Origin of the sequence: Aeromonas sp. QDB68 (assembly GCF_027707405.1) — a bacterium.
GTDB lineage: Bacteria > Pseudomonadota > Gammaproteobacteria > Enterobacterales > Aeromonadaceae > Aeromonas > Aeromonas caviae.
Map to the genome: position 1 here is coordinate 1 of NZ_JAPCIQ010000007.1, position 57,671 is coordinate 57,671.

Sequence of the window (57,671 nt, forward strand, 5' to 3'; positions counted from 1 at the left end):
TCCAACCGAGATCATTTTTGTAATTTAATTACAGATATTCACCGCACAAAATAAAAAGGCCCTGCTGTTGCAGGGCCTTTGAGCTTCCAACTTGAATGGTCTGTTTCCAACTTCAATGTCACGGTTTCCAACTTAAATGGCCGTGATCAACAACGCAGTGAATTGCCACAACCTATGTGGTTGACATTTAATTAATTTTCTATATAAAAGTACAATAAGTCTCATAGCAATTACCTGAGACAATTACATAGCTTTTATAGCTACTGATAATTGCGTAAGTTATTGAAATTGAAGGTTATATTTGTGCTGCAACATGTGAGAATGAGGGTTCGAATCCCTCCCTCACCGCCAAATTGTAAAAACCGACCTCAGGGTCGGTTTTTTGCTTCAAGGCGTCTGCCAACCCCCTGGCAGGAGAAACTCGTCATCGGCGGGGGCCAGAAAAAACGGTTTGCCGCGATACCTGGCCGAGTGCCGCCCAGCCAATCCCATCCCTTCCGCCTCTCTGCTCTCTGCTCTCTGCTCTCTGCTCTCTGCTCTCTGTCGACAGGGGATATGCCCCGAGGGCAGCCAGCCCTTTCTCGTTGACAGCACATTACGCCAAGCAAAGATAAATTGACGATAAAGATGACCAATAGCCTCTCAAAAACAGCGCAATATGTTGCGTTATCACCAGGATACCTGCCTCGTCCTGCCATGCCGGCACCGTCAACCTGCTCTGCAGATCAGGCGGCACAGGCCGATGCCACCGGACAATACCGGGTCTGTGCAACTTCTCGGATATTGCTCACCGATTGGATATCGTTTTGAAAAACTGATAGTTAAATGGCTACACTAGCCTCACACATCGCATAGGGATATGGACAAATGAGTCTTATTGGCTTGCTGCTGGCCCTGGCAGCCATTCTGGGTGGCAACATGATAGAAGGGGGGCACCCCAGCGCCCTGCTCGATCTGCCCGCCTTTCTCATCGTGATCGGCGGTACCGTCGGTGCCGCACTGACCCAGTTTCCCTTCTCCGTGGTTGGTAAAACCCTCAAGCGCTTCAAGTGGCTCATCACACCCCTGCGCCTCGACATGCTGGAGCAGGCCCAACTGCTTGAAACCCTGGCGGGCAATGCACGGCGCAGCGGCATGCTGGCACTGGAGGGCATGATCGACGACATCAAGGATCCCTTCCTGCAAAAAGGGGTACAGATGATGGTCGATGGCTACGAGAAGACCAAGATTCACGAGGTACTGGAAAACGAGATCGAGTTCGAGCAGGAAGATATCGAACAGACCGTCAAATTCTACGAGGCCATGGGGGGCTACTGCCCGACCATGGGGATCGTCGGGGCCGTATTTGGCCTCATTCACGCCATGGGCCTGCTGGATGCCCCCGACAAGCTGGGGGGCGCCATCGCGGTAGCCTTTATCGCCACCATCTACGGGGTGTCGGCCGCCAACCTCATCTTCCTGCCCTTCGGCAACCGCTACAAGTCGTTTGCCCACCAGATCCGCCACTACAAGGAGATGACCCTCACCGGCATCCTCTGCATCGTGGACGGCGAGTCACAGCAACGGCTGCAAGTGACCCTTGAGCCTTACCTCGGAGGCCACGGTGGCGAAAAAGAAAAAGGCTGAGGCGCCGGAGAACCACGAACGCTGGCTGGTCTCCTACGCCGACTTTATGACACTGCTGTTCGCCCTGTTCGTGGTGCTCTACTCCTTCGCCATGGCCAAGCAGTCGGAGACTCGCGTGCTCATTCAGGGCTTTATCGAATCTCTTGGCAAGATAGGGCTGGTCTCCCTTCCCGCCGGCTCCCCCGTGATGCAGGGGGGCACAGGCATACTGGAACCCGAGTCCAAGACCACCCCCAATACCTCCCAGAAAGAGCAGGTGCTGGATACCCAGACGCCCGCAGCGGCGGCCGACCCTTTCAACGAGACCATCGGCTCCTCGGAGAAACCTACGGCCACGGAGTCCTGGCCCCACAAGACCAAGGAGCAGGATTGGGTCACAGTCACCAAGCAGAAGCTGGATCAGCAGCTCAAAAGCCAAATCGAGTCCAAAGAGATCGAGGTGGAGCAGCTTGGCAGCCAGCTAGTCATCCGCATCGGCGAAAAGACCTTGTTCCCGGCCGACTCCGCCTTCTTGCAGCCCCAGTTCATTCCCCTGGTCAACAAGGTCTCGGACGTGCTGGCGGACATCCCCGGCATGGTGGTGGTCACCGGTCACACCGACAACTCCCAGGCGCCGGTGGAGCTCTATCGCAACAACTGGGAGCTGTCGGTGCTGCGGGCGGCCACCATCACCCACACCCTGCTGACCAACCCCAAGCTGGATTCACGACGGCTGATCGCCCAGGGGGTGGCGGATACCCAACCCCGTTATCCAAACGATACCCCGGCTCACCGCCAGGCCAACCGCCGGGTGGAGATCGTGCTCTCCCAGGGCAAGGCGGCAGAGCAGAGCCTCCCCGTTCTCCAACCCTGAAACAGACCCCGCCATGCGGGGTCTTTTGTTTCCTGCCATCCCCCGGATTTTCAAACTATCCGGTTTTTTTCTGCTACATAAAAACGATTGAAAACAATTCTCAAACGAGAAAGTTGACCCCGCTAGCAAAACACAATTTTCATCCCGTTGATTAATAATTAATCCTTTGAAATGACATGTAAATCAGTACGAAAGTGGCATACTACGTAACATCATTGTTAAGTCACATGATTAATTTGGTTAGGGAAAAACCTATATGTTTGCTGATATTGCCGTCCAGCACTGGGCTTTTACTGTCTATGTCATTGGCGCCATCTGTATCTGCTTGACCATGATAGGCCTGGCGGCCTTGCTGGGGGGACGCGCCTATGGCCGTGCCAAGAACAAACCCTTCGAATCCGGGGTGGATTCCGTCGGCAACGCCCGCCTGCGCTTCTCCGCCAAGTTCTACCTGGTCGCCATGTTCTTCGTCATCTTCGATGTCGAAGCCCTCTATCTCTTTGCCTGGTCCGTCTCCGTTCGGGAGAGCGGCTGGGTCGGCTTCATCGAAGCCACCATCTTCATCACCCTGCTGCTGGTAGGCCTCCTCTACCTGTGGCGCATTGGTGCCCTCGACTGGGCCCCGAAAAAGCGTGTCCTGACTGACAAGAAACCAGACTGAACTACCGATTATCTCTTTGAGGTTGCACCATGAAGTACACCCTGACCCGGATTGACCCGGATGCGCCCGTTGAGCGCTACCCCCAGGAACAGCGCCAGACCGTCGATGATCCACTGGCGCAGCAAGCGACCCGCGGCATCATGATCGGGCGCCTCGAAGAAGTGCTGCAAGACACCGTCAACTGGGGCCGCAAGAACTCCCTCTGGCCCTACAACTTCGGCATCTCCTGCTGCTACGTGGAGATGTGTACCGCCTTCACCTCTCCCCACGACGTGGCTCGCTTCGGCGCTGAGGTCATACGAGCCTCCCCCCGTCAGGCCGACTTCATGGTGATTGCCGGCACCCCCTTCATCAAGATGGCCCCTGTCATCCAGCGGCTCTATGAGCAGTTGCTCGAGCCCAAATGGGTCATCTCCATGGGGGCCTGCGCCAACTCCGGCGGCATGTATGACATCTACTCCGTGGTACAGGGCGTCGACAAGTTCCTGCCGGTCGATGTCTACATTCCGGGCTGCCCGCCCCGCCCCGAGGCCTTCCTGCAAGCCATGATGCTGCTGCAGGAGTCCATCGGCAAGGAACGCCGCCCCCTCTCCTGGGTGGTGGGGGATCAGGGGATCTACCGTCCCCAGATGCAATCCGAGAAGGAACGCAAGCGCGGCGAGCGGATCAACGTGACCAACCTGCGCACGCCGGATGAGATCTGATCATGAAACTGACTCGAGAATTCCCAAGCAATTACACCATGGCCCAGTGGCAAACCGCCGATCACGCCGATGCCCAGGTGGTCGGCGAGCTGTTCGCCCACTTCGGTGCCGAGCGCTTCACCGTGCAGAGCACCCGTACCGGCGTGCCGGTCATCTGGCTCTCCCGGGATCTGCTGCTGGACGTGATGGGCTTCTTGCAAAAGCTGCCCTCCCCCTTCGTGATGCTGTTCGATCTCAGCGCCACCGACGAACGGATGCGCAGCCATCGCCACGGCCTGCCGCAGAGCGACTTTACCGTCTTCTATCACCTCATCTCCATCGACCGTAACGCCGACGTGATGCTGAAGGTGGCGCTCAAGGAGAGTGATCTCCATCTGCCCACCGTCAGCCGCCACTTCCCCAACGCCAACTGGTACGAGCGGGAAGTGTGGGATCTGATGGGAATCACCTTCGATGGCCACCCCCATCTGACCCGCATCATGATGCCCAAGAGCTGGCAAGGGCACCCCCTGCGCAAGGACTACCCGGCGCGCGCCACCGAGTTTGATCCCTTCATGCTCGATGCGGTCAAGCAGGATCAGGAGCAGGACAACCTGCTGTTCAAGCCGGAAGAGTGGGGCATGGCCCGCGGCAACGAGAACGAGGACTACATGTTCCTGAACCTCGGGCCGAACCACCCCTCCGCCCACGGCGCCTTCCGCCTGGTGCTGCAACTCGACGGGGAAGAGATCCGAGACTGCGTGCCCGACATCGGCTATCACCACCGCGGCGCCGAGAAGATGGGCGAGCGCCAGTCCTGGCACAGCTACATCCCCTACACCGACCGGGTCGAATACCTGGGCGGCGTGATGAACAACCTGCCCTATGTGCTGGCGGTCGAGAAGCTGGCCGGCATCAAGGTGCCGGCGCGGGTCGACATGATCCGGGTGATGATGGCGGAGCTGTTCCGCATCCAGAGCCACCTGCTGTTCCTTGGCACCTACATTCAGGACGTGGGGGCCATGACCCCGGTCTTCTTCACCTTCACGGACCGCCAGAAGATCTACACCATCATCGAGGCCATCACCGGAGCCCGCATGCACCCGGCCTGGTTCCGTATCGGCGGCGTGGCCCACGATCTGCCTGCCGGCTGGACCCGCCTCATCCAGGACAACCTGTTGAGCTGGCTGCCCAAGCGGTTGATGGAGTATGAAAAGGCGGCCATGCGCAACAGCATACTGCGGGGCCGCACCATAGGCGTCGCCGCCTACAACACGGCCCAGGCCCTGGCCTGGGGCACCACGGGGGGCGGTCTGCGGGCCACGGGGCTCAACTTTGACGTGCGCAAATGGCGCCCCTATTCCGGTTACGATCAGTTCGAGTTCGAGGTGCCGGTGGGCAGCAACGGGGACGCCTACGACCGCGCCACCGTGCGCATCGAGGAGATCCGCCAGAGCCTGTCCATCATCGAGCAGTGCATGAAAAACATGCCTGAGGGCCCCTTCAAGGCGGATCACCCGCTCACCACGCCACCGCCCAAAGAGCGCACCCTGCAGGACATCGAAACCCTGATCACCCACTTCCTGCAAGTCTCCTGGGGGCCTGTCATGCCGGCCGCCGAGTCCTTCCAGATGATAGAGGCGACCAAGGGGGTCAACAGCTATTACCTGACCAGCGACGGATCCACCATGAGCTACCGGACCCGGATCCGCACCCCGAGCTTTGCTCACCTGCAGCAGATCCCCTCGGTGATCCGCGGCCAGATGGTGTCGGATCTTATCGTCTACCTGGGCAGTATCGATTTCGTTATGTCAGATGTGGATCGTTGAGTCCTCTCGCCCCGGCAGCCGGGGCGAAGGGCAAGACGCGCAGTAAAGGGACAAGCCACAAAAGGTCAAGTCATGAGCCAATGTCAGTGTCACAATAACCAGACCCCACAAGGGCAAGGGGCATGCAGCAGCCAGCAGGGAGATTTCGTCCTGAGCCAGGCTGAGCGCGATGCCATCGAACACGAGAAACACCACTACGAAGATCCCCGTGCAGCCAGCATCGAAGCGCTCAAGATAGTGCAACAGGCCCGTGGCTGGGTACCTGACGGCGCCATTCACGCCATCGGCGCCGAGCTCGGCATCCCCGCCAGCGACGTGGAAGGGGTCGCCACCTTCTACAGCCAGATCTTCCGCCAGCCGGTGGGTCGTCACATCATCCGCGTCTGCGACAGCATGGTCTGCTACATCAACGGCCACGAGCAGTTGCTTGCCGGTCTGAAAGAGGTCGTCAATCTGGCCCCCGGTCAGACTTCCCCGGATGGCCGCTTCACCCTGTTGCCCGTCTGCTGTCTCGGCAACTGCGACAAGGGGCCGGCCATCATGATCGATGACGATACCTATGGCGGACTCGATGCCGTCAGCCTGCTGAAAACCCTGGAGGCTTACCCATGAGCATTCAGCCAGGCAAGACGCTTGCCTCCCTCGGCACCGCCAACCGCATCCCCCGCACCGCCGAGACTCACCCTCTCACCTGGCGCCTGCGGGACGACGGCCAGCCGGTGTGGCTCGAGGAGTATCAGGCAAAACAGGGCTATGAGGCCGCCCGCAAGGCCCTTGGCCAGATGAGCCCGGATGACATCGTCAGCACCGTCAAGGATGCCGGCCTCAAGGGACGCGGCGGCGCCGGTTTCTCCACCGGCGTGAAGTGGGGCCTGATGCCCAAAGACGAGAGCATGAACATCCGTTACCTGCTCTGCAACGCCGACGAGATGGAACCCAATACCTACAAAGACCGCATGCTGATGGAGCAGCTGCCCCACCTGCTGATCGAGGGAATGATCATCAGTGCCCGGGCTCTCAAAGCCTATCGCGGCTACATCTTCCTGCGCGGCGAGTACGTGGATGCCGCCATCCACCTGCGCCGCGCCGTGGAAGAGGCCAAGGCCGCGGGGCTCCTTGGCAAGAACATCCTGGGCTCGGGCTTTGACTTCGAGCTGTTCGTCCACACCGGCGCAGGTCGCTACATCTGCGGCGAAGAGACGGCCCTCATCAACTCCCTTGAAGGACGGCGCGCCAACCCGCGGGCCAAACCCCCCTTCCCCGCCGTCTCCGGCGTCTGGGGCAAGCCGACCTGCGTCAACAACGTCGAAACCCTGTGCAACGTGCCCGCCATCATCGGCAACGGTGTGGCCTGGTATCAGGGGCTGGCACTGCCGGGTTCGGAAGATCACGGCACCAAGCTGATGGGCTTTTCCGGCAAGGTCAACAATCCCGGCCTGTGGGAGCTGCCCTTTGGCATCACCGCCCGCGAGCTGTTCGAAAACTACGCCGGTGGCATGAAGCCCGGCTATCGCCTGAAAACCTGGCAACCGGGCGGCGCCGGCACCGGCTTCCTGCTGCCCGAGCACCTGGATGCCCAGATGTACGCTGGCGGCATCGGCAAGGTGGGCACCCGCATGGGTACGGGCCTTGCCATGGCGGTGGATGACAGCATCAACATGGTCTCCCTGCTGCGCAACATGGAGGAGTTCTTTGCCCGCGAGTCCTGCGGCTGGTGCACCCCCTGCCGCGACGGCCTGCCCTGGAGCGTCAAGATCCTGCGGGCGCTGGAGCGGGGCGAGGGCCAACCCGAGGATCTCGCGACCCTGGAACAGCTCGTCAGTTTCCTGGGCCCGGGCAAGACCTTCTGTGCCCATGCCCCCGGCGCCGTCGAGCCCCTTGGCAGTGCGATGAAGTATTTCCGGTCCGAGTTCGAGGCCGGGGTCAAGGCCCCCCATGACAATCACAAGCTGTTCAAGGGTATCCAGCCCAACCTGCTGGGCGAGCGCTGATAAGCGCCAGGACGCATCGGGCAATAGCCGATTTCATAAAACAGGTTTCAGGGAAGTTGTATGGCAACCATTCATGTAGACGGTAAAGAGTACGAGGTAGACGGGGCAGACAACCTGCTGCAAGCCTGTCTGTCGCTGGGTCTGGACGTCCCCTATTTTTGCTGGCACCCGGCGCTCGGTAGCGTCGGTGCCTGCCGCCAGTGCGCGGTCAAACAGTATCAGAATGCCGACGACAAGCGCGGCCGCCTGGTCATGTCCTGCATGACCCCTTCCACCGATGGCACCTATATCTCCATCGAGGATGAAGAGGCGAAGGAGTTTCGCAAAACGGTGGTGGAGTGGCAGATGACCAACCATCCCCACGACTGCCCGGTGTGCGAAGAGGGTGGCGCCTGCCACCTGCAGGACATGACGGTGATGACGGGCCACAACAGCCGCCGCTACCGTTTCACCAAGCGCACCCACCAGAATCAGGATCTGGGTCCCTTCATCAACCACGAGATGAACCGCTGCATCGCCTGCTACCGCTGCGTGCGCTATTACAAGGATTACGCCGGTGGCGAGGATCTCGGGGTCTATGGCGCCCACGACAACGTCTACTTCGGCCGGGTCGAGGATGGCACCCTGGAGAGCGAATTCTCCGGCAACCTGGTGGAGGTCTGTCCCACCGGCGTCTTCACCGACAAGACCCACTCCGAGCGTTACAACCGTAAGTGGGACATGCAGTTCGCCCCCAGCATCTGCCAGGGGTGCTCGGTCGGCTGCAACATCAGCCCGGGTGAGCGCTACGGCGAGCTGCGCCGCATCGAGAACCGTTTCCACGGCGCCCTGAACCACTATTTCCTCTGCGATCGCGGCCGCTTCGGCTACGGTCACGTCAATCTGACCGACCGCCCGCGCCAGCCCCTGCTGCAGGATGGCAGTGACAAGCTGGCCATCACGGTGGATGGCGCCCTGAACCGGGCCGCGGATGCGCTGCGCACCGCCAGCGGCGTCATCGGCATCGGCTCACCCCGCGCCTCCTTGGAGAGCAACTTCGCCCTGCGCGAACTGGTGGGGGCCGCCAACTTCTACTCCGGGGTCGAGCAGAGCGAATGGAAATGCCTGCAGAAGATGCTGGACATTCTGGAGCACGGCGGCGTGCGCACTCCCAGCCTGCGCGACATGGAAGAGGCCGACGCCGTGCTGGTGCTCGGGGAAGATGTCACCCAGACCGCCGCCCGCATCGCCCTGGCCCTGCGCCAAGCGGTGAAAGGCAAGGGGCGCGAAATTGCCCGCAAGCTGAAGGTGGATCTCTGGCAGGTCGCCGCCGTGCAGACCCTGGCCCAGAACCAGCGCTACCCCTTGCTCATCACCAGTCTGGATGCCACCCGCCTGGATGACGTGGCGAGCAGCACCCTGCACGCCCCCCACGCGGATCAGGCGCGCCTCGGGTTTGCCATCGCCCACCTGCTGGATGCCAGTGCACCGGCACCAACGGATCTCTCCCCTGAACAGCAGGCCCTCGCCGCCCAATGGGCCGACCTGCTTGGCAACGCCAAAAAGCCCCTCATCATCGCAGGCAATGGTGCCCGCAACGAGGCGCTGATCGAAGCGGCCAGCAACATCGCCCGCGCCCTCAAGGGCCGTGGCCAGGCCGCGGAGCTTGCCCTGGTGGCTCAGGAAGCCAACAGCCTGGGGCTGGCCATGCTGGCCCGGCATGCCGCCCCGCTGGAGGCAGCCCTCGAGCGCATGGAAGGGGAAGAGAGGCTTGCCCTGGTCGTTCTTGAGAACGACCTCTACCGCCGAGCCCCCCGCAGCCGGCTGGACGCCGCTCTGGATCGCCTGCAACATCTACTGGTCATCGACCATCAGGAGACGGCCACCGCGAAGAAGGCGGATTTGGTGCTACCTGCCGCCAGTTTTGCCGAAGGCGATGGCACCCTGGTGAACATGGAAGGCCGCGCCCAGCGCTTCTTCCAGGTCTATGCTCCCGCCTTCTACAACGCCGATATCCAGGTGCGCGAGAGCTGGCGCTGGCTGGATGCCCTGCAAGGGAGCCAGCAACCGCGTTCGGTTCGCTGGAACACATTTGACGATGTGAGTCGCGATTGCGCCGCCAGCGCCCCGCTGCTCACCACCATGGGGGAAGCTGCACCCAACGCCGGCCTGCGCATTCGCGGCATGAAGCTCGCCCGGGAGCCGCACCGCTACAGTGGTCGCACCTCCATGCTGGCGAACCAGAACGTGAGCGAGCCCAGAGTCGCCCAGGATCCCGATTCACCGTTCGCCTTCTCCATGGAAGGCTACGCCGGTGCCCGCCAGCCCCTCTCCCAGGTACCGTTTGCCTGGGCGCCGGGCTGGAACTCCCCCTCCGCCTGGAACAAGTTCCAGGACGAGGTGGGTGGCAACCTGCGTGCCGGGGATCCCGGTCGCCGCCTGCTGGAGCCGGGCGAAGGCAACCTGGGCTGGTTTGGTGCCATCCCGGCCCCCTTCCAGCCCGCCGCATCCCTGCAGGTGGTGAGCTATGACCAGCTGTTCGGTGGCGAGGAGCTCTCCGCCAGAAGCCCGGTCATCCAGGCTCGCATGGGGGAACCCACCCTGGTACTGAACCCGGCGGATGCCGCGCGCCTGGCTCTGTCCCCTGACGCGCTGGTGGCCTTCTCCTGGGGTGGCAACCACTGGCGTCTGCGTCTGCGCCTGAGCGATGCGCTGGCTCCGGGCCTGGCAGGGTTGCCACTCGGGGTGAACGGCCTGCCGACCGCCCTGCACCACGCCCTGATCGATAACCTGCAGGAGGTCATCGCATGAGCGACTCTCTGATGGATCTGCTGATCGAGGTCGGCAAGGCCCTGGTCGTGCTCGTGGGGATCGTGGGGGCTGGCGCCTTCATGAGCTTCATCGAGCGCCGCCTGCTGGCACTGTGGCAGGACCGTTACGGCCCCAACCGGGTTGGCCCCTTCGGCCTACTGCAACTGGCGGCCGACATGGTCAAGATGTTCTTCAAGGAGGACTGGATCCCGCCCTTTGCGGATCGCCGGATCTTCGTGCTGGCCCCCATCATCGCCTTCACCGCCTTCATCCTGGCGTTTGCGGTGGTGCCCATCACCCCCACCTGGGGCGTGGCGGATCTCAACGTGGGGCTGCTCTATATCCTGGCGATCGCCGGGCTGGCGGTCTATGCCGTGCTGTTCGCCGGCTGGTCGAGCAACAACAAGTACTCCCTGCTCGGCAGCCTGCGCGCCTCGGCCCAGACCCTCTCCTACGAGGTGTTCCTTGGCCTCTCGCTCATGGGCATCGTCATCCAGACCGGCAGCTTCAACCTGCGTGACATCGTCGAGGCCCAGGCCGGCATGTGGAACGTGATCCCCCAGATCCTGGGCTTCGTCACCTTCCTGTTTGCCGGGGTCGCCGTCACCCACCGCCACCCGTTTGACCAGCCGGAGGCCGAGCAGGAGCTCGCCGACGGTTATCACATCGAGTACGCGGGCATGAAGTGGGGTCTCTTCTTCGTGGGGGAGTACATCGGCATCGTGCTGATCTCTTCCCTCATCGTGACCCTCTTCTTCGGTGGCTGGCACGGCCCCTGGCTGCCGCCCTTCATCTGGTTCGCCCTGAAGACAGCCTGTTTCATGGTGTTCTTCATCCTGCTGCGGGCCTCCCTGCCCCGCCCGCGCTTCGACCAGGTGATGTCCTTTGGCTGGAAAGTGTGCCTGCCCCTGACCCTGCTCAACATGCTGGTCACCGCTGCCGTGGTGCTGATGAATGCGTGAGCAAAACGAGATGGACATGACGATGATTCGGCCGTCTGCGGCAAGGAAACGCCCAGGCGCCAGTGCTGATAAATGTGCAGTGAGGCACCTATGAAAATTACGAGCATTATCAAGGGTGTTGGCACCCAGTTGCGCAGTCTTGGGATGGTCTTCTCCCATGCCTGGCGCCCCCGTGAAACCCTGAGCTACCCGGAGCAGCCGGTCTACGCCGCCCCCCGCTTTCGCGGTCGCATCGTACTGACCCGGGATCCCGATGGCGACGAACGCTGCGTGGCGTGCAACCTGTGTGCTGTTGCCTGCCCGGTCGGTTGCATCTCTTTGCAGAAGTCGGAGCGGGAAGATGGCCGCTGGTACCCGGAGTTCTTTCGCATCAACTTCTCCCGTTGCATCTTCTGCGGCCTGTGCGAGGAGGCCTGCCCCACCACCGCCATCCAGCTGACGCCGGATTTCGAGATGGGGGAGTATCGTCGCCAGGATCTGGTGTACGAGAAGGAAGATCTGCTGATAAGCGGCCCCGGCAAATACCCGGACTACAACTTCTACCGCATGAGCGGGATGGCCATCGACGGCAAACCCAAAGGGGATGCCGAGAACGAAGCCAAGCCCATCGATGTCAAGAGCCTGCTGCCCTAGGAGTCAATCATGGAACTGGCATTCTATGTCGCGGCCCTGGTCGCCGTTTACAGCACGCTGCGGGTGATCAGCACCAGCAACCCCATGCATGCGCTGCTCAATCTCATCATCTCCCTCATCGCCGTGGCCATGATCTTCTTCTGCCTGGGCGCCGCCTTTGCGGGGGCCCTGCAGGTGATCGTCTACGCCGGCGCCATCATGGTGCTGTTCGTGTTCGTGGTGATGATGCTGAACCTGGGGAGCGCCCAGGATCAGGAGAAGAAGTGGCTCACCCCCATGACCTGGGGTGGCCCGGCCCTGCTCTCCCTCATTTTGCTGGGCTTTCTGGCCCACGGCATTCTCGGCGTGACCGGCGGTGAACTGGGTCTGACCGAGGTCAGCGCCAAGGAAGTCGGTATCGCCCTGTTCGGCCCCTATGTGCTGGCGGTGGAGCTCGCCTCCATCTTGCTGCTGGCAGGTCTGGTCACCGCCTATCACCTGGGCCGCGAGGACAAGAGCGGGGAAGTGCTCTCCGTACCTCGCACCACACAGGAAGGAGGTCAGCAATGAGCGACATCCCCGTGGTGATGCATGGCTCGCTGCCGGCAGCCCGCCCCCTTTCCATCCAGCAAGCACAAGGAGCATGGCGATGAGTGGAATTCCCATGGAGCACGGCCTCCTGCTGGCGGCCATTTTGTTTGCCATCGGCCTGTGCGGCCTGCTGATACGCCGCAACCTGTTGTTTATCCTCATGAGTATCGAAATCATGATGAACGCGTCCGCCCTGGCATTCGTGGTGGCGGGTAGCCGCTGGGCCCAGGCCGACGGCCAGATCATGTACATACTGGTGATTTCTCTGGCGGCAGCGGAGGCCAGTATCGGCCTCGCCCTGTTACTGCTGCTCTATCGTCGTTACCACACCCTGAACGTGGACACTGTGAGCGAGATGCGCGGATGAGCCTCCTATATCTGACTTTCCTGTTCCCGCTGCTGGGATGGCTGCTGCTGGCCTTCTCCCTCGGCCGCCTCGGCGAGCGCACCTCGGCGCTCATCGGTGTCGGCAGCATCGGTCTCTCGGCCCTCACTACCCTGTGGGTCGGCATCGATTTTCTCAATACCATGCCGGAAGGCGGCGTCTATACCCAGACCCTGTGGCAGTGGATGACGGTGGGCGAGTTCCAGCCTGCCTTCCGTCTCTCCCTGGACGGGCTGTCGCTGACCATGCTGGGGGTCGTGACCGGGGTGGGCTTCTTCATCCACCTGTTCGCCTCCTGGTACATGCGCGGGGAAGAGGGGTATTCGCGCTTCTTCACCTACACCAACCTCTTCATCGCCAGCATGCTGTTCCTGGTGCTGGCCGATGACCTGCTGTTCGTCTACCTGGGCTGGGAAGGGGTGGGGCTGTGCAGCTACCTGCTGATCGGCTTCTACTACAAGGATCGCAACAACGGCGCCGCCGCCCTCAAGGCGTTCGTGGTGACCCGGGTCGGCGACGTCTTCCTTGCCATCGGGCTCTTCGTGCTCTACCGCGAGCTCGGCACCCTCAACATTCACGAGCTGCTGGTGCGAGCCCCTGCGATGTTTGCCGACGGCTCCCCTGCCCTGTCGTTCGCCTGCCTCATGCTGCTCGGCGGCGCGGTCGGCAAATCCGCCCAGCTGCCCCTGCAGACCTGGCTGGCGGACGCCATGGCGGGCCCGACCCCGGTCTCGGCACTGATCCACGCCGCCACCATGGTGACCGCCGGTGTCTACCTCATCGCCCGCACCCACGGCCTCTTCCTGCTGGCCCCGGAGATCCTCCATCTGGTGGCGCTGGTCGGTGCCATCACGCTAGTGCTGGCCGGTTTTGCCGCCCTGGTGCAGACCGACATCAAGCGGATCCTGGCCTACTCCACCATGAGCCAGATTGGCTACATGTTCCTGGCCCTGGGGGTCGGTGCCTGGGAAGGGGCCATCTTCCACCTGATGACCCACGCCTTCTTCAAGGCGCTGCTGTTCCTCTCCGCCGGGGCCGCCATCGTTGCGACCCACCACGAGCAGAACATCTTCAAGATGGGGGGGCTGCGCAAATCGCTGCCGCTGGTCTACGCCTGCTTCCTGGTGGGGGGCTCGGCCCTGGCCGCGCTGCCGCTGGTGACCGCCGGTTTCTACAGTAAGGACGCCATCCTCTGGCAGGTGCAGGCCAGTGGCCAGAGCGCCCTGCTGTGGGCCGGTCTGGGTGGTGCCTTCCTCACCTCCCTCTACACCTTCCGCCTCATCTTCATCGCCTTCCACGGCAAGGCGCAGACCCAGGCTCACGCCGGACAGGGCCTTGCCCACCATCTGCCACTGCTGGTGCTGCTGGTGCTCTCTACCGGGGTGGGTGCATTGATAGTGCCGCCGCTCGCCGGAGTACTGCCGGCAGGCCCCGGTGATCACATCGAAGAGGGACGCCATGGCCTCGAGATCCTCTCAGGCGTCATCGCCGTGGCAGGCATTGCGCTGGCCGCCTTCCTCTTCCTCGGCGAACGTCGCCTGGCGAAGGGGATCGCCGAGAGTGCACCTGGGCGGGCTCTGTCCACCCTCTGGTTCAATGCCTGGGGCTTTGACTGGCTTTATGACCTGATTTGGGTCAAGCCCTACCTGCTGGCGACTCGCCTGCTCGGCAAGGATCCGCTGGACAGGATGATGAACCTGCCCGCCGTGCTGGCCCAGGGGGGGCATCAGCTGCTGGCCTGGACCGTCTCCGGCAAGTTGCGCTGGTACGCAGCCTCCATGGGGATGGGCGCCGCCCTGATCCTGGCCCTGCTGCTGCTCGGCTGATCCATGAGCCCAATATTGTGTGGCAGGCTCAGCGCCTGCCCGACTAGAACCTAGATGAGAGCTGATATCGTGACCTTACTCTGGATCTTGCTAATTCCCTTCATCGGCGGCTTGCTCTGCTGGCAGATGGAGCGGCTCGGCGGACAATTCGTTCGCTGGGTGGCCCTCGCCTCCATGAGCGCCTGTCTGGTGCTCTCCAGCGCCATCTGGCTCGGTGGTGACTTCACCCTCGCCAGCCCCGGCCTCCCCGTCTGGGCAGCCGAGTGGCAACAACCCTGGATCCCCCGCTTCGGCATCTCCCTGCACCTCGCCGTGGACGGGCTGTCGCTCCTGATGGTGATCCTCACCAGCTTCATCGGCGTGCTGGCCATCCTCTGTTCCTGGAAGGAGATCGTCCAGCGCATCGGCTTCTTCCACCTCAACCTGCTGTGGATCCTGGGGGGCGTGCTCGGCGTCTTCATGGCGGTGGATCTGTTCCTCTTCTTCTTCTTCTGGGAGATGATGCTGGTGCCGATGTACTTCCTGATCGCGCTCTGGGGCCACTCGGTCACCGATGGCAAGTCGCGCATCAACGCCGCCACCAAGTTCTTCATCTATACCCAGGCGAGCGGCCTCATCATGCTGGTGGCCATCCTGGGCCTGGTACTGACCCACCACGCCGCCACCGGTGTCTTCACCTTCAACTATCAGGAACTGCTCAACACCCCCATGAGCAGCACGGTACAGTGGCTGCTGATGCTGGGCTTCTTCATCGCCTTCGCGGTCAAGATGCCCCTGGTGCCGCTCCATGGCTGGCTCCCTGATGCCCACAGCCAGGCGCCCACCGCAGGCTCCGTGGATCTCGCGGGCATCTTGCTGAAAACCGCGGCCTACGGCCTGCTGCGCTTCACTCTGCCGCTTTTCCCCGAGGCGTCCGCCGAGTTTGCCCCCTACGCCATGGTGCTCGGCCTCATCGGCATCGTCTATGGCGCCCTGCTGGCCTTTGCCCAGACCGACATCAAGCGGCTGGTTGCCTACACCAGCATCTCCCACATGGGCTTCGTGATGATCGCCATTTACTCCGGCAGCGAGCTCGCCCTGCAAGGGGCAGTGGTACAGATGATTGCCCACGGGCTCTCGGCCGCCGGTCTCTTCATCCTGTGCGGCCAGCTCTACGAGCGCCTGCACACCCGGGATCTGCGCCAGATGGGCGGTCTCTGGGGACGGCTGCGCTACCTGCCCGGCGTGATGCTGTTCTTCTCCGTCGCATCCCTCGGGATGCCGGGGACCGGCAATTTTGTCGGCGAGTTCCTGATCCTCATCGGCAGCTTCCAGGTGGCCCCCGTCATCACCGTCATCGCCACCTTCGGGCTGGTGCTGGCCTCGGTCTACTCCCTCATCATGCTGCAGCGGGCCTGCTTCGGGACGCCCCGGGAGGAGAGCATGCTCAAGGGGCTGGATACCCGGGAGCTGACCATGATGCTGACCATCGCCGGCCTCTTGGTGCTGCTCGGTCTCTATCCCCAGCCGGTGCTCGACACCGCCAGCAGCAGCCTCCTGAGCGTGCTGCACTGGTACGCGCTGCCGGGCACGGGGGCGCTGCAATGATGCTTTCTCTTTCGCCTTCCTTGTCCATGTCGGGAGCACTGTCATGACGTTTACTGTTTCTCAACTGCTGGCCCTGCTGCCCCTGTTGCTGACCACGGGGGCCATGGTGGCCCTGATGCTGGCCATCGCCTGGAAGCGCTGTGACGACACCGCCTTCGTGGTCACCATCATCGGCCTCAACCTCGCGCTCTTCTCTCTGCCCATCGTGATGGCCCAGGGGGATCAGGGGGTCACTCCCCTGCTGCAAGTGGACGCTTACGCGGTCTTCTACATGGGGCTGGTGCTCATCGGGGCCCTGGCCACCTGCACCTTCGGTCGCACCTGGCTCAAGGGCTATCCGGACAACCGGGAAGAGTTCTACCTGCTGCTGCTCATCGCCACCGCTGGTGGTCTGGTGCTGGCAGCCTCCCGTCACCTCGCCTCGCTCTTTATCGGGATCGAGATGCTGACCCTGCCCATGTTCGGTCTGGTGGGGTATGCCTATCGCGAGCGGCGCTCGCTGGAAGCCAGCATCAAGTACATGGTGCTCTCCGCCAGTGCCACCGCCTTCCTGCTGTTCGGCATGGCGCTGCTCTACGCCCAGGCCGGGAGCCTGAGCTTCAGCGATCTCGGTGTGACCCTGGCCCAGAGCCCGGCTCACCATCCGCTGCTGATGGGGGGCTTTGGCCTGATGCTGGTCGGCTTTGCGTTCAAGCTGTCCCTCGCCCCCTTCCACCTCTGGACCCCGGACGTCTATGAAGGGGCGCCGGCACCGGTGGCCACCTTCCTCGCCACCGTCAGCAAGATAGCTGTGTTCTGCGTGCTGCTGCGCTTCTACCTGGCAGTACCCGCCACCTCAGATCCCATGATCCACTGGCTGCTGGCGGCCATGGCGGTCGTCTCCATCGTGGTCGGCAACCTCCTGGCGCTGATCCAGACCAACATCAAGCGGATGATGGGTTACTCCTCCATCTCCCACTTCGGCTATCTGCTGGCGGTGGTGGTGGCAAGCCGCCTCGGCGAGATGCCGGTGGAAGCGGCGGGTGTCTACCTGCTGATGTACCTGTTCACCAGCCTGGGGGCCTTCGGCGTCATCAGCATGATGTCCAGCCCCTATCGCGGCAAGGATGCGGACTCCCTGCACAGCTATCGCGGTCTGTTCTGGAAGCGCCCCTATCTGACGGCGGTGATGACGGTGATGATGCTCTCGCTGGCCGGTATCCCCATGACGCTGGGCTTCATCGGCAAGTTCTACCTCATCGGCGTCACCGTCGATGCCAAGCTGTGGTGGCTCAGTGGCGCCATCGTGCTCGGCAGTGCCCTGGGGCTCTACTACTACCTGCGGGTCATGGTCACCCTCTACCTGCGTGAACCCGGCATGCAACTGCGCGATGCCAGGGCCGACTGGGCCTTCTCCTCCGGGGGCCTGGTGGTGCTGCTCTCCGCCATTCTGGTGGTATTGCTCGGCATCTACCCCCAGCCCGTCATCAGCCTGGTGCAGGGCTTCCAGCACGTGGTGCTGCGCTAGCCTCAGGTTCAGTTCACACAGCAAAACCGGCCTCCGTGGCCGGTTTTTTATGTCCGCCAAGGCCCGGTCCGGCTTGCTCGTCTGGCAGGCGATACCAGATCCCTCCCCTCAATCAATGCCATATCCTCCAGCAAGCAGCTGGCGGAGCAGCGAGCTGAAGACGGCCTCACCCCCATCGTGCTCGTCTCCTCCTGCCCTCCCCATTCTCAGACCCATGCCCATAAAAAAACCGGCCACAGGGGCCGGTTTTTGGTTTCTTGCTGATGCTTAGCCCAGACGGACTCTCGCGTTTCTGAACATGCGCATCCAGGCGCCATCCTCTCCCCAGTTGTCCGGGTGCCAGGAGTTGGCCACGGTGCGGAACACCCGCTCCGGGTGTGGCATCATGATGGTGGCGCGGCCGTCCGTACTGGTCACCGCGGTGATACCGTCAGGGGAGCCGTTGGGGTTGGCCGGGTATTGCACGGTGACGTTGCCGCGGTTGTCCACGAAACGCAGCCCCACCAGACCGCTCTGTTGCAGCGCAGCCAGGTGAGCAGCATCGCGCACTTCCACGCGCCCTTCCCCGTGGGAGACGGCAATCGGCATCACGGAACCCGCCATCCCGGCGAAGAAGGCGGACGGGGAGTCCTGCACTTCCACCAGGCTAAAGCGCGCCTCGAAGCGCTCGGAGCGGTTGCGCACGAAGCGCGGCCAGAGATCCGCCCCCGGGATGAGGTCACGCAGGTTGGACATCATCTGGCAGCCGTTGCACACCCCCAGGGAGAGGGTATCGCCGCGCTCGAAGAAGCGCTGGAACTGCTCACGGGCGTTGTCGTTGAACAGGATGGACTTGGCCCAGCCTTCGCCCGCCCCCAGCACGTCGCCGTAGGAGAAGCCGCCACAGGCCACCAGGGTCTGGAAATCTTCCAGCTTGATGCGCCCCTCGAGGATGTCGCTCATGTGCACGTCGACAGCGGTAAAGCCGGCGCGGTCAAAGGCGGCCGCCATCTCCACGTGGGAGTTGACCCCCTGCTCGCGCAGCACCGCCAGACGGGGAGAAACCCCGCGAGCGATATAGGGCGCGGCCACGTCGTCGGACGGGTTGTAGGTGAGCCTGGCCTGCAAACCCGGATCGGTGGCGTCCTGGCGGGCGGCATGCTCCTGATCGGCGCACTCCGGGTTGTCGCGCAGGCGCTGCATCTGCCAGCTGGTCTCGCCCCAGATGGTGCGAAGGGCGGTGCGGCTGGCGCGATACACTTCGCTGCCGGCACGCTGGAACAGGATGAGGTCGTCTTCGCGCACCGTGCCCAGCACATGGGAGCAGGCTGCCAGACCGTGACCGGCCAGCAGGGTCAGCACCGCTTCCTTGTCTTCGCGACGAACCTGGATGACGGCCCCCAGCTCCTCGTTGAACAGGGCCGGCAGCAGGTCGCCACCCACGCGATCGAGCTGGATGTCGAGGCCGCAGTGACCGGCAAACGCCATCTCGGTCAGGGTGACGAAGAGGCCGCCGTCGGAGCGGTCGTGGTAGGCAATCAGCTTGCGATCCGCCACCAGCGCCTGGATGGCGTTGAAGAAGCCCTTGAGCTGGACCGGGTTGTCCAGATCCGGGGCACTTTGCCCAAGCTGGCGATAAACCTGGGCCAGGGCCGAGGCGCCGAGGCGCTGCTTGCCGTTGCCAAGGTCGATGAGGATAAGGTCGGTCTCACCGAGATCGGTGCGCAGTTGCGGGGTCACGGTATTGCGCACGTCCTCGACCCGGGCAAAGGCGGAGATGAGCAGGGAGAGCGGCGAGGTGACGCTGCGCTCTTCCCCGTCCTGCTGCCAGCGGGTCTTCATGGACATAGAGTCCTTGCCCACCGGGATGGTGATGCCAAGGGCCGGGCAGAGCTCTTCGCCCACCGCTTTCACGGCTTCGTAGAGACCCGCATCTTCCCCCGGGTGGCCGGCTGCGGACATCCAGTTGGCGGAGAGCTTGACCCGCTTGAGGGAGCCGATATTGGCTGGTGCCAGGTTGGTCAAGGCCTCGGCCACCGCCATGCGGGCGGAGGCGGCATGAGAGAGCAGCGCCACCGGGGTGCGCTCGCCCATGGACATGGCTTCACCGTGGTAGCTGTCGTAGGTCGCGGCGGTGACGGCGCAGTCAGCCACCGGGATCTGCCAGGGGCCGACCATCTGGTCGCGGTTGACGAGGCCCGTTACGGTGCGATCGCCGATGGTGATGAGGAAGGACTTCTCCGCCACGGTCGGCAAGCGCAGCACGCGCTCGGCGGCGTCGCTGAGGGTGATGCCGTCCAGTTGCAGCGCCTTGCCCTGGGCGGGCAGGCTCAGCACGTCGCGGTGCATCTTGGGCGCCTTGCCAAGCAGCACGTCCAGCGGCAGATCGATGGGCTGGTTGTCAAAGTGATCATCAGAGAGAGTGAGATGCTTCTCTTCGGTGGCGGTGCCGATGACGGCATAGGGGGCGCGTTCGCGCTCGCACAAGGCCTTGAACAGAGGCAGCTTGTCCTGGGCCACGGCCAGCACATAGCGCTCCTGGGATTCGTTGCACCAGACTTCCAGCGGGCTCATGCCCGGCTCGTCGTTCGGAATGGCACGCAGGTCGAAGCGACCACCGCGATCCCCGTCGCTCACCAGCTCCGGCATGGCGTTGGAGAGACCACCGGCGCCCACGTCGTGGATGAAGACGATGGGGTTGTCGTCACCCAGTTGCCAGCAGCGGTCGATCACTTCCTGGCAGCGACGTTCCATCTCGGGGTTGTCACGCTGCACGGAGGCGAAATCGAGATCTTCGGCAGACTGGCCGGAAGCCATGGAGGAGGCTGCGCCGCCACCCAGGCCGATGTTCATGGCCGGACCACCCAGCACGATGAGGGCAGCCCCCACCGGGATCTCCCCTTTCTGGACGTGCTCGCTGCGGATGTTGCCAATGCCACCCGCCAGCATGATGGGCTTGTGGTAGCCGCGCACCTCGACGCCGTTGTGGCTCGGCACCTGCTCTTCGAAGGTACGGAAGTAACCCAGGATGGCAGGGCGACCGAATTCGTTGTTGAAGGCGGCGCCGCCAAGGGGCCCTTCCTGCATGATGTCAAAGGCGCTGACGATGCGGCTCGGCTTGCCGAAGTCCTGCTCCCAGGGCTGCTCGAAGCCGGGAATGCGCAGGTTGGAGACGGAGAAGCCCACCAGGCCCGCCTTGGGCTTGGCGCCACGCCCTGTCGCACCCTCGTCGCGGATTTCGCCGCCGGAGCCGGTGGCGGCACCCGGGAAGGGAGATATGGCGGTCGGGTGGTTGTGGGTTTCCACCTTCATCAGGATGTCGACACGCTCCTGGTGATACTGGTACTCACCGTTGGCGGGGCTCGGGAAGAAGCGGCCACCCTGGCTGCCTTCCATCACCGCGGCGTTGTCTTTGTAGGCAGACAGGACATGATCCGGCGTCTGCTCGAAGGTATTCTTGATCATCTTGAACAGCGACTTGGGCTGCTGCTCGCCGTCTATGGTCCAGTCGGCGTTGAAGATCTTGTGGCGGCAGTGCTCGGAGTTCGCCTGGGCAAACATGTAGAGCTCGATGTCGTTGGGATTGCGACCCAGCCGGGTGAAGTTGGTCACCAGATAATCTATTTCGTCATCGGCCAGGGCCAGACCCAGGGTCACGTTGGCCTCTTCCAGGGCGGCGCGACCACCACCCAGCACATCTACCTGGGTAAAGGGGCGCGGCTCGTGGTGAGCAAACAGGGCGGCAGCCTCGTTCATCTCGGCAAAGACCACTTCCATCATGCGATCGTGCAGCAGGGCCGCGATCTCGCTACGCTGGGCCACGCTCAGCTCACCCTTGGCCTGCACGTAATAGGCAATGCCGCGCTCCAGCCGTTTGACCTGTTTCAGGCCGCAGTTGTGGGCGATGTCGGTTGCTTTGGAAGACCAGGGGGAGATAGTGCCGGGGCGGGGGGTAACGAGGAACAGCTGACCGCTGGGGGTGTGTTCCGGGATGGTCGGGCCGTAGCGCAGAAGCTGGCCCAAGGTCGCTCGCTCGGGGGGCGACAGCGGGCTCGTCAGCTCGGCAAAATGCACGTATTCCGCATAGACGCTTGCTATCTCTACTCCTCTCTGTGCGCAGCTCTGCAGCAGCTTGTGGACACGAAACTCAGACAGTGCTGGGGCACCACGCAAGATTTCCATATACCTTTCTCACCAAGTTTTAGAGTGTGGGGGGATTTGAGACGCGCGTATTATAGGGATCAGGCCCATCCTGAACAAACGTTTTTCTCATCTCGCGCGGTGTGACTCCCTTCATACTCTCTGGTATAAAGGTGCCTCTTTTTTGACAAATGCCGATTTTTTCAACAAGGGTACTCACCTACTTGCGCTGCATTTTTCGACTGTTCATCGGGATGATGTTGACGCTGGCCCTGGCCGGTTGCGACTTCTACCACCCCTCCAGCCAACTGGAGCAGATCCGCCAGCGAGGCGAGATCCGGGTTGGCACCCTCTATGGCCCCACTTCCTATTACCAGCGTGACGACACCGCACTGGGGTTCGACTACGAGCTGGCGCAGCTTTACGCAGACTGGCTGGGGGTCAAGCTGACCATAGTACCGGCCTACAGCACCGCCGAGCTGGTCGAGCAACTGCAAAAGGGCAAGCTGGATCTCGCCGCCGCCGCCATCGTCGTGACCCCGGAGCGGCGCAAGTTGTTCCGCTTCGGCCCCGGCTTTTACCAGGTCTCCCCCAAGCTGGTCTATCGCAACGGCTCCCCCAGGCCCAAGAACCTCGGTGACATCAAGGGCAGCATAGTGGTGCCGGCGGGCTCCACCGGCGAGGACCTGATGAAGGAGCTGGCCAAGCAGTACCCCAACCTGAAGTGGAGCACCAATCGGGATGCGGACGTGGAAGAGCTGCTCAAGCAGGTGGCCGACGGCAAGGTGGACTACACGGTGGTGCAGGACACCATACTGGCCCGTACCCAGCGCTACTACCCCGAACTCACCGAGGGCTTGACCCTCGCCAGCAAGCAGACCGTGGCCTGGGCCATGACCAAGCTGCCCGACGACAGCCTCTACGCCAGCATCATCGACTTCTTCGGTCAGCGCTTCATGGATGGCGCCATCGCCAAGCTCGACGAGAAGTACTTCGGCCACGTGCAGAACTTCGACTTCGTCGACACCCGTACCTTCCTGCAACGGGCCAAGAGCCTGCTGCCCAAGTACCAGGCGCTGTTCCAGACCCACGCCAAGGATATCGACTGGCGGCTGCTGGCCGCCATCAGCTATCAGGAATCCCACTGGGATCCCCAGGCACGCTCCTACACCGGGGTGCGCGGCATGATGATGCTCACCGGCCCGACCGCCAAGGCGATGGGGGTAAACGATCGCACCCACCCGGAAGAGAGCATCAAAGGGGGCACCCGCTACCTGCAGGAGATGATGGCGAAGGTGCCCGACTCGGTCCCGGCGGACGAGAAAGTGTGGTTTGCCCTCACCGCCTACAACATCGGCTACGGCCACATGATGGATGCCCGCCGCCTGACCAAGGAGCTGGGCAAGAATCCGGACGCCTGGAGCGACGTGAAAGAGGTGCTGCCCCTGTTGCAGCAGTCACGCTGGCATCGCAAGGTGCGCTATGGCTATGCCCGTGGCGGCGAGGCGCGCAACTATGTCAACAACGTGCGCCAGTACTACCAGAGCCTGCTCTGGCTCGACAACGAACAGCAGAAGGCCCATCGTCGGGAGGAGCTGGACGAGGACGACAGCAGCGAGCCGGACGTGCCGGCGCAGCGTCCGGCCATCATCGCCGAAGTGGTCAAACAGATCATCACCCCCTAGCCTCGCCGGGGGTGTGTTTTCCTGCCCTGTTCTCTGTTACCATCCTTGGGTATACGAGGGGCGCTGGAGCGAACTTATTGCAATGTATTCATTGCGTTGCAGTTCCTGCCAAGGGCCCTTTCGGCCCCACGCAAGACCAGGGAGGAGAACAGGATGCGAGCACGCAGAAGAGCCATGTTGGCCCGAAAAACCAAATGTGCCTGGAGCCCGAGACGCAAGCTCAAGCTGGCCGACATGAAACGCAAGATCTGGCACAGAAACCGCTCCTTCACGCTGCTGATAGCGGAGCACACAGTATAAACCCGGCATCAGCCGGGTTTTTTTATGCCTTGTCAGGCTGCGCTTCAAACAGAACGGTGCGCTTGGAGACCAGGGTGTTGCAGTGGTTGCAAAAATAATCCACCGCGCCGCAAGCCCGAAGCCGCTCCAGCTCCTGCCCGCAGGCAGGACACAGGGCCCGGATGCGATAATGGGCCTGACACTGGCCACACGTCGTCTCGCGGCTGCGGCTGTCCAGTTCACCCTGACAGGCAGGGCAGGTCAGCGTGTTCATTCTCTTCTCGACTCCTCTGTTACGTCACTGTGCACCGGCGTCACTCGCAGCCCCTCCCCCGGTTTGTCTGCCCTGAGGAGGGCCACCAATAAAAACGGCTGCCGGTAAGGGCAGCCGCAGGGCTTTATTTCTTCGCTTTGGCCTTGAGCAAGCGCTTGCGCTGGCGTTCCTGGCTCAGGGTCAGGGTGTTCTTCTTGCCCTCGAACGGGTTGACCGACTCCTGGAACTCCACCCGGATCGGGGTCCCCATGATCTTCAACGACTTGCGGAAGTAGTTGATGAGGTAGCGCTTGTAGGAGTCAGGCAGGTCGTTCAACTGGTTGCCGTGGATCACGATGCGCGGCGGGTTGTAACCACCGGCGTGGGCATACTTCAGCTTGACCCGGCGACCGTTCACCATGGGCGGCTGGTGATCTTCCTGGGCCATCTGCATGATGCGGGTCAGCATGGCGGTGCTGGTGCGGCGAGTCGCGGACTCGTAAGCCTCGTTGATGGATTCGAACAGGTGACCGACGCCACTGCCGTGCAAGGCGGAGATGAAGTGCACCCGGGCGAAGTCGATGAAGCCCAGGCGTCTGTCCAGCTCGTTCTTGACGTCCTCTTTCACCTTCTGATCCAGGCCGTCCCACTTGTTGACCACCAGTACCACGGAGCGGCCGCTGTTGAGCACGAAGCCGAGGATGCTCAAGTCCTGATCCGTGATGGTCTCCCGGGCGTCAATGACCAGCAGGCAGACGTTGGCATCTTCAATCGCCTTGAGCGTCTTGATGACGGAGAACTTCTCCACCGTCTCGTGCACCTTGCCACGGCGACGCACGCCGGCGGTGTCGATGACCACGTATTTCTGATCGTCGCGCTCCATGGGGATGTAGACGGAGTCGCGGGTGGTACCCGGCATGTCGTAGACGATGACCCGATCTTCACCCAGCATGCGGTTGGTCAGGGTGGATTTGCCAACGTTGGGGCGACCGACGATAGCAAATTTGATGGGCAGGTCGGCGAACGGCGTCTCCTTGGTGTCTTCCCGGGTGTCGAGCTCACCGGCGGCCACCATGCGCAGCAGGGCCTCTTCGTCGAACTCCTCCAGCTCCTCTTCCTCTTGTGCCTCGGTGGCAGAGCCGACCAGGGTCTCGAGGTGAGGGGCCAGGGCCAGCTCCAGCAGGCTCAGTACGCCACGGCCGTGGGCGGCCGCCATCTGGTAGACCTCGCCCAGGGCCAGACCGTAGAACTCGGACACCGCGGAGTCACCGTCGATGCCGTCGGTCTTGTTGGCCACCAGAAACACCTTCTTGTGGGTCTTGCGCAGGTGCTCGGCGATGGCCTGATCCGCCGCGGTGAGACCGGCACGGGCATCCACCATGAAGAGCACCACATCGGCCTCTTCGATGGCCAGCAGGGACTGCTCGGCCATCTTCAGCTCGATCCCCTCCTCGGTGCCATCGATACCGCCGGTATCGACCACGATAAATTCCAGCTCGCCCAGCTTCGCCTGGCCATATTTGCGGTCCCGGGTCAGGCCGGGGAAGTCGGCAACCAGGGCATCCCGGGTACGGGTCAGGCGGTTAAACAGGGTGGATTTCCCCACGTTGGGGCGGCCCACCAGGGCAACTACAGGAGTCATAAAAGCCTCATTCTCAAGACGACAAAGGCTCCGGGTCCGAAGACCAGGAGCCGGATATTCACATTATCGGACGATCAAGGACGCTTGAGGGCGTACAACTTGCCGTCACGGCTCTGCACATACAGGGTGTCACCCTCCACCAGCGGAGCGGCATAGAGACCACTGCTGTCGAGCTGCTGCATGGCCTTGATGGTCCCGTCGGTACGGTCCAGCCAATACAGGTAACCTTCCACATCGCCGACCACCACATAGTCACCCAGGATGACGGGGGCGGTCACGGTGCGGTTTTCCAGCTGGGTGTTGGACCACAACTCGAGACCGTTGCGACGATCGACCGCAAACAGATGGCTGCGGCTGTCGGTCAGCACGATGGCATTGCCGGTCACCGCCATATCGCGATAACCGGAATACTTGCGCTTCCACACTTCGTCGCCGCTCATCAGCTTGCGCGCCATCAACTGGCCGTTGTAGGCGATGGCGTAGAGCTCATCACCGGCAATCAGCGGGCTGGCATCGACGTCCACCATCCGATCCAGTTCGGTGGCGCCGCGCGGGTCAGCCACCTTGGATTGACGCACCGGCTGGCCGTTGCTCAGCAGGGCGATGCCCACCTTGCCATCGGCGCGGCCATAGATGACGGCACCGTTGGTGATGATGGGGGCGCCGGCACTGCGCAGGGTCAGGGGCGGCTGCTCTTCGGACAGGGTCCACTGCAGCTTGCCCTCGTCGGTATCGAGCGCCACCAGACGACCGGAGGTGGTCAGCACCACCACGCGGCCATCCTCGACGGCGGGGCTCGCCACCACTTCCCCAGGTACCGTGGTCTGCCACAGCACTTCGCCGTTGGCCTCGTTCAGGGCGTAGACCACCCCGTTTTCGGACCCGAGGAACAGCTTGCCGTAGCGAGAGACCAGACCACCGGAGAGACGGGCACTACGCTTGTCGGCGTTGATGGGCAGATCTGCCAGATCCACGCTCCACAGCTCCTTGCCGCTCTCGCGCTCGAAGGCGGTCACATCGCCATCGCGGGCCGCTGCATAGATGCGGTCCTCTTCCACCACCGGCTTGAGCTGGGAGTAGAAGTCGCCGATGCCATCCCCGACCGAGGAGGACCATGCGGTATCGGCAGTGAACGCGGACTCGACCTTGGGCAGGGGTGCCATGGGGTTGAGATCTTCTTCCGAACTGAACAGGGAGCAGCCCTGCAAGGCGAAGGAGACAGCCACCCCCAGCGCCATTCGCTTGTACAGATTACGCATCCGGAGCCTCGCCCGCAGTGACGGCTGGCAGCGCCAGATCATCCATCTTCAGCTTGAGTTCGGCGCTGCTCTGCAGGCCGCCGGCATCCGCCGCCGCCTGATAGGCATCGCGCGCTTCTTCGGCCTTGCCCTGCTTTTGCAGGATGTCGCCGCGCACTTCCGCCACCTGGGCCTTGAAGGCGTCGTTGTTGATCTTGCCAAGCTGGGCCAGGGCCTCGTCAGCCTTGCCCTGATCGCTCAGGACCCGGGCCAGACGCAGGGCGGCGATGGGCTTGATGCTGTCATCGCCACTGGCGGCCACCTGGGTCAGCTGCTCGGCAGCCAGATCCAGCTTGCCCGCCTTGACGGCGGCCGCAGCCAGTTGCAGGGCAGCCAGCTCGGCATAGGCGTCACCCTTGTGGGCGGTAATGAAGCTCTTTGCCTGCTCCAGAGCGGCGTCATCCCCCTTGGCGAGCTGGGCGGTCATCTCGTTGTAAGCCTGGGAGGCGGCTTCCTGGTTGTTCTGCTGCATCTCGTTGTAGTAGCGCCAGCCAAAGAGGCCGACCAAACCGATCACGGTCCCGGCGATCACCGAGGTGCCGTTCTCTTTCCACCAGTTCTTGATGACCTCAACCTGTTGTTCTTCAGTGGTATACACTTCCACAGCTTACTCTCCTTTCGCTGCCAGCAGGGCGATGGCGGCATAGACCGAGACGGTCTGTTGCTCGGCCTGGCCACGCAGATATTTGATGGTGATCTCCCCGCTTTGCACCTCGGTCTCCCCAAGGATCAGGGCAATGGCCGCGCCGCTCTTGTCGGCACGCTTGAGTTGTTTCTTGAAGTTGCCGCCGCCGCAGTGGCTCATGAGGCGCAAGTCCGGCAGAGCATCGCGCAGGCGCTCGGCCAGAGCAAAGCCAGCCTGCTCGGTCCCCTCACCCACCATGCAGAGATAGACATCCACCGCCGGGCGGATGTCAGCATTGAGCTCGAGGGTTTCGAGCATCAGTACCAGACGCTCCATGCCCATGGCAAAACCCACCGCCGGGGTCGGCTGGCCACCGAGCTGCTCCACCAGACCGTCGTAGCGACCACCGGCACAGACGGTGCCCTGGGCCCCCAGGCTGTTGGTCACCCACTCAAACACGGTCAGGTTGTAGTAGTCGAGGCCGCGCACCAGACGCTCGTTCACCTCGAACTGGATGCCGGCCGCCGTGAGCAGGCGCTTGAGCCCTTCGAAGTGAGCCAGGCTCTCTTCGCCCAGGTGGTCGAACAGACGGGGGGCTCCCGCAAGGATGGCCTGCACTTTTTCGTCCTTGGAATCGAGCACCCGCAGGGGGTTGCTGTACATACGGCGCTGGCTCTCTTCGTCCAACTCGCTCTTGTACTGTTCCAGATAGGCGACCAGGGCATCGCGATAGGCGGCACGTTCGCTGCTCTGGCCGAGGGTATTGAGCTGCAGGGTCACGTGATCGCTGATGCCGAACAGACGCCACAGGCGGTGAGTCAGCATGATGAGCTCGGCATCGATGTCCGGCCCGTTGATACCGAACAGCTCGACCCCGAACTGGTGGAACTGGCGATAGCGACCTTTCTGGGGACGCTCGTGACGGAACATGGGGCCCATGTACCACATCCGGCGTTCCTGGTTGTAAAGCAGACCGTGCTCGATGCCGGCACGCACGCAACTGGCGGTCCCTTCCGGACGCAGGCTCAGGCTGTCGCCGTTGCGGTCTTCAAAGGTGTACATCTCTTTTTCGACCACGTCGGTCACTTCACCGATGGCACGCTTGAACAGATGGGTCTGCTCGACGATGGGCATGCGCACTTCGCTGTAGCCATAGCTGGCCACGACCTGGCGCAGGATCTGTTCTACTTTCTGCCATACCGGGCTCTGCTCCGGCAGGCAATCATTCATACCGCGAATAGCTTGGATCTGTTTTGCCACGTTGATACTCGAGAAAAAGAGGTAAAATTTGGCCGCATTATAGGGATTTTCGACCCCGAGGTAAAATCGGGTGCCCGGATGCGGGATGTAAAATCAACAACCTAAAGCCGGGGCCACCCCAGGTGGCCCCGTCATGGTTCAACCTTTGTCCACCTGGATCTGGTTGGCCGGATCCAGCATGGCGGCCCGGGCACGGATGCGACGCTCCAGGGTCGGGATCAAATCCTTGTTGTCGAGCCGGTCGACCCGCTGGCCCCCCTCGTAGAAGGCACTCTTGTTGGCGGCGCCCGCAAGGCCGAGATCGGAAACCAGCGCCTCCCCCGGACCGTTCACCACACAGCCGATGATGGAGACATCCATCGGGGTGATGATGTCTTCGAGCCGCTCTTCCAGGGCGTTGACCGTGCCGATGACGTCGAACTCCTGACGGGAGCAGGAGGGACAAGCGATGAAGTTGATGCCGCGGGAACGGATGCGCAGGGATTTGAGGATGTCGAAGCCCACCTTCACCTCTTCCACCGGATCGGCGGCCAGAGAGATGCGCAGGGTGTCGCCAATCCCTTCGCTCAGCAACATGCCAAGGCCGATGGCGGACTTGACCGCGCCGGCGCGGAATCCACCCGCCTCGGTGATCCCCAGGTGCAGCGGCTGGTCGATCTGCTTGGCCAGCAGGCGATAGGCACCGACCGCCAGGAAGACATCGGACGCCTTGACGCTCACCTTGAAGTTCTCAAAGTTGAGGCGATCCAGGTAATCCACGTGGCGCATGGCGGACTCCAGCAGCGCCTCCGGGGTCGGCTCGCCGTATTTCTCCTGGAGATCACGCTCAAGGGAACCGCCGTTGACGCCGATGCGGATGGGGATGTTGTAGTGACGGGCACAATCCACCACCGCACGCACCCGCTCTTCGTTGCCGATGTTGCCCGGGTTGATGCGCAGGCAGTCGGCCCCGTACTCGGCCACTTTGAGGGCGATGCGGTAGTCGAAGTGGATATCGGCGACGATGGGGATGCGGGTCTGCTGCTTGATGAGCTTGAACGCTTCCGCCGCCTCCATGGTGGGGACGGAGACCCGGACGATGTCGGCGCCGACCCGCTCGATCCGCTGGATCTGCTCGACGGTAGCGGCCACGTCCGTGGTCTTGGTGTTGGTCATGGTCTGTACCGTGATGGGGGCATCGCCCCCAACCGGCACGTTGCCGACCATGATCTGTCTGGATTTGCGACGAACGATGGGTGATTCGTGTGCGGGCTTTTCGTGAACAGACATGGCGGACTGATTACTCCTGCGGCAGTGAGAAGCGGGCAGTCCGGCCGTTGTTGTAACGGCTCATGTCGAAGGACTTGCCCTGATATTCGAGATTGACCGCCATGGGCGCGCCAATGATGAATCTGAGTGGCTCGGGTCCTTCCAGTACCAGTTCGTCGTTCGCCTTCTTCAGACCGCTGAACAGGGTCTTGCCGTTGGCATCCTTGACGTCCAGCCAGCAATCGGCGGTGAAGCTCATCTTGAGCTGGGGCGCCTTGGCGGGCTCGGTGGTCGTGCTCTCGGCAGTCGAGACCGCACCGGAAACGTCCGTCGGGACGGCTGCGCTGGCATCCGTAGCGACCACAGGCAGGGTCGCGGTGGCACCGCTCACCACAACCTGGGTGGACACGGCATCGGACGCTACGGGCAGCACGGGCTCGGCGACCTCCACGGCGGGGGCAACATTCGCTTCCGGCGTATTGACGGTCGCGCTCATCTCGGTCGCCGCCAGGGCGTCGTCACCGGCGGAGCGGCGCGCCGTGCTCTGCCACCACCAGGCGACGGAGAGCCCGATCAGCACCAGGATCACCAGCCAGGTCACCACCTTGAGCCGGCTGTCATTGGCCTGCTGGCGGGAGCGACGGGAGAAGCTCTGCATGTCGATGTTGTCGGGGGGAGTGAGCCCCAGCTTTTCGTAGGCGGCGAGGATGGTCTCCTCGGGGATGCCCACGAGCTTGGCATAGGCCCGCAGATAGCCACGAATGAAGGTATGGGACGTGTGCTTGTCATAGGTATCCGCTTCGATGGCGGCGATCAGGGTCAGACGAAGGTGAATGCGGGACGCAACCTGTTCCCGGGTCCAGCCGAGCTGTTCACGGGCGTTGCGCAGCAGCTGGCCTGGGCCCGCTGCCTGGGAGTCGTCTTGGAAATCGTGTGGCTGTTCAGTAGTCATTGGCTAAGTAACGCTTGGCTTGTTGCGAAGTGGGATATTGCCTTACCAGCTCAGTCCCGAATTGGTGAAGTAATGCCGGTTTGTCCATGGCCTGGGCCAGCCGCAGCCGGAGCCAGAGGCTCTCCTCGTTCTCCTCTGCCACATCGGCAAAGCGCGCGAGGTAAGACTGGACATCAGGAAGCTTGCCATCTTTCATGGAAAGCTCGGCCATGTCCAGCAATAACCTAGGATTGCGGGGATTATACCCCAAGGCCAGACGATAATACTCGCTGGCCTTGTCATTTCTGTGATTTTGCATCGAGCAGAGCGCCGCATTCTCGTAGGTATCGGCGATCTTCACGTAATCGGGCTGGCTGACGGCCTGCAAGAACGCCTTTTCCGCTTCGTCGAAGCGGCCACGGTTGCAGAGGAAGGCGCCATAGTTGTTCATCGCGTCAGCATTGGACGGATCCATGGCCAGCGCTTTCTTGTAGCTCGCCTCGGCGGCCTTGAAATCCGACACCTGCTGGTAGAAATAGGCAAAACCGATGTAGACCTGAGGATTGTTGGGATCGTACTGAAGGGCGCGGTCGAGATTGAATTTGGCCTGCTCGGCATTGCCCTGGCGCAGATACTGGATACCCAGATCGAGACGAGTCTGGGCGGCGGCCTTGAGGTCGGGGCCCACTTCACGCTGGGTCGAATTCTGGCCAGCGTAAGTGGTCTCTGTGACACAGCCTGGCAGCGCACAGAGCGCTGCCACTACGATCAATGTACGGATATCCATTTCCTGTCTATACAATGGCTTAGGAGTTAAACCATTTTGACGGAAATCCCATCCTGTTGCATCCGATTTTTCATGGTGCGCTTGGTGCGGTCGATCACCTCTCCCACCAGCTGCCCACAGGCGGCGTCGATGTCGTCACCACGGGTCTTGCGCACGATGACGGTCAGGCCGTATTCCATCAACACCTTGGAGAAACGGTCGATACGGCTGTTGCTCGGCTTGCCAAACGGGTTGCCCGGGAAGGGGTTGAACGGGATCAGGTTGATCTTGCAAGGAGTTTCCTTGAGAACCTTGGCCAGCTCATGGGCATGCTGCATGTCGTCGTTGATGTGATCGAGCAGCACATACTCCACGGTCACCCGGCCGCCGTTGGCGTTGGACTTGGCCAGATAGCGGCGTACCCCGGCAAGGAAGGACTCGATGTTGTACTTGTCGTTGATCGGCATGATCTCGGAACGCAACTGGTCGTTCGGCGCATGCAGAGAGATGGCCAGGGCCACGTCGATCTGGTCGCCCAGCATGTCCAGCGCCGGCACCACACCGGAGGTGGAGAGAGTGACGCGGCGCTTGGAGATGCTGAAGCCGAAGTCATCCATCATCAGCTTCATGGCAGGTACCACGTTGGCGAGGTTGAGCAGCGGCTCACCCATGCCCATCATCACCACGTTGGTGATGGGGCGCTTGCCACCCACCACTTTGGCGGCACGCCATACCTGACCGATGATCTCGGAGACTTTCAGGTTGCGGTTGAACCCTTGCTGGGCGGTGGAGCAGAAGGTGCACGCCAGGGCGCAGCCCACCTGGGAGGAGACGCACAGGGTCGCGCGGTCCGCTTCCGGAATGTAGACGGTCTCTACCTCCTGATCGCCCACCTGCAGCGCCCATTTGATGGTGCCATCGGCGGAGCGCTGTTCACGGCTGATCTCGGGGGCACGGATCTCGGCAATGGCCTTGAGCCGCTCGCGCAGCGCCTTGTTGACGTTGCTCATCTGATCGAAATCATCACAACCGAAGTGATAGATCCACTTCATTATCTGGTCTGCCCGGAACGGCTTCTCGCCCAACTCGACGAAGAAGGCACGCATGGCATCCCGGTCGAGATCCAGCAGGTTGGTTTTTGTTTCGCTCATCAGGGGCCTCAGCTCACACACTTCATAAATTATCGGCTGACCTACGTCAGGGGGCGGCATTGTACAAATAATGGGTCTGGCTTTCCACCTGGAGAATAAGTGGATATTGGCAGGATGACCAAAAAACAAAAGGGAGCCGAAGCTCCCTTGGTCACCAGCAAACAACATCAGCCGCGCGGGCAGATCTCGTCGTCGGAGAAGAAGTAGGCGATTTCACGGGCGGCAGAGGCCGGGGCATCGGAGCCGTGGACGGCGTTGCGATCGATGCTCTCGGCGTAGCAGGCGCGCAGGGTGCCGGCCAGCGCCTCTTTCGGGTTGGTGGCGCCCATGATTTCACGGTGACGGCGGATGGCGTCTTCACCTTCCAGCACCTGTACCATGACGGGGCCAGAGGTCATGAAGCCGACCAGACCATCATAAAACGGCTTGCCCTGGTGCTCGGCGTAGAAACCGGCGGCCTGTTCGCTGGTCAGGTGCAACATCTTGGCGGCGATGACTTTCAGGCCGGCGCTTTCGAAGCGGCTGTAAATGGCACCAATCAGGTTCTTGCTGACCGCATCCGGCTTGACGATGGAGAAGGTACGTTCGATAGCCATTGAGTTCTTTCCTTAACTACAGAGTTTTATTGTAGGAATCCATGTTCGGCGGCGATTATACGTAAACAAAAAACGAAATAACACACAAAAAATCAACTTTTTGTTAAACAAAAGAATCCTTGAAACAACATGGTGACTCATCTTGTGCCAGGGCAGAGAGAAAAAATGTGCGCTTGCGCACGATCGGCATGCTAATGCCTCAAAACCGTATCAATTGCTCAGCAAAGCAGCACTGGAAAGGGCACCCAGAGGTGCCCTTGTGATGCCGCTCACTGACTCAGCGCGTCTCCGCCAGCAGGGTATGGGCGATGGTGCGCATCCCCAGGGTATTGGCCCCGGGCGCCCACAGACTATCGCCGTTTTCGCTGAAGCAGGCGGCGAGATCGACATGCAGCCAGCCTCTTCCCTCATCAGGGACAAAGCGGGAGAGGAAGCCTGCCGCATTGGAGGCCCCCCCCGGTCCGCCGCCCGGCACGGGGCGGCTGTTGGCGGTGTCGGCATAGTGGGACGGGCACTGCTGGCGATGCCAGGGCTCCAGCGGCAGCGGCCATGCTGGCTCCTGCTCCGCATCCGAATAGGCCATGGCGCGGCTCACCAGCCCCTTGTCCAGTCCAAACAGGGCGTTGTAACGCCCTCCCAGCGCCATCACGGCCGCCCCGGTGAGGGTGGCAGCGTCGATGATGAGCGGCGCACCAGACTCGCCGGCCAGTTGCAAGCCGTCGGCCAGGATCAGACGCCCTTCGGCGTCGGTGTTGACCACCTCCACCGTGGTGCCGTTCTTGTAGGTGAGGATGTCACCCAGCTTGTAGGCATGGCCGGATACCAGGTTCTCGGCGCAGCAGAGGATGAGCTTCACCCGCTTGTCGAGGCCACGCAGAATGGCCAGCGCCAGCGCGCCGGTGACGATGGCGGCACCGCCCATGTCGTGTTTCATGGTCAGCATGCCCTGGGAGGTCTTCATGGAGTAGCCGCCGGAATCGAAGGTGATCCCCTTGCCCACCAGGGCGGCAGCTACCGGCGCCTTGGGATCCTTGCCCGGATTGAAATCCAGCTCCAGCATCACGGGCTCGCGGTCACTGCCACGACCCACTTGATAGAGACCGACCCAGCCCGCCTGTTGCAGCGCCTCTCCCTTGAGGATGCGATGGCTGATCCGGTCCGGTGCCAGCTCGGTGAGGAAGGCAGCGGCTTCGACCGCCAACTCCAGCGGCCCCAGCTGCTCCGGGGTGGCGTTGGTCATCTCCCGCACCCAACGCCCGCACAGCCAGCGCGCCTCCAGCTCCTCCCTGTCCTCCTCGGACGAAGTGGCCCACTGCAACCCCACTTCCGCCTTGGGCGTCTGCAGCCCCTGGGCAAAGGCCCACTGCTGCTCCCGCTCCCAGTGGCCAGCCAGGACCACCTGCTGGATCCCCTGGCTGCACAGGCGCCGCGCCGCCTGCTGGATATCCAGCAAGGGAGTGGCGCTCACCAGATGGATCACCATGCCGTCGGCACGGTGGGAGAGCAGTGCCCCCTCCCCCCACTCGGCCGGTGCAAACTCTCGGCTCAACCAGACGTTCATGCGCACACCTCCTGCAACCAGCGGGCAATCGTGCGAAGACCATGACCCTTGGCCCCGGTCGCCCAGAGCTCATTGCCCGACTTCTGATAGGAAGCGGCCAGGTCCAGGTGCACCCAGCCCTTGCCTTCGTCACGGACGAAGCGCGACAGGAACGCCGCTGCCGTGGTGGCGCCGGCAGTGCCTTCGGCGGATGCCACATTGCCCAGCTCGGCAAAGGCCGAGGTGAGCTGGCCTGCGTGCCAGGGTTCGAGCGGCAGCGGCCAGGCCTTCTCGTTTTCGGCGTTGGCGGCAGCCAGCGCGCGCACCTGCTCCGCCTCATCGAGAGCAAACACGGCGTTGTAGTCGCGGCCCAGCGCGGTCTTGGCGGCGCCGGTCAGGGTGGCAGCGTCGAGGATGTAGGCAGCCCCGCTTTCGCTCGCGGCCAGCAGGCCGTCTGCCAGCACCAGGCGACCTTCCGCGTCGGTATTCTGGATCTCGACCGAGATGCCGTTGCGATAGGTGAGGATATCGCCGAGCTTGAAGGCGTGGCCGGAGACCAGGTTCTCGGCGCAGCAGAGGATGAGCTTGACCCGCTTGTTCAGGCCACGGCTGATGGCCAGCGCCAGGGCGCCGGTCACCATGGCGGCGCCGCCCATGTCGGACTTCATCGGCAGCATGTTGTCGGAGGACTTCATGGAGTAGCCGCCGGAATCGAAGGTGATCCCCTTGCCCACCAGCGCCGCGACCACGGGGGCGTTGGCATCCCCGGTCGGGTTGTAGTCGAGCTCCAGCAGCACCGGCTCGCGCTCGCTGCCACGGCCCACCGACCAGATCCCGATATGACCCGATTCACGCAAGGCTTCGCCAGCGGTGATGCGGGCGGTCACCTTGTCATCGCCGAGGCTGCGAATGAGCAGCAGAGCGGACTCCGCCAGGCTCATGGGGTAGATGGCTTCCGGGCAGCCGTTGGTCACCTCGCGCACCCAGTGGGTCGCCTTGAGCAAGGCGGCGAGTTCGGCCGCTTCCTGCTCGCTCTGTTCACCAAGATCGAGCTCGCGAACCCCCTTGGCGGCATAGAAGCCCTGGGCAAAGGCGTAACGACGCTCCCCATTCCACCCCTCGCCCACCAGCTTGATGCGCTTGATGCCGCTCGACTCGAGGCGTCTGGCAGCGCGCTGGATGGCGCGCAGCGCCTCCTTCTCCTGGCCAGCGGCCAGATGGAGATGGGCCTCGTCCCCGTTGAAACTGAGCAGGGCACCCTCGCCCCACTGGGCGGCGGCAGCCTGGGACGACAACCTTACGTTCATCATGTCAGCCATGTTCTCTTGCTTCCTTTTTATTGGCACTTTTATCAACGAATAGGGAAATCACGGGCACAAAAAAGGCCGCTCCCTCAAGGGTCACGGCCTTCACCATATCATTACTGCACCATGAGATGCTGCACGCGCAATTCACTCATGTGTAATTAAGGGGTCATCAGTGGCGCTCGGACGCCAGATTCAGGGTGTACTTGGGCAGTTCCACCACCAGATCCTCGTCCGCCAGTCTGGCCTGGCAGCTGAGACGGGATTCCGGCTCCAGCCCCCACGCCTTGTCCAGCATGTCGTCTTCCAGCTCGTCGCTCGGCTCGAGGGAGTCGAACCCTTCCCGCACCACGCAGTGGCAGGTGGTGCAGGCACAGGACTTCTCGCAAGCGTGCTCGATCTCGATGCCATTGCGCAGCGCGATATCCAGAATGGTTTCACCGGTCGCACCTTCGAGGGCCGCGCCGTCCGGACAGAGCTCGGGATGGGGCAGAATAATCAGTTTTGGCATATCACACCTTGTTGACGTTTTGTCCGGTCAGCACCTTGCGGATGGAGGCATCCATCCGGCGGGCTGCAAATTCGCCACTGGCAGCATCCGCTGCCTCGATGGCCTCTTTGATCTGGTTGGTGGTGCCCGTGCTGCGCATGGTCAGCAGATGGGCGATGGCGGCATCCAGCTCGGCCCGCTCGGCGGGGCTCAATAAGGCCTCGCCATCGGCGGCCAGCGCGGCGTTGAGACTCTCGACCACCCGGTCGGCCTCGACCTGTTGCTCCGCCAACATGCGGGCGTCCATGTCCTGCTGGGCATTGGCGATGGAGGCGCTCAGCATGTTGAGGATGTCATCCTCACCCAGTCCATAGGAGGGCTTGACCTGGATCTCGGCCTGCACGCCGGAGGATTTCTCCATGGCGCTGACCGACAGCAGACCGTCCGCATCCACCTGGAAGGTAACGCGAATGTGGGCCGCCCCCGCCGCCATGGGCGGAATGCCGGTCAGGGTGAAGCGGGCCAGGGAGCGGCAATCGGCCACCAGCTCGCGCTCTCCCTGCACCACGTGGATGGCCATTGCGGTCTGGCCATCCTTGAAGGTGGTGAACTCCTGGGCGCGAGCCACCGGAATGGTGGTATTGCGCGGGATCACCTTCTCGGCGAGGCCGCCCATGGTCTCAAGACCGAGGGAAAGCGGGATGACGTCCAGCAGCAGCATCTCGGCGTCGGGCTTGTTGCCCACCAGGATGTCGGCCTGGATGGCGGCACCGATGGCCACCACCTTGTCAGGGTCAATGCTGGTCAAGGGGGTGCGGCCGAAGAACTCGCCCACCCGCTCGCGCACCAGCGGCACCCGGGTCGAGCCACCGACCATCACCACTTCCAGTACCTCTTCCTGCTCGAGACCCGCATCGCGCAGGGCGCGCCGACAGGCCTGCAGGGTGCGCTTGACCAGGGGCTGGATCAGCTCGTCAAACTGGCTGCGGGTGACGGTACCCTGCCAGCCGGCAAAGGTGCAGGAAACGGCATCGGCATCGGTGAGGCCGTGCTTGATGCTGGCCGCCGCATCCAGCAACTCGCGCTGGGTACGGGCATCGAGCTGACCGGACAACCCGGCTTGCTCTTTGAGCCAGTCCGCCAGCAGATGGTCAAAATCGTCACCACCGAGTGCCGAGTCGCCACCGGTGGCCATCACCTCAAACACCCCGCGATGCAGGCGCAGGATGGAGATATCGAAGGTTCCGCCACCCAGGTCATAGACGGCGATCACCCCTTCCTGGCCGGAGTCGAGGCCATAGGCGATGGCCGCCGCCGTGGGTTCGTTGAGCAACCGCAGTACATGCAGACCGGCCAGTCTGGCCGCGTCCTTGGTGCCCTGACGCTGGGCATCGTCAAAATAGGCGGGCACCGTGATGACCACGCCGTCGAGGTCTCCCCCGAGGGACGCGGCACCGCGCTCGGCCAGTTTTTTCAGGATCTCGGCCGAGACCTGCACCGGGTTGACCAGCCCCTGGCGGGTCTGCAACTGGGGCATGCCCGTCTCGGTAGCCACGAACTCGTAAGGCTGCTGACGGGTATCGATATCGGCCAGCGCCTTGCCCATCATCCGCTTGACCGAGACGATGGTGTTGTGGGGATCGAGGGCCGCCTCACGCTTGGCATCGAAGCCAACCCGGATGGTATCGGCCTGGTAATGGACCACGGAAGGCAGCAGATCACGCCCCTGCTCGTCACAGAGGGTGTCGGCCTGGCCGCTGCGCACGGCGGCGACCAGGGAGTTGGTGGTGCCAAGATCGATGCCGACGGCACGTTTATGCTGGTGAGGCGCGGCGCTCTGGCCTGGCTCGGCAATTTGCAGTAATGCCATGGGTAATCACAATTCCTGCGTTAGAGGGTCAAGACTCGAACAGCGAGTCTTCGAATCGTTCCAGCTCCTCGAGGAGCTTGTCGACAAATTTGAGCTTGCGAACGCAATCCGCCGCCTGCAGATCCTCACCCCTGGTGAGAGAGTCGGTCAGCCGTTGCATCAACGCCTGGTGATCATGCCTGATCTCCTGGCGAAAATCCTTGATGGCGCCCTCAGGGTCGGCGTCGCCCTTGAGATCAGCCAGCCGCTCTCGCCACTCCAGCTGTTGCATCAGAAAGGCAGGATCTTGCAGTGTCTGCTGCTCGCCGCGAATATCTGTGCCCCGCAAGGAGAGCAGGTACTCGGCTCGGCGCAAGGGGGCCTTGAGGGTGGTAAACGCATCGTTGATCTGGGCAGCACGCTGCACGGCAGCAAGCTGCTCCCGCTCGGGGGCAGTCGCAAAACGATCGGGATGGAACTGGGTCTGCAGCTGACGATAGGTGTCAGCCAGTTGGCGAGTATCGAGCTCGAAGCCCTCAGCCAGCCCGAACAGCTCGAAATGATTCATCCTTCGTCCTCAGACAATAGCGCTGGGAGTGCAACCACACTCGTCTTGAACTTGAAAGCAGTGGCATGGACTGGCGTCCACACCACTGTGTTGATGAGCAAGGTGTTGATCACAAGAGACTCGCCGCAACAGGGCTCACCCTTGGGGCTGCGAGGCCTTGCAAACATGGGCGATCGGTCAATCGAACCACTTACACGCTGAAGCTTTCGCCACAACCACATTCGCCCTTGGCATTCGGGTTGTTGAACTGGAAGCCCTCGTTGAGGCCTTCCTTCACGAAGTCCAGCTCGGTGCCATCCAGGTGGATCAGGCTCTTGGCATCCACGATGATCTTGACGCCTTTCTGCTCGAACACCTGATCCTCGGCAGCCAGCTCATCCACGAACTCGAGCACATAGGCAAGGCCAGAACAGCCGGTCGTCTTGACGCCGAGGCGCAGGCCAATGCCCTTGCCCCGGTTGATCATGAAGGAGGAAACCCGCGCCGCTGCGGCATCTGTCATGGTTATGGCCATACTGCTCTCCGGACCTTAAAGACCTTTCTTCTGCTTGTAATCGGCGATGGCGGCCTTGATGGCATCCTCCGCCAGAATGGAGCAGTGGATCTTCACCGGCGGCAGCGCCAGCTCTTCGGCGATGTCGGTGTTCTTGATACCGGCCGCTTCGTCCAGGGTCTTGCCCTTGACCCACTCGGTCACCAGAGAGCTGGAGGCGATGGCGGAACCACAGCCGTAGGTCTTGAATTTGGCATCTTCGATGATGCCATCGTCGCTGATCTTCAGTTGCAGCTTCATGACGTCACCACAGGCCGGTGCACCGACCATACCGGTGGCGACGCTGGGATCGTTCTTGTCAAAACCACCGACGTTGCGGGGATTCTCGTAGTGGTCGATTACTTTTTCACTGTAAGCCATATCTAACTCCTGCTAATTCCGTTGTTCACCAGATCCTTGCCATGCTGGCAAGGATCAGTGATGTGCCCATTCGACCGTGTTCAGATCGACGCCATCCTTGAACATCTCCCACAGGGGGGACATCTCGCGCAGACGACCGATGGAGTCGCAGATGAGCTTGATTGCGTAGTCGATCTCTTCTTCGGTGGTGAAGCGACCGATGCTGAAACGGATGGAGCTGTGTGCCAGCTCGTCGTTCAGACCCAGGGCGCGCAGCACGTAGGAAGGTTCCAGGCTGGCCGAGGTACAGGCAGAACCGGAAGAGACCGCCAGATCCTTCAGTGCCATGATGAGGGATTCACCTTCCACATAGGCGAAGCTGACGTTCAGGTTACCCGGTACACGCTGATCCAGATCCCCGTTGATATAGACTTCTTCGATGTTCTTGATGCCATCCCACAGACGCTGGCGCAGGGCCATGATGTGCTGGCTCTCGCTCGCCATCTCTTCCTTGGCGATGCGGAAGGCTTCCCCCATGCCGACGATCTGGTGGGTTGCCAGGGTGCCGGAGCGCATGCCGCGCTCGTGACCACCGCCGTGCATCTGGGCTTCCAGACGAACACGGGGCTTGCGGCGCACATACAGGGCGCCAATGCCTTTCGGGCCGTATACCTTGTGGGCGGACATGGAGAGCAGATCAACCTTGAGAGCTTCCACGTCGACCGGGATCTTGCCCACGCTCTGGACGGCGTCCACGTGCAGCAGGATCTTGCGGGAACGGCACAGCTCGCCGATGGCAGCGATGTCTTGCACCACCCCGATCTCGTTGTTGGCGTGCATGATGCTGACCAGGATGGTGTCATCACGCAGGGCGCCTTCGATCTGCTCAAGAGTGAACAGGCCGTTGGGCATGGGCTCGAGGTAGGTCACCTCATAGCCTTCACGCTCCAGTTGGCGGCAGGTATCCAGCACGGCTTTGTGCTCGGTCTTGGAGGTGACGATGTGCTTGCCCTTGCCGGCGTAGAAATGGGCGATGCCCTTGATGGCCAGGTTGTTGGACTCGGTCGCACCGGAGGTAAAGACGATCTCGCGCGGGTCCGCGCCGATCAGCTCTGCCACTTGATTACGGGCCAGATCCACCGCCTCTTCGGCCTGCCAGCCGAAACGGTGGGAACGGGAGGCTGGGTTGCCGAACAGGCCGTCCATGGTGAGGCACTGCATCATTTTTTCTGCGACACGCGGGTCCACCGGACAGGTTGCCGAATAATCAAGGTAAATAGGCAGTTTCATCTTTTTCTCCGTTACGACGGGGTCACACAGCGACTCGTCGTGGAAAGCACGTTTATAGTTGGACTTTCAAGCTCACATCACCGCGTTCGGCCCGATCAACCAGGGACAACACGGTCTTCATTTGTTCATCTTGCTTGCCGGCGATACGGCGCACATCGGCCTGACCAACCAGCTCGGCCAGGGTGATATCCCCCAGGAAACTGGAGATGCGTTCGCTCAGATCCCGCCACAAGGAGTGGGTCAGGCACTGGGTACCACCGTGGCAGCCCCCTTTGCCGAGGCACTTGGTCGCATCGACCGATTCATCGACCGCGGTGATCACCTGACCGACCGAGATCTCGCCAGGGGCCAGACCGAGGCGATAGCCGCCACCGGGGCCACGTACGCTGCTCACCAGACCATGCTTGCGCAGACGGGCAAACAGTTGTTCCAGATAGGACAAGGAGATGCCCTGGCGCTCTGAAATATCAGCCAGGGGCACGGGCCCCTGCTCTGCATGCAACGCCACGTCGAGCATGGCTGTCACCGCGTAACGTCCTTTTGAGGTCAGTCTCATATGCCTTACCGTTTGCGAACCAATCAATATGTGGCATATGGTCACATACCCGACTAAATCAGTCAAGTATATGCTTGAGTAAATCAGTCGGGATTAATCCTGTGCCCTGGACTTCTGGACAGAGGTGAGAATGCCCCGCAGGATGTTCAACTCCACCGCTTCGGGTCTGGCCCGGTTGAATAGACGACGCAGTTTGCTCATCACATGGCCTGGATGGTCATCGGCAATGAATCCCGTCTTTTGCAACGTCTGCTCCAGATGCTGATAAAACCCTTCCAGTTGCTGGGCGCTGGGGTACTCGACCCGCTCCTCCTCCGGGGCCGAATGCTCCTGGTTCTGTACTTCCAGCCAGCGCATCCGCACCTCGTAACAAAGGGTCTGCACTGCCATGGCCAGATTGAGGGAGCTGTATTCTGGATTGGCGGGAATGGCCACATGGAAGTGGCATTTTTGCAGTTCGTCATTGGTGAGGCCGGTGCGTTCACGGCCAAACACCAGCGCGACCGGGTGCTCCATGCCCTCGGCAACCAGCTTCTCGCCCGCTTCACGGGGATCCAGCATGGGCCAGCTCAAGGTGCGGGAACGGGCACTGGTGCCGATGACCAGACCACAGTCGGCAATGGCTTCATCCAGGGTCGGCACGATTCGGGCGCGAGCCAGGATATCGCTGGCCCCCGCCGCCAGGGCGACGGCCTCCTCATCCGGCTGGGCCTGGGGATCGACCAGCACCAGTTGAGTCAGCCCCATGGTCTTCATGGCCCGCGCCGCGGATCCCATGTTGCCGGTGTGAGAGGTGTTTACCAACACGATACGAATCTGATCCAACATGCCCAGTCAATCTTCAGTCAAAAATGGCGCGCAATTGTAACATAACCAATCGCTATTTTGGCACCGCTTCCGACCAGGCATTTCTGCACAAACAGGCAGATGATACATCCCCACCCTGCGTGGTCACGCTGACAGTGGGGGACTGCGGCTCAAGTTCACCTGTTCCGCAGCACTCGGGCAAGAAAACGGCTCAGCCCATTGTCGCGGCAGTGGGCACGTGCGTCTCGCGGGCCCGCTCGATAAAGGTCGCCAGATCCATCAGGGGGTATTTCATCAATCCCAGCCCGTCCAGATCCAGGCTGTCCATCAGATTTTTCACCTCCAGGCCTAGCTCGGTATCCCCCTCTATCTTCAGTCGGCGCTGGAAGAAGAGGGAATCCGGGTCTTCACGGCGCCCGGCGATCAGAACAAGATCCTGGCTATTGCCGCTGAAACAGACATCGGCGTGTTCACACTCCCTCGCCACTACCAATTTGCCCCCCTGCTCGCTGATAAACCAGCATAACCCCAGATCGCTGACTTCCACTTTCAGCCACTTGCCCGCAAGAAACGCAAATTCCCCCTCTTCGATGGCCTCCCGGAATACCCTACCCAGCAGGGCCTCCATCAGGTTTTGTTGCAGCGGGAAGGGCACCAGCTTGAGGGGGTGGCGCAAGAGACGGGGTGCCTGTTCGACCAGGCGACGTTGCAGATGTTGAAACACGATAAACTCCCAGTTTTTTGCGCATTCAAGCACAGCCCCTTCGGCAAGATCCTGTTGAAAATCAAACTTGTGCCCACTTACCTCAAGAAGGGTAAAGCCACCTAAAGCTGCCTCAGGTCAAAAAGCGGGAGGGCAAGCATGAATACAATCGGGCCACTTTTGCATTTTTGCCCTCTCGGAGCGTACCCGATGGAATTACTCTGCCCGGCAGGCAGCCTGCCGGCACTGAAGACAGCCGTGGATAACGGGGCCGATGCGGTCTACATCGGCTTCAAGGATGACACCAATGCCCGCCACTTCGCCGGGCTCAACTTCACCGACAGCAAGCTGGAAAGAGCGGTTGACTATGTCCACCAGCATGGCCGCAAGCTGCACATCGCCATCAATACCTTTGCCCACCCGGGCTCCGACGCCCGCTGGAAGCAGGCCGTGGACAAAGGGGTGGCGCTCGGTGCCGATGCCCTGATCATCGCCGATCTCGCCGTGCTCGATTATGCCAGCCGCCGCCATCCCGACATGGAGCTGCATGTCTCGGTCCAGGCCAGCGCCACCAACGCCGCCGCCATCCGCTTCTACCAGCAGCACTTCAACGTCGGCCGGGTGGTGCTGCCGAGGGTGCTCTCCATGCATCAGGTCAGGCAGCTGGCCCGCGAGACCGACGTCGGCCTCGAGGTGTTCGCCTTCGGCAGCCTCTGCATCATGGCGGAAGGGCGCTGCTACCTCTCCTCCTACATGACCGGCGAGAGCCCCAACACCGTCGGCGCCTGTTCACCGGCCAAGTTCGTGCGCTGGGAAGAGACCCCGAGCGGCCTAGAATCCCGCCTCAACGAGGTGCTGATCGATCGTTACGGCCCGGGGGAAAATGCCGGCTACCCGACCCTGTGCAAGGGGCGCTTCGAGGTGGATGGCCAGACCTATCACGCGCTGGAGGAGCCCACCAGCCTCAACACCCTCGGCCTTCTGCCCGAGCTGTTCCAGACCGGCATCCAGTCGGTCAAGATCGAGGGACGCCAGCGCAGCCCCGCCTATGTGGAGCAGGTGACCCGGGTCTGGCGCGCCGCCATCGACGCCTATCAGGCCAACCCCGAGGCCTATCAGGTCAAGGCCGAGTGGGATGCCCAGCTCGCCCGCGTCTCCGAGGGGAGCCAGACCACCCTCGGTGCCTATCATCGCCAGTGGCAATAAGGAGCACTGCTCATGAAATTCTCTCTCGGCCCCCTGCTCTTCTACTGGCCCAAGGCCGACACCCAGGCCTTCTATCAGGCGGCCGCCGCCAGCCAGGCCGACATCATCTATCTGGGGGAAACCGTCTGCAGCAAGCGGCGCGAACTCAAGGTGGATGACTGGATTGCCCTCGCCCGTCAGGTGGCGGGCTCCGGCAAGCAGGCGGTACTCTCCACGCTGGCGCTGATCTCAGCTCCCTCCGAGCTCAAGGAGGTAAAGCGGCTGGTCGACAACGGCGAGCTGATGATCGAGGCCAACGATCTGGGGGCGGTCCAGCTCGCCAGTGAAGCCGGGCTGCCGTTCGTCTGCGGCCCCGCCATCAACGCCTACAACGCCGACGTGCTGCGCATGCTGCTTAAACAGGGGATGCAGCGCTGGGTGATGCCGGTGGAGCTCTCCCGCGACTGGCTGATGCAGCTCAATCAGGATCTGGGCAGGGAGCGCCAGCAGTTCGAGGTGGAGGTGTTCGCCTATGGTCATCTGCCGCTCGCCTACTCGGCACGCTGCTTCACCGCCCGCTCCCTTGACCGGCCCAAGGACAACTGCGAACTGGCCTGCATCGACTACCCCACCGGGCGACTTGCCAGCAGCCGCGAGGGGCAGAAGGTGTTCAACCTCAACGGCATCCAGACCCAGTCCGGTTACTGCTACAACCTGGGTAACGAGCTCAAGGGGATGGAGGGCCTGGTGGATGTGGTGCGCCTCTCGCCCGAAGGCATGGAGACCCTGACGATGCTGGAGCGCTTCAAGGCCAACGAACAGGGGATGGCCCCCCTGCCCTTGCTGCAGGAGCGGGACTGCAACGGTTACTGGCGCCAGATCCCCGGCATGAGCCTGGTGGAGTAGCGGCACACCCCGTGTCACCAGACAGCAAAAAGGCCTCGTCAAGAGGCCTTTTTCGTGGGGATCAAACCCGTTTAGTCACGCTTTGCCGCTCTTGCCCTGGGCTCCGGGTGGCTGGGGCTTGCGCGCCATCAGTTCCAGCTCCAGCAAGGCATAGCGATGCTCGATGAAGTCATAGACGTTGTTGGCCAGCGCCAGCTTGAAGTAGCTGATGGCTTCCTTGCGGTTACCCTTGGCCAGCTCGAACTTGCCGAGGTAGAAGTAGGTCTCGCACAGGCGCTCGGCGAGCTCCCTGTTGTCCTTGACCCCTTTCACCACGTTGCTCATCAACTGGGTGGCATTGATGTCGCCCGTATAGAGGCGCACCAGATCCCAGTTCCAGGCGTCGTCGTCATACTTGTTGAGCCGCTCGCGCATCCGGCTCATGGCCGCCGGTCCGTTGAGCTTCTGCTCGGCCAGATAGAGCCAGATCACCCGATAAGGGTCTTCTGGTTGCGCCTCGTAGAAGCGCTTCATATCCGCCGCGGCAAGCTCGGGGCGATTGCCGTAATAGAGCGCGATTCCCCGGTTGAGATAGGCGTAGTCGTAATCCGGGGCGAGCTCCAGGGCGGAGTCGAACGCCTCATAGGCCTCGTCGTAGTTCTGCTGTTGAACCAGATAGACGCCGATGAAGTTGTAGGCCTCGGCAAAATCCGGCTTCTCCCGCAGGGCGCGGTTGAAGTCGAGTCGCGCCAGGGAACGCAAGCCCACCCGGTCAAACACCACGGCACGCTCATAGAAGAGTTCTGCCCGCTGTTCGGTCGTCAATTCCATTTCACTGAGCATCTGCCCGAGTCGCGCCAACGCCAACTCGCTCTGGTAGGAGACCTGCAAGGGGGTCGCCAATACCAGTGAAGCGGGTTGCGGCTTGGGAACTTGAGGCGCTTTTACCTGACTGCTACTGCTGCAACCCCACAAGGGGAGCAACAACAGGATACCCGTGAGGTATCCAATCCCTATCCTGACGTTCAATGAACACTCCGACGCTTACGCTTGACCCCGCATATGGTAAAGATCACGGGGCCGTTTGTCATGTGGCGCAGCCCCTCTCCCTCAAATAAATCAGGATTCGACAGGGTATCCGGCATCGCTCCAGCCGCGAAAGCCTCCATCGACGCTGACGACCCGGGAATAACCCATCTTCTGCAGGTTATCCGCCACCAGGATGGAGCGAAATCCCCCACCACAATAGAGGTAGAGTTCGGTGTCGGGATCCGGATACCGGGTCTCGATGTCACGCTCTATCACCCCGCGCCCGAGATAGGTGGCCCCCGGCAGATGGCCCCTGGCCCACTCGCTCTCTTCGCGCACGTCGATCAGATGAAATGCTCGGCCCTCATCCTGCCAGCGCTTGATCTGATGCACATCGGTTTCCTGCACCTGCGGGCGGATGGCCTCTACCAGGGCCAGAAAACGGGGATTGTGTTGCATGGGCTTGCTCCTTGCTTTGGGTAATGGATGCTGGGTTGTGGGGAGCATCATGACTCACCCCGGCCACAAGAGAAAGGGCGCCTTGCGGCGCCCTTGTCTGTTACGGCAGGATCTCTTGCTGATCCGCGCCCTCTTTTTCCACCTGGGTCGGCAGCATGTGCTCCCGCTTGATCCCGAGGAACATGGCTGAGGCGCTCGCCACATAGATGGAGGAGTAGGTCCCGAAGGCCACCCCGATCACCATGGCGATGGAGAAACCGTGGATCAGAGGCCCGCCTTTGAGCAGCAGCGCCACCACCACCACGAAGGTCAACCCCGAGGTGATGATGGTCCGGCTCAGGGTCTCGGTCATGGAGAGATCCATGATCTCCGCGGTGTCCCCACGGCGTACCTTGCGGAAATTCTCCCGCACCCGGTCGAACACAACGATGGTGTCGTTCAGGGAGTACCCCACCAGCGTCATCAGCGCCGCCAGCACGGTCAGGTCGAACTCGTACTGGAAGTAGGCAAAGATGCCGAGGGTGATGATCACGTCGTGAGCCAGGGAGAGGATGCCACCCGTGGCCAGACGCCACTCGAAGCGCACCGCCACGTAGATCAGGATACAGAGGATGGAGGCCAGCATGGCCAGGGCACCGTCGGTGGCCAGCTCGTCACCCACGGAGGGACCGACGAACTCGACACGCTTGAGCACGGCGCTCTCGTCGACCAGCTTGGCGGCCGCCAGGACCTCGTTGCCCTGCTGCTCGACCTTGACGCCCTCTTGGGGGGCCATGCGCACCAGCACATCACGGCTGGAGCCGAAGAACTGCAGGGTCGCCCCGTCAATCTTCTGCTGATCCAGCGCCTCGTGCATCTTGTCCAGGCTCACCGACTGCTGGAACCCCACCTCGATGGTGGTACCGCCGGTGAAGTCCAGCCCCCAGTTCAGGCCACGATCGTACAGAACGTAGAGGGCGAGCACCGTCACCAGAGCAGAGAGGACCATACCCAGCTTGGCGAAACGCATGAAGGGGATGGGCTTTTCAAAATGTAGAATTTGAAACATGTCTCTTCCTTAGATCGGCAGCTTGTCGATGCGCCGTCCACCCCAGGCCAGGTTGATGATGGCGCGGGATACCGTGATGGCAGTGAACATGGACGCCGTCAGGCCGATCCCGAGGGTCAGGGCGAAGCCCTTGATGGCACCGGTACCGATACCGAACAGGATCACGCAGGTGATGAGCGAGGTGACGTTGGAGTCGGCGATGGTGGAGAAGGCGCGATCAAAGCCCAGGTGAATGGCTTGCTGCACCCCGCGACCATTGCGGATCTCTTCACGAATACGCTCGTAGATCAGCACGTTCGCATCCACCGCCATCCCCAGCGTCAACACGATACCGGCGATGCCCGGCAGGGTCATGGTGGCCCCCGGGATCATCGACATGATACCGACGATGAGCACCAGGTTCATGGTCAGCGCCAGATTGGCCACCCAGCCGAAGGCACGGTAGTAGATCCCCATGAAGAGCACGATCACCAGCATGGCCCAGCCGATGGCTTCCATCCCGCTGTCGATGTTCTGCTGACCCAGGCTCGGGCCTATGGTGCGCTCTTCGACGATCTGGATCGGGGCAATCAGGGCACCGGCACGCAGCAGCAGCGCCAGGTTGTGGGCTTCGTTGGCGTTGTCGATCCCGGTGATGCGGAACTGGCTACCCAGGCGAGACTGGATGGTGGCGACGTTGATCACCTCCTCCTGCTTGCGGAACTTGCGCTTGCCGTCCGGACCAGGCTGACCCACCGGCTTGTACTCGATGAAGACGGTCGCCATGCCCTTGCCAACGTTGTCCTTGGTAAAGTTGGCCATCTTGTTGCCACCCTGACCATCGAGCTTGATGTTGACCTGGGGACGGCTGTATTCATCGAAACCGGACTGGGCACCCACGATGTGGTCACCGGTCAGGATCACGCGCTTTTGCAGTACCACGGGACGACCGTTGCGATCGTTGTAGACCTTGGAGCTCGGCGGCACGCGGCCTGCGGCTGCGGCCTGGATATCGGCAGCCTCATCGACCATGTGGAACTCCAGGGTCGCGGTGGCCCCCAGGATCTCCTTGGCACGGGCGGTGTCCTGGATCCCCGGCAGCTCGACGATGATACGCTCGCCGCCCTGCTGCTGGACCAACGGCTCGGCCACACCCAGTTCGTTCACCCGGTTGCGGATGATGGTGATGTTCTGCTCGAGGGCATACTTCTTCACCTCTTTGACCTTGGCTTCACTCAGACTGGCCAGCAGGATGAAGTCATCCCCTTTCTGGTCTGTGGTGAAGACAAGATCCGCATTCTGGCGACGCAGGAAGGAGAGTGCCTTGGCCTGATCGGCCTCGTCACGGAAGACCACCTGCACCTGATCCCCGACCCGGCGTACGCCGGAGTAGCGGATCTTCTGGGTGCGCAGCTCGGCGCGGAAATCCTGCACCATCTGTTCCTGCTGCTTGGCCAGCGCTTCGGCCATGTCCACTTCCATCAGGAAGTGCACACCGCCCCGCAGGTCAAGACCGAGCTTCAGGGGCGCCGCGCCGATGGCCTCAAGCCAGGCGGGGGTGGACGGTGCCAGGTTGAGGGCGGTGATGAAATTGTCGCCCAGCTTGTTGGCCACGATATCGCGCGCCTTGAGCTGGTCTTCGGTGTTGTTGAAACGGATCAGGATGAAGCCGTGCTCGAACGCCGCATGCTTGACCGGGATCTTCGCCTCGTCGAGGGTTTCCTTCACCTGATCGAGGGTTTCTAGTTTGACTTCGGCACCACGGCTGGCAGAGACTTGCAAGGCCGGGTCTTCGCCGTAAAGATTGGGGGCTGCATATAGAAAACCGATGGCGATCACGACGATCACCATCAGGTATTTCCACAGCGGATAGCGATTTAACACGCTGTGCTCCTCGGGAGATTAGAGGGACTGGATAGAACCCTTGGGCAGAACGGCAGAGACGAAGTCACGCTTGATGGTGACCTGGGTCTGATCGTTCAGGGCCAGCACAATGTAGTCGCTGTCGGCGGAAACCTTGGCGATCTTGCCGACCAGGCCACCGGAAGTGAGCACTTCGTCGCCCTTGGAGAGGGAGCTCATCAGATTGCGATGCTCCTTGGCACGCTTGGCCTGGGGACGGTAGATCATGAAGTAGAAGATGAGACCGAACACGGCCAGCATGATGATCATTTCCATGCCACCACCCTGTGCTGCCGGAGCCGCGCCTTCTGCATACGCCTTGGAGATAATGCTCATTTAACAACCTCTTATTGATGTAGATTTGAATACTAACTTATATGTCGTTGTTATTTCACGTCATTTTCAGCCAGTGGAGGCACAGGCTTCCCTTGCCGACGGTAAAACTCAGTTACAAAGTCGTCTAATTTACCCTGCTCGATCGCGTCCCGCAAACCCTGCATCACGCGCTGGTAATAACGCAGGTTGTGGATGGTATTCAGACGGGCACCGAGGATCTCGTTGCACTTGTCCAGATGGTACAGATAGCTGCGGGTGTAGTTCTTGCAGGTGTAGCAATCGCAGTCCGCATCCAGGGTGCTGGTGTCTTCCCGGTACTTGGCGTTGCGGATCTTGACCACGCCATCGGTGGTAAAGAGATGACCGTTGCGGGCGTTGCGGGTCGGCATCACGCAGTCGAACATGTCGATACCGCGGCGTACCCCTTCCACCAGATCCTCCGGCTTGCCCACCCCCATCAGGTAGCGCGGCTTGTCGGCCGGAATTTTCGGGCAGACATGGTCAAGGATGCGATGCATGTCCTCTTTGGGCTCACCCACGGCGAGACCGCCGACCGCGTAACCGTCGAAGCCGATCTCAAGGAGACCGTCCAGCGACACATCCCGCAGCGGTTCGTAGACAGAACCCTGGATGATGCCGAACAGGGCGTTCTTGTTGCCGAGCGCATCGAACTTGTCACGGGAGCGCTTGGCCCAGCGCAGGGACATCTCCATGGACTTGCGCGCTTCCTCGTAAGTGGCCGGGTACGGGGTGCACTCGTCGAAGATCATCACGATGTCGGAACCCAGATCGTACTGGATCTCCATGGACTTCTCGGGATCGAGGAAAATCTTCTCGCCGTTGATGGGATGACGGAAGTGCACCCCCTCCTCGGTGATCTTGCGGATGTGCCCCAGACTGAATACCTGGAAACCACCGGAGTCGGTCAGGATCGGCCCCTGCCAGTTCATGAAGTCGTGCAGATCGCCGTGGGCGCGCATCACTTCCTGACCCGGGCGCAGCCAGAGGTGGAAGGTGTTGCCAAGCAGGATCTGGGCACCGGTCTCACGCACCTCTTCCGGAGTCATCCCCTTGACGGTGCCGTAGGTGCCGACCGGCATGAAGGCCGGGGTCTGGACCACGCCACGCTCGAACACCAGTTGACCGCGACGGGCACGCCCATCGGTGGTTTTCAATTCAAATTTCATTGCTACCTCTATTCAGTCAGAGAAACAGTCTGACAACAAAGGGCCCGAGGGGCCCGGTAATATGAAGCCGGCCGGCATACTGACAAGCAGAGCCTGAACGACTTCTGAAGGGCAAGGCTTAACCCTGCACCCGGCGACGGGTGACGAACATGGCGTCCCCGTAGCTGAAGAAACGGTACTGTCCCGCCACGGCGGCCTGATAGGCGGCCATCACGTTGTCATAGCCGGCAAAGGCGCTGACCAGCATGATCAGGGTGGATTCGGGCAGGTGGAAATTGGTGATCATGGCATCGACCACCTGGAACTCGTAACCGGGGAAGATGAAGATGTCGGTGTCATTGAAGAAGGGCGCCAGCGGCTTGCCCTGGGCCAGGGTCGCCTTGGCTGCGCTCTCGAGGGATCTTACCGACGTGGTGCCCACCGCAACCACCCGACCGCCGCGGGCGCGGGTCGCCGCGATGGCATCCACCACCTCCTGGGGCACTTCGGCGTATTCCGAGTGCATGTGGTGATCTTCAATCTTGTCGACGCGCACCGGCTGGAAGGTGCCCGCCCCCACGTGCAGGGTCACGAAGGCCATCTCCACGCCCTTGGCACGGATCTGCTCGAGCAGCGGCTCGTCGAAGTGCAGACCGGCGGTCGGCGCCGCCACGGCACCCGGCTTCTGGTTGTAGACGGTCTGGTAGCGCTCCTTGTCGGCATCCTCGTCGGGACGGTCGATGTAAGGGGGCAGCGGCATATGGCCGATGGCATCCAGAATGGTCAGCACAGGGCGCGGGTCCAGGAAGTGGATCTCGAACAGAGCGTCGTGGCGGGCACGCATCTCGGCTTCGACGGGCACGCCGTCGGCACCGCCATCCAGAAGGAGACGGGTACCTGGCTTGGGGGACTTGGACGAGCGAACGTGCGCCAGCACGCTGTGCTCGTCCAGAATGCGCTCCACCAGCACCTCCAGCTTGCCGCCGCTGGCCTTCTGGCCAAACATGCGGGCCGGAATGACCCGGGTGTTGTTGAACACCAGCAGATCGTCGGGGTTGAGCTGGTCAAGCACATCGACAAAATGACCGTGGCGCAGGGCGCCGGTTTGACCATCGAGCTGCAGCAGGCGGCTGGCGGTACGCTCCGCCATGGGATAGCGGGCAATCAGCTCGTCTGGCAGATCAAAATGAAAATCGGATACTTGCATCTTTCACCTCGGGGGAATCGGCGGCTAGTCTAGTTATCCCCCTCTTCCAAGGCAACCCAAAAGACTAAAAACCCAAGGAAGACAAGGGATAGCGGGCCATTTTGTGAAGCTGGGCCCGTTAAAAAACCTTTAAGGTTTTGTATTGACCCCGATCATGTTCTGGCGACGGGGGCTGGGCTAGGGTGGAAGCAGACACACAAGGAGGCCCACCATGATGACCCTCTCCGAGATCATGACTGAACACCCCTTTACCCTGGGTCCGGAAAACAGCGTCAAGCAGGCGATGGAGCTGATGCAGCAGGAGCGGATCCGTCACGTTCCCATCGTCGATGAACACCAGCATCTGCTCGGTCTGGTCACCCTCTCGGACATCCTGGCCACCCGCGAATCCAAGCTGCTGCTGATCAATCCGGAGCGGGAGGCAGAGTTCACCGACAGCGTCCAGCTCGACGAGATCATGACCCGTCAGGTGGCAAGCGTGGATCCCCACGCCGGCATCAAGGAGGCAGCTCTGTATCTGCAGCGCCACAAATATGGCTGTCTGCCGGTACTCAAGGGGCGCAAGCTGGTTGGCATCGTCACCGAGTCGGACTTCATCGCCGTGGCCATCAATCTGCTGGAGCTGATGGAGGAGCAGGAGCCCCCAACCGACTTTTGATCTTAAAATTATGTAATAAAATTACAATAAAAGCGTTTTCAGCCTAATTAAACGGCTATTCAAGTGAAACACTTTCAATTTGACTGTAAAATTACACCACAAAACTTGCGTTGTGACATTCATCACACTATGATGCCCACCATGCAATGGTTGCCGAAGAGGAGATGAGGATTGTGCACCCGCCATCTTCTCTTCATATGTCTGCAAGTTTGCACACCCCGTAGTTAGTCTTTGCTGTAAAGCATATTTATCGCCATTCCTTGTTTGATGACCCGGCCCTGTCTGTGCGACGGCGCCGGGATTTTTTTATCCCTCTTTTTTCTACTGCGCCGCCTCGTCTGCCCCCTTCTCTGCTCACGCAATGAAAACAAATCCGGCCCAGCCCTTGAAAATGTGACATGCAGGACAGAAATTGAACTTCGACAATGAGTTATCTCCGAAGGCCTGAGATATTCATGTTAGGTACAGTTGTGATGGTCTATCTAATAAATAGATTTATGTGATTCAAAATTGTGGCTTTGACCGATTAGAAAAAGTCACTATGATGACTCCATCGAAAGTTAAGCGCCTCGTCTGGCACGACTCTTCAACACCAGACAGGCATATGTACATCACCAAGGAGCAAATACATGTCTACCTACATCAACACTGAAATCAAGCCGTTCAACGCCACCGCCTACCACAATGGCAAATTCGTTCAGGTGTCTGACGCTGACCTGAAAGGCAAGTGGTCCGTGGTGTTCTTCTACCCGGCTGATTTCACCTTCGTCTGCCCGACCGAGCTGGGCGACCTGGCCGACAACTACGCCGAATTCCAGAAGCTGGGCGTCGAGATCTACGCCGTCTCCACCGACACCCACTTCACCCACAAGGCCTGGCACGACACTTCTGACACCATCCAGAAGATCCAGTACCCGATGATCGGCGACCCCACCGGCACCATCACCCGCAACTTCGGCGTGATGATCGAAGAAGCTGGCCTGGCTGACCGCGGTACCTTCGTCATCGACCCGCAAGGCGTCATCCAGATCGTTGAAATCAACGCTGGCGGCATCGGCCGTGACGCACTGGAACTGCTGCGCAAGGTCAAGGCTGCCCAGTACGTTGCTTCCCACCCGGGTGAAGTGTGCCCGGCCAAGTGGAAAGAAGGCGACGCCACCCTGGCCCCGTCCCTGGATCTGGTAGGCAAAATCTAAGCCTCCCCGCTCTGAAGACCGGCCCGTTCAAGGGCCGGTCTTGTTTACGGCCCTCAGAAAATGCGCCGGTCTGCTGTGTGGACCTCTGTTTTCTGTACCCGGTCATCGTGCCGACCCGCATTCAGCAAGAAGGAATTCGACCATGTTAGATACCAACCTCAAACAACAACTCAACGGTTACTTGCAGTACATCGTCAATCCCATCGAGATCAGCGTGTCCGGCAATGACAGCGACAAATCCGCCGAACTCCTGGCATTGGCCAGCGAGATAGCCGAGATGTCCCCCAAAATTTCCCTGACCGATGGCACCAATGCCCGCAAGCCTTCCATGAGCATCGCGCCCCAGGGCCAGGCCCCGCGCGTGCACTTTGCCGGCATTCCCATGGGTCATGAATTCACCTCCCTGGTGCTCGCCCTGCTGCAAAGCGGCGGTCACCCCTCCAAGGCCGATCCGGCCGTGCTGGAGCAGGTGAAGAACCTCAAGGGCGAGTTCCACTTCGAGACCTATATTTCCCTCTCCTGCCACAACTGTCCGGACGTGGTACAGGCCCTGAACCTGATGTCCACCCTGAACCCCGGCATCACCCACACCATGATCGACGGTGCCCTGTTCCAGGATGAGGTGAACGAGCGTCAAATCATGGCGGTCCCGAACGTCTACCTGAACGGTCAGCCGTTCAGCCAGGGCCGCATCTCGCTGGAAGAGATCGTCGCCAAACTCGACACCGGCGCTGCCGAGCGCAAGGCGCAAGAGCTGAGCGAAAAAGCGCCTTATGACGTGCTGGTGGTGGGCGGTGGCCCGGCCGGCGCCGCCGCGGCCATCTATGCCGCCCGCAAAGGCATTCGCACCGCCATTGTCGCCGAACGTTTCGGTGGCCAGGTGATGGACACCGTCGGCATCGAGAACTTCATCTCCGTGCCCTACACCGAGGGCCCCAAGCTGGCCGCCAGCCTGGAGCAGCACGTCAAGCAGTACGGCGTGGAAGTGATCACCGAGCAGCGCGCCGCCGCCATCAGCAAGGATGGTTACGTCAACGTGGATCTCGCCTCCGGTGCCACCTTGAAGAGCCGCGCCGTGATCCTGGCGACCGGTGCCCGCTGGCGCGACCTGAACGTGCCGGGTGAACTCGAGTACCGTACCAAGGGTGTGGCCTACTGCCCGCACTGTGATGGCCCCTTCTTCAAGGGCAAGCGCGTGGCGGTGATCGGTGGCGGCAACTCCGGCATCGAGGCGGCCATCGATCTGGCCGGCATCGTCGAGCACGTCACCGTGGTGGAGTTCGCCGATACCCTGCGTGCCGACGACGTGCTGCAGAAGAAGGCCCGTTCCATGGGCAATATCGACATCATCATGAGCGCCCGCACCACCGAAGTGATCGGCGACGGCAGCAAGGTGGTGGGCATGGACTACGAAGATCGCACTACCGGCGAGATCAAGCATCTGGCGGTGGCCGGCATCTTCGTCCAGATCGGTCTGGTGCCGAACACCGAGTTCCTCAAGGGGAGCGAAGTGGCCCTGACCCGCTTTGGCGAAATCGAGATCGACACCAAGGGTGCCACCTCCCTGCCCGGCGTCTATGCCGCAGGGGATGCCACCACGGTACCGTTCAAGCAGATCATCATTTCCATGGGGGCAGGTGCCACCGCCGCCCTGGGTGCGTTTGATTACCTCATTCGCAACCCGGCGCCGGAAGCACAAGCTACCCAGGCCGATGCCGTGACCGCCTGATAACCGCCCAACAAAAAACCGACTCCCTGGAGTCGGTTTTTTTATCCCTGTCGTTGGGTCGGCAGCCTTCAACGTCCTTGCGGCGCGTCCCTCTCCTGCCCCTCTTCACTCACCGCTCTCTCTTCTGCGTCAGGCGCGGCATAGCTCGCCGGCACTGTCTCCCCTTCCAGATCTGTTCTTGGCTCCAGCTCCGCCGTCATGGGGGTGTTGGGGGGCACCGGCATGAAGACCTGATGCTCCGTCAACGGAATGGGGGCTCGCTTACGCCTGCGCCAGCCGAGATAGGCCGACAGCAGCAGACCGCACAGGGCAAAGTAGACGAACAGCCCCTGTGGTCCGAACGTCGCCATGGTAAAGGGGGCCAGCAGCGGACCCGTCATGGCTCCCAGGCTGTAGGCAAGCAGCAGCCCCTGGTTTGCCCCCAGCACCTGATCCGGGCGCAGTTCATCGCAAGCATGGCTGAGGCTCAAGGGATAGATGGAGAACGCCATGCCCCCCAGCAGGAAGACAAGAGTCCCCTCGATTGGCTCGCGCCAGGGCTCCGGCAGCAGCACCATCAGCAACGCGATCAGGGTCAGCAGGGTGCAGAGCAGCAGGATCACCAACCGTCTGTCGTAGCGATCAGATGCACGCCCGATGGGATACTGCAGACACATCCCCCCCAGGATCACCAGCGCCATCATGTCCGCCACCTGGGAGAGGGAGGCGCCGCTGTCGGTGAAATAGAGCGGCAACAGCCCATAGATGGCCCCGAGGATGAGGCCCGAGGTAAAGCTGCTGCCCATTCCCGCCGGAGTGAGGCGCACCAGCTCCAGCACTCCCACCGGCTGGGGTGCCACCATGGCCGGCGTCGCCACCCGGGAGAGCGCCAGAGGCACCACGGAGAGGGTCGCCGCCATGGCGCACAGGGCGAACGGCGTCAGCACCATGGGGTCCACCTGCTTGAGCAGCAGCTGGCCCAGGGCGAGTGAGCCGTACAGCAGGATCATGTAGAGGGACATCAACCGCCCCCGGTTCGCCGGGGTGCTTGAGACCAGCATCCAGGACTCCAGCACCACGAACAGGCCGCCGGTGGCAAACCCCCCAATCAGCCGCAGCGCCGCCCAGGTGACAGGCTCCACCACCATGCCGTGCAGC

At 61.7% G+C, this 57,671-nt stretch carries 51 protein-coding genes (1 of these 51 running past the window's edge); 21 read left to right on the forward strand and 30 right to left on the reverse strand.

The annotated features are described in order from the left end of the window. Nucleotides 1–867: 867 nt before the first annotated feature. From PG892_RS03935 to nuoN, 15 genes are all read left to right on the forward strand, one after another. Entirely contained in the window at nucleotides 868–1,626 is a 759-nt protein-coding gene (locus PG892_RS03935; RefSeq protein ID WP_029314677.1) for a flagellar motor protein, read from the forward strand. Further along, nucleotides 1,604–2,479 (forward strand): flagellar motor protein MotB, encoded by an 876-nt coding sequence (locus tag PG892_RS03940; RefSeq protein ID WP_010675026.1) that lies wholly within the window; start codon nucleotides 1,604–1,606, stop codon nucleotides 2,477–2,479. Before PG892_RS03935 ends, PG892_RS03940 begins: the two co-directional genes overlap by 23 nt. A 256-nt stretch (nucleotides 2,480–2,735) precedes the next feature. After that, nucleotides 2,736–3,140: an NADH-quinone oxidoreductase subunit A gene (locus tag PG892_RS03945; RefSeq protein ID WP_109113057.1), complete on the forward strand. Its 405-nt coding sequence runs from the start codon at nucleotides 2,736–2,738 to the stop codon at nucleotides 3,138–3,140. A 29-nt stretch (nucleotides 3,141–3,169) separates the two neighbouring features. Further along, nucleotides 3,170–3,844, forward strand: coding sequence for an NADH-quinone oxidoreductase subunit B (locus PG892_RS03950; protein WP_270825124.1), 675 nt, complete (start codon nucleotides 3,170–3,172; stop codon nucleotides 3,842–3,844). A gap of 2 nt (nucleotides 3,845–3,846) precedes the next feature. Beyond that, the gene (gene nuoC, locus PG892_RS03955) at nucleotides 3,847–5,652 is read left to right on the forward strand and encodes an NADH-quinone oxidoreductase subunit C/D (protein WP_039038711.1); all 1,806 of its coding nucleotides are present in this window, start codon (nucleotides 3,847–3,849) and stop codon (nucleotides 5,650–5,652) included. A 72-nt stretch (nucleotides 5,653–5,724) separates the two neighbouring features. Then, on the forward strand, nucleotides 5,725–6,264 hold the full coding sequence (gene nuoE / locus PG892_RS03960) for an NADH-quinone oxidoreductase subunit NuoE (protein WP_010675030.1): 540 nt from the start codon (nucleotides 5,725–5,727) through the stop codon (nucleotides 6,262–6,264). Beyond that, nucleotides 6,261–7,643 (forward strand): NADH-quinone oxidoreductase subunit NuoF, encoded by a 1,383-nt coding sequence (nuoF, locus tag PG892_RS03965; protein WP_270825125.1) that lies wholly within the window; start codon nucleotides 6,261–6,263, stop codon nucleotides 7,641–7,643. The genes nuoE and nuoF overlap by 4 nt, the downstream gene beginning before the upstream one ends. Before the next feature lie 60 nt (nucleotides 7,644–7,703). Next, nucleotides 7,704–10,433, forward strand: coding sequence for an NADH-quinone oxidoreductase subunit NuoG (nuoG, locus tag PG892_RS03970; RefSeq protein WP_270825127.1), 2,730 nt, complete (start codon nucleotides 7,704–7,706; stop codon nucleotides 10,431–10,433). Further along, nucleotides 10,430–11,395 carry an NADH-quinone oxidoreductase subunit NuoH gene (nuoH, locus tag PG892_RS03975; protein ID WP_010675033.1) on the forward strand — a complete coding sequence of 322 codons (966 nt, stop codon included), beginning with the start codon at nucleotides 10,430–10,432 and terminating at the stop codon, nucleotides 11,393–11,395. The genes nuoG and nuoH overlap by 4 nt, the downstream gene beginning before the upstream one ends. Before the next feature lie 90 nt (nucleotides 11,396–11,485). Next, nucleotides 11,486–12,028: an NADH-quinone oxidoreductase subunit NuoI gene (gene nuoI, locus PG892_RS03980; RefSeq protein ID WP_010675034.1), complete on the forward strand. Its 543-nt coding sequence runs from the start codon at nucleotides 11,486–11,488 to the stop codon at nucleotides 12,026–12,028. Nucleotides 12,029–12,037: 9 nt separating this feature from the next. Continuing rightward, a complete protein-coding gene (nuoJ, locus tag PG892_RS03985) occupies nucleotides 12,038–12,577 on the forward strand; it encodes an NADH-quinone oxidoreductase subunit J (RefSeq protein WP_069651388.1) in 540 nt (179 codons plus the stop codon). A gap of 79 nt (nucleotides 12,578–12,656) precedes the next feature. Continuing rightward, entirely contained in the window at nucleotides 12,657–12,965 is a 309-nt protein-coding gene (nuoK, locus tag PG892_RS03990) for an NADH-quinone oxidoreductase subunit NuoK (RefSeq protein ID WP_010675036.1), read from the forward strand. Beyond that, nucleotides 12,962–14,809, forward strand: coding sequence for an NADH-quinone oxidoreductase subunit L (nuoL, locus tag PG892_RS03995; protein ID WP_270825128.1), 1,848 nt, complete (start codon nucleotides 12,962–12,964; stop codon nucleotides 14,807–14,809). Before nuoK ends, nuoL begins: the two co-directional genes overlap by 4 nt. Nucleotides 14,810–14,878: 69 nt before the next feature. Next, on the forward strand, nucleotides 14,879–16,396 hold the full coding sequence (gene nuoM, locus PG892_RS04000) for an NADH-quinone oxidoreductase subunit M (protein WP_103244619.1): 1,518 nt from the start codon (nucleotides 14,879–14,881) through the stop codon (nucleotides 16,394–16,396). A gap of 43 nt (nucleotides 16,397–16,439) precedes the next feature. Next, complete coding sequence (nuoN, locus tag PG892_RS04005) at nucleotides 16,440–17,903, forward strand: NADH-quinone oxidoreductase subunit NuoN (protein WP_010675039.1); 1,464 nt, start codon at nucleotides 16,440–16,442, stop codon at nucleotides 17,901–17,903. Between the two features lie 267 nt (nucleotides 17,904–18,170). Here the strand turns inward: nuoN and purL are convergent, their stop codons facing one another. Beyond that, complete coding sequence (gene purL / locus PG892_RS04010) at nucleotides 18,171–22,064, reverse strand: phosphoribosylformylglycinamidine synthase (RefSeq protein WP_223915138.1); 3,894 nt, start codon at nucleotides 22,062–22,064, stop codon at nucleotides 18,171–18,173. 149 nt (nucleotides 22,065–22,213) lie between these two features. Between purL and mltF the strand changes: the two genes are divergently transcribed. After that, nucleotides 22,214–23,707: a membrane-bound lytic murein transglycosylase MltF gene (gene mltF / locus PG892_RS04015; protein WP_223915137.1), complete on the forward strand. Its 1,494-nt coding sequence runs from the start codon at nucleotides 22,214–22,216 to the stop codon at nucleotides 23,705–23,707. Nucleotides 23,708–24,029: 322 nt separating this feature from the next. Here the strand turns inward: mltF and PG892_RS04020 are convergent, their stop codons facing one another. From PG892_RS04020 to ubiT, 21 genes are all read right to left on the reverse strand, one after another. Next, nucleotides 24,030–24,260: a zinc ribbon domain-containing protein gene (locus PG892_RS04020; protein ID WP_104453031.1), complete on the reverse strand. Its 231-nt coding sequence runs from the start codon at nucleotides 24,258–24,260 to the stop codon at nucleotides 24,030–24,032. 124 nt (nucleotides 24,261–24,384) lie between these two features. Next, a complete protein-coding gene (gene der, locus PG892_RS04025) occupies nucleotides 24,385–25,881 on the reverse strand; it encodes a ribosome biogenesis GTPase Der (RefSeq protein WP_010675045.1) in 1,497 nt (498 codons plus the stop codon). A 74-nt stretch (nucleotides 25,882–25,955) separates the two neighbouring features. Beyond that, complete coding sequence (gene bamB / locus PG892_RS04030; protein WP_029314685.1) at nucleotides 25,956–27,140, reverse strand: outer membrane protein assembly factor BamB; 1,185 nt, start codon at nucleotides 27,138–27,140, stop codon at nucleotides 25,956–25,958. Then, the gene (locus tag PG892_RS04035; protein WP_010675047.1) at nucleotides 27,133–27,783 is read right to left on the reverse strand and encodes a YfgM family protein; all 651 of its coding nucleotides are present in this window, start codon (nucleotides 27,781–27,783) and stop codon (nucleotides 27,133–27,135) included. Before PG892_RS04035 ends, bamB begins: the two co-directional genes overlap by 8 nt. A 3-nt stretch (nucleotides 27,784–27,786) precedes the next feature. Beyond that, a complete protein-coding gene (gene hisS, locus PG892_RS04040; RefSeq protein ID WP_103857949.1) occupies nucleotides 27,787–29,064 on the reverse strand; it encodes a histidine--tRNA ligase in 1,278 nt (425 codons plus the stop codon). A gap of 138 nt (nucleotides 29,065–29,202) precedes the next feature. After that, nucleotides 29,203–30,333, reverse strand: a complete 1,131-nt coding sequence (gene ispG / locus PG892_RS04045; protein ID WP_119197617.1) for a flavodoxin-dependent (E)-4-hydroxy-3-methylbut-2-enyl-diphosphate synthase — start codon at nucleotides 30,331–30,333, stop codon at nucleotides 29,203–29,205. Nucleotides 30,334–30,343: 10 nt separating this feature from the next. Next, the gene (locus PG892_RS04050; protein WP_104454297.1) at nucleotides 30,344–31,264 is read right to left on the reverse strand and encodes a RodZ domain-containing protein; all 921 of its coding nucleotides are present in this window, start codon (nucleotides 31,262–31,264) and stop codon (nucleotides 30,344–30,346) included. Next, a complete protein-coding gene (gene tapF / locus PG892_RS04055; RefSeq protein WP_103857947.1) occupies nucleotides 31,254–32,045 on the reverse strand; it encodes a PilW family type IVa pilus biogenesis/stability lipoprotein TapF in 792 nt (263 codons plus the stop codon). The genes PG892_RS04050 and tapF overlap by 11 nt, the downstream gene beginning before the upstream one ends. 11 nt (nucleotides 32,046–32,056) lie before the next feature. Next, the gene (locus tag PG892_RS04060; protein ID WP_041213014.1) at nucleotides 32,057–33,160 is read right to left on the reverse strand and encodes a bifunctional tRNA (adenosine(37)-C2)-methyltransferase TrmG/ribosomal RNA large subunit methyltransferase RlmN; all 1,104 of its coding nucleotides are present in this window, start codon (nucleotides 33,158–33,160) and stop codon (nucleotides 32,057–32,059) included. Nucleotides 33,161–33,327: 167 nt separating this feature from the next. Then, nucleotides 33,328–33,756, reverse strand: a complete 429-nt coding sequence (gene ndk, locus PG892_RS04065; RefSeq protein WP_045524435.1) for a nucleoside-diphosphate kinase — start codon at nucleotides 33,754–33,756, stop codon at nucleotides 33,328–33,330. Nucleotides 33,757–34,033: 277 nt separating this feature from the next. Then, a complete protein-coding gene (gene pepB, locus PG892_RS04070; RefSeq protein WP_041213015.1) occupies nucleotides 34,034–35,317 on the reverse strand; it encodes an aminopeptidase PepB in 1,284 nt (427 codons plus the stop codon). Beyond that, entirely contained in the window at nucleotides 35,314–36,615 is a 1,302-nt protein-coding gene (pepB, locus tag PG892_RS04075; RefSeq protein WP_223915136.1) for an aminopeptidase PepB, read from the reverse strand. The genes pepB (PG892_RS04070) and pepB (PG892_RS04075) overlap by 4 nt, the downstream gene beginning before the upstream one ends. A 157-nt stretch (nucleotides 36,616–36,772) precedes the next feature. Next, a complete protein-coding gene (gene fdx, locus PG892_RS04080; protein ID WP_005299781.1) occupies nucleotides 36,773–37,111 on the reverse strand; it encodes an ISC system 2Fe-2S type ferredoxin in 339 nt (112 codons plus the stop codon). A gap of 1 nt (nucleotide 37,112) precedes the next feature. Continuing rightward, complete coding sequence (hscA, locus tag PG892_RS04085; RefSeq protein ID WP_052815718.1) at nucleotides 37,113–38,960, reverse strand: Fe-S protein assembly chaperone HscA; 1,848 nt, start codon at nucleotides 38,958–38,960, stop codon at nucleotides 37,113–37,115. Between the two features lie 28 nt (nucleotides 38,961–38,988). Next, nucleotides 38,989–39,507 carry a co-chaperone HscB gene (gene hscB, locus PG892_RS04090; RefSeq protein WP_010675057.1) on the reverse strand — a complete coding sequence of 173 codons (519 nt, stop codon included), beginning with the start codon at nucleotides 39,505–39,507 and terminating at the stop codon, nucleotides 38,989–38,991. A gap of 190 nt (nucleotides 39,508–39,697) precedes the next feature. Further along, entirely contained in the window at nucleotides 39,698–40,021 is a 324-nt protein-coding gene (gene iscA, locus PG892_RS04095; RefSeq protein WP_010675058.1) for an iron-sulfur cluster assembly protein IscA, read from the reverse strand. Between the two features lie 15 nt (nucleotides 40,022–40,036). Then, on the reverse strand, nucleotides 40,037–40,420 hold the full coding sequence (gene iscU, locus PG892_RS04100) for a Fe-S cluster assembly scaffold IscU (RefSeq protein WP_010675059.1): 384 nt from the start codon (nucleotides 40,418–40,420) through the stop codon (nucleotides 40,037–40,039). A 54-nt stretch (nucleotides 40,421–40,474) separates the two neighbouring features. Next, entirely contained in the window at nucleotides 40,475–41,689 is a 1,215-nt protein-coding gene (locus tag PG892_RS04105; protein ID WP_010675060.1) for an IscS subfamily cysteine desulfurase, read from the reverse strand. A 52-nt stretch (nucleotides 41,690–41,741) separates the two neighbouring features. Beyond that, nucleotides 41,742–42,245 carry a Fe-S cluster assembly transcriptional regulator IscR gene (gene iscR / locus PG892_RS04110; protein ID WP_025327241.1) on the reverse strand — a complete coding sequence of 168 codons (504 nt, stop codon included), beginning with the start codon at nucleotides 42,243–42,245 and terminating at the stop codon, nucleotides 41,742–41,744. Nucleotides 42,246–42,338: 93 nt separating this feature from the next. Beyond that, on the reverse strand, nucleotides 42,339–43,073 hold the full coding sequence (trmJ, locus tag PG892_RS04115; RefSeq protein WP_041213018.1) for a tRNA (cytosine(32)/uridine(32)-2'-O)-methyltransferase TrmJ: 735 nt from the start codon (nucleotides 43,071–43,073) through the stop codon (nucleotides 42,339–42,341). A 190-nt stretch (nucleotides 43,074–43,263) separates the two neighbouring features. Further along, nucleotides 43,264–43,776 carry a ubiquinone anaerobic biosynthesis accessory factor UbiT gene (gene ubiT / locus PG892_RS04120; RefSeq protein ID WP_041213385.1) on the reverse strand — a complete coding sequence of 171 codons (513 nt, stop codon included), beginning with the start codon at nucleotides 43,774–43,776 and terminating at the stop codon, nucleotides 43,264–43,266. A gap of 189 nt (nucleotides 43,777–43,965) precedes the next feature. Between ubiT and ubiU the strand changes: the two genes are divergently transcribed. Both ubiU and PG892_RS04130 read left to right on the forward strand, forming a co-directional pair. Next, nucleotides 43,966–44,961, forward strand: a complete 996-nt coding sequence (gene ubiU, locus PG892_RS04125; protein ID WP_010675064.1) for a ubiquinone anaerobic biosynthesis protein UbiU — start codon at nucleotides 43,966–43,968, stop codon at nucleotides 44,959–44,961. Between the two features lie 12 nt (nucleotides 44,962–44,973). Beyond that, a complete protein-coding gene (locus PG892_RS04130; RefSeq protein ID WP_223915132.1) occupies nucleotides 44,974–45,846 on the forward strand; it encodes a U32 family peptidase in 873 nt (290 codons plus the stop codon). 75 nt (nucleotides 45,847–45,921) lie between these two features. Here the strand turns inward: PG892_RS04130 and nlpI are convergent, their stop codons facing one another. From nlpI to queA, 7 genes are all read right to left on the reverse strand, one after another. Further along, entirely contained in the window at nucleotides 45,922–46,854 is a 933-nt protein-coding gene (gene nlpI / locus PG892_RS04135) for a lipoprotein NlpI (protein WP_280520777.1), read from the reverse strand. A 90-nt stretch (nucleotides 46,855–46,944) separates the two neighbouring features. Further along, nucleotides 46,945–47,313, reverse strand: coding sequence for a rhodanese-like domain-containing protein (locus tag PG892_RS04140; RefSeq protein WP_039038735.1), 369 nt, complete (start codon nucleotides 47,311–47,313; stop codon nucleotides 46,945–46,947). Nucleotides 47,314–47,413: 100 nt separating this feature from the next. After that, on the reverse strand, nucleotides 47,414–48,361 hold the full coding sequence (gene secF, locus PG892_RS04145) for a protein translocase subunit SecF (protein WP_039038736.1): 948 nt from the start codon (nucleotides 48,359–48,361) through the stop codon (nucleotides 47,414–47,416). Between the two features lie 9 nt (nucleotides 48,362–48,370). Beyond that, the gene (secD, locus tag PG892_RS04150; protein ID WP_039038737.1) at nucleotides 48,371–50,224 is read right to left on the reverse strand and encodes a protein translocase subunit SecD; all 1,854 of its coding nucleotides are present in this window, start codon (nucleotides 50,222–50,224) and stop codon (nucleotides 48,371–48,373) included. Between the two features lie 18 nt (nucleotides 50,225–50,242). Next, the gene (gene yajC, locus PG892_RS04155) at nucleotides 50,243–50,578 is read right to left on the reverse strand and encodes a preprotein translocase subunit YajC (protein WP_010675070.1); all 336 of its coding nucleotides are present in this window, start codon (nucleotides 50,576–50,578) and stop codon (nucleotides 50,243–50,245) included. A 50-nt stretch (nucleotides 50,579–50,628) separates the two neighbouring features. Beyond that, nucleotides 50,629–51,765 (reverse strand): tRNA guanosine(34) transglycosylase Tgt, encoded by a 1,137-nt coding sequence (gene tgt / locus PG892_RS04160; protein ID WP_010675071.1) that lies wholly within the window; start codon nucleotides 51,763–51,765, stop codon nucleotides 50,629–50,631. 118 nt (nucleotides 51,766–51,883) lie between these two features. Next, nucleotides 51,884–52,951 (reverse strand): tRNA preQ1(34) S-adenosylmethionine ribosyltransferase-isomerase QueA, encoded by a 1,068-nt coding sequence (gene queA, locus PG892_RS04165; protein WP_270825129.1) that lies wholly within the window; start codon nucleotides 52,949–52,951, stop codon nucleotides 51,884–51,886. Nucleotides 52,952–53,162: 211 nt separating this feature from the next. Here queA and PG892_RS04170 point away from each other — a divergent pair, with 211 nt between their 5' ends. From PG892_RS04170 to ahpF, 3 genes are all read left to right on the forward strand, one after another. Beyond that, nucleotides 53,163–53,609, forward strand: coding sequence for a CBS domain-containing protein (locus tag PG892_RS04170; RefSeq protein WP_010675073.1), 447 nt, complete (start codon nucleotides 53,163–53,165; stop codon nucleotides 53,607–53,609). 629 nt (nucleotides 53,610–54,238) lie between these two features. Beyond that, on the forward strand, nucleotides 54,239–54,805 hold the full coding sequence (gene ahpC / locus PG892_RS04175; RefSeq protein WP_010675074.1) for an alkyl hydroperoxide reductase subunit C: 567 nt from the start codon (nucleotides 54,239–54,241) through the stop codon (nucleotides 54,803–54,805). 142 nt (nucleotides 54,806–54,947) lie between these two features. Continuing rightward, nucleotides 54,948–56,534 carry an alkyl hydroperoxide reductase subunit F gene (ahpF, locus tag PG892_RS04180; protein WP_039038739.1) on the forward strand — a complete coding sequence of 529 codons (1,587 nt, stop codon included), beginning with the start codon at nucleotides 54,948–54,950 and terminating at the stop codon, nucleotides 56,532–56,534. A 68-nt stretch (nucleotides 56,535–56,602) separates the two neighbouring features. Here ahpF and PG892_RS04185 read toward each other — a convergent pair whose 3' ends face one another. Next, nucleotides 56,603–57,671 carry the 3' portion of an MFS transporter gene (locus PG892_RS04185; RefSeq protein ID WP_223915131.1) on the reverse strand. Its footprint extends 251 nt past the window's final position, so only the last 1,069 of its 1,320 coding nucleotides appear in the window; the start codon falls outside the window, past its right edge; it ends in the stop codon at nucleotides 56,603–56,605.

Coding starts and splice junctions, on each gene's coding strand:
- ubiU (WP_010675064.1), top strand. CDS start 43,966: ATGGAATTACTCTGCCCGGCAGGCAGCCTGCCGGCACTGAAGACAGCC.
- PG892_RS04130 (WP_223915132.1), top strand. CDS start 44,974: ATGAAATTCTCTCTCGGCCCCCTGCTCTTCTACTGGCCCAAGGCCGAC.
- purL (WP_223915138.1), bottom strand. CDS start 22,064: ATGGAAATCTTGCGTGGTGCCCCAGCACTGTCTGAGTTTCGTGTCCAC.
- PG892_RS04020 (WP_104453031.1), bottom strand. CDS start 24,260: ATGAACACGCTGACCTGCCCTGCCTGTCAGGGTGAACTGGACAGCCGC.
- nuoE (WP_010675030.1), top strand. CDS start 5,725: ATGAGCCAATGTCAGTGTCACAATAACCAGACCCCACAAGGGCAAGGG.
- PG892_RS04060 (WP_041213014.1), bottom strand. CDS start 33,160: ATGAGCGAAACAAAAACCAACCTGCTGGATCTCGACCGGGATGCCATG.
- nuoF (WP_270825125.1), top strand. CDS start 6,261: ATGAGCATTCAGCCAGGCAAGACGCTTGCCTCCCTCGGCACCGCCAAC.
- queA (WP_270825129.1), bottom strand. CDS start 52,951: ATGCAAGTATCCGATTTTCATTTTGATCTGCCAGACGAGCTGATTGCC.
- iscA (WP_010675058.1), bottom strand. CDS start 40,021: ATGGCCATAACCATGACAGATGCCGCAGCGGCGCGGGTTTCCTCCTTC.
- iscU (WP_010675059.1), bottom strand. CDS start 40,420: ATGGCTTACAGTGAAAAAGTAATCGACCACTACGAGAATCCCCGCAAC.
- PG892_RS04105 (WP_010675060.1), bottom strand. CDS start 41,689: ATGAAACTGCCTATTTACCTTGATTATTCGGCAACCTGTCCGGTGGAC.
- pepB (WP_223915136.1), bottom strand. CDS start 36,615: ATGGCTGACATGATGAACGTAAGGTTGTCGTCCCAGGCTGCCGCCGCC.
- trmJ (WP_041213018.1), bottom strand. CDS start 43,073: ATGTTGGATCAGATTCGTATCGTGTTGGTAAACACCTCTCACACCGGC.
- fdx (WP_005299781.1), bottom strand. CDS start 37,111: ATGCCAAAACTGATTATTCTGCCCCATCCCGAGCTCTGTCCGGACGGC.
- tgt (WP_010675071.1), bottom strand. CDS start 51,765: ATGAAATTTGAATTGAAAACCACCGATGGGCGTGCCCGTCGCGGTCAA.
- PG892_RS03950 (WP_270825124.1), top strand. CDS start 3,170: ATGAAGTACACCCTGACCCGGATTGACCCGGATGCGCCCGTTGAGCGC.
- ahpF (WP_039038739.1), top strand. CDS start 54,948: ATGTTAGATACCAACCTCAAACAACAACTCAACGGTTACTTGCAGTAC.
- PG892_RS03935 (WP_029314677.1), top strand. CDS start 868: ATGAGTCTTATTGGCTTGCTGCTGGCCCTGGCAGCCATTCTGGGTGGC.
- ispG (WP_119197617.1), bottom strand. CDS start 30,333: ATGTCTGTTCACGAAAAGCCCGCACACGAATCACCCATCGTTCGTCGC.
- mltF (WP_223915137.1), top strand. CDS start 22,214: ATGCCGATTTTTTCAACAAGGGTACTCACCTACTTGCGCTGCATTTTT.
- nuoJ (WP_069651388.1), top strand. CDS start 12,038: ATGGAACTGGCATTCTATGTCGCGGCCCTGGTCGCCGTTTACAGCACG.
- nuoN (WP_010675039.1), top strand. CDS start 16,440: ATGACGTTTACTGTTTCTCAACTGCTGGCCCTGCTGCCCCTGTTGCTG.
- PG892_RS04050 (WP_104454297.1), bottom strand. CDS start 31,264: ATGACTACTGAACAGCCACACGATTTCCAAGACGACTCCCAGGCAGCG.
- PG892_RS04170 (WP_010675073.1), top strand. CDS start 53,163: ATGATGACCCTCTCCGAGATCATGACTGAACACCCCTTTACCCTGGGT.
- hscA (WP_052815718.1), bottom strand. CDS start 38,960: ATGGCATTACTGCAAATTGCCGAGCCAGGCCAGAGCGCCGCGCCTCAC.
- nuoL (WP_270825128.1), top strand. CDS start 12,962: ATGAGCCTCCTATATCTGACTTTCCTGTTCCCGCTGCTGGGATGGCTG.
- der (WP_010675045.1), bottom strand. CDS start 25,881: ATGACTCCTGTAGTTGCCCTGGTGGGCCGCCCCAACGTGGGGAAATCC.
- yajC (WP_010675070.1), bottom strand. CDS start 50,578: ATGAGCATTATCTCCAAGGCGTATGCAGAAGGCGCGGCTCCGGCAGCA.
- bamB (WP_029314685.1), bottom strand. CDS start 27,140: ATGCGTAATCTGTACAAGCGAATGGCGCTGGGGGTGGCTGTCTCCTTC.
- nuoG (WP_270825127.1), top strand. CDS start 7,704: ATGGCAACCATTCATGTAGACGGTAAAGAGTACGAGGTAGACGGGGCA.
- nuoH (WP_010675033.1), top strand. CDS start 10,430: ATGAGCGACTCTCTGATGGATCTGCTGATCGAGGTCGGCAAGGCCCTG.
- pepB (WP_041213015.1), bottom strand. CDS start 35,317: ATGAACGTCTGGTTGAGCCGAGAGTTTGCACCGGCCGAGTGGGGGGAG.
- nuoK (WP_010675036.1), top strand. CDS start 12,657: ATGAGTGGAATTCCCATGGAGCACGGCCTCCTGCTGGCGGCCATTTTG.
- iscR (WP_025327241.1), bottom strand. CDS start 42,245: ATGAGACTGACCTCAAAAGGACGTTACGCGGTGACAGCCATGCTCGAC.
- nuoC (WP_039038711.1), top strand. CDS start 3,847: ATGAAACTGACTCGAGAATTCCCAAGCAATTACACCATGGCCCAGTGG.
- ndk (WP_045524435.1), bottom strand. CDS start 33,756: ATGGCTATCGAACGTACCTTCTCCATCGTCAAGCCGGATGCGGTCAGC.
- PG892_RS03945 (WP_109113057.1), top strand. CDS start 2,736: ATGTTTGCTGATATTGCCGTCCAGCACTGGGCTTTTACTGTCTATGTC.
- nuoI (WP_010675034.1), top strand. CDS start 11,486: ATGAAAATTACGAGCATTATCAAGGGTGTTGGCACCCAGTTGCGCAGT.
- ahpC (WP_010675074.1), top strand. CDS start 54,239: ATGTCTACCTACATCAACACTGAAATCAAGCCGTTCAACGCCACCGCC.
- hscB (WP_010675057.1), bottom strand. CDS start 39,507: ATGAATCATTTCGAGCTGTTCGGGCTGGCTGAGGGCTTCGAGCTCGAT.
- secF (WP_039038736.1), bottom strand. CDS start 48,361: ATGTTTCAAATTCTACATTTTGAAAAGCCCATCCCCTTCATGCGTTTC.
- PG892_RS04140 (WP_039038735.1), bottom strand. CDS start 47,313: ATGCAACACAATCCCCGTTTTCTGGCCCTGGTAGAGGCCATCCGCCCG.